Source organism: Citrobacter sp. Cy070 (assembly GCF_030332245.1).
Lineage (GTDB): Bacteria > Pseudomonadota > Gammaproteobacteria > Enterobacterales > Enterobacteriaceae > Citrobacter > Citrobacter youngae.
The window spans coordinates 57,672-104,079 of sequence record NZ_JAOWIG010000086.1 but is presented as its reverse complement, the minus strand read 5'-3'; the positions used below and the strand labels follow the sequence as shown (position 1 = coordinate 104,079).

At 52.6% G+C, this 46,408-nt stretch carries 43 protein-coding genes (1 of these 43 running past the window's edge); 31 read left to right on the top strand and 12 right to left on the bottom strand.

Features of this window, described 5'->3' with window-relative positions:
- The 6 genes from OGY19_RS24495 to psiE all read left to right on the top strand — a co-directional run.
- On the top strand, nucleotides 1-61 hold a 61-nt coding region (locus tag OGY19_RS24495; protein ID WP_071528444.1), incomplete at its 5' end, for an IS1 family transposase.
- 333 nt (nucleotides 62-394) lie between these two features.
- Nucleotides 395-637, top strand: coding sequence for an exopolysaccharide production protein YjbE (gene yjbE, locus OGY19_RS18280; protein WP_040229828.1), 243 nt, complete (start codon nucleotides 395-397; stop codon nucleotides 635-637).
- A gap of 63 nt (nucleotides 638-700) precedes the next feature.
- Complete coding sequence (locus OGY19_RS18275; protein WP_048213943.1) at nucleotides 701-1,339, top strand: YjbF family lipoprotein; 639 nt, start codon at nucleotides 701-703, stop codon at nucleotides 1,337-1,339.
- Nucleotides 1,336-2,073, top strand: coding sequence for a capsule biosynthesis GfcC family protein (locus OGY19_RS18270; protein ID WP_115601154.1), 738 nt, complete (start codon nucleotides 1,336-1,338; stop codon nucleotides 2,071-2,073). The genes OGY19_RS18275 and OGY19_RS18270 overlap by 4 nt, the downstream gene beginning before the upstream one ends.
- On the top strand, nucleotides 2,073-4,169 hold the full coding sequence (locus OGY19_RS18265) for a YjbH domain-containing protein (protein WP_115601153.1): 2,097 nt from the start codon (nucleotides 2,073-2,075) through the stop codon (nucleotides 4,167-4,169). Before OGY19_RS18270 ends, OGY19_RS18265 begins: the two co-directional genes overlap by 1 nt.
- Nucleotides 4,170-4,314: 145 nt before the next feature.
- Nucleotides 4,315-4,725, top strand: a complete 411-nt coding sequence (gene psiE / locus OGY19_RS18260; RefSeq protein WP_115601152.1) for a phosphate-starvation-inducible protein PsiE — start codon at nucleotides 4,315-4,317, stop codon at nucleotides 4,723-4,725.
- Between the two features lie 41 nt (nucleotides 4,726-4,766).
- Here the strand turns inward: psiE and xylE are convergent, their stop codons facing one another.
- From xylE to malE, 4 genes are all read right to left on the bottom strand, one after another.
- Nucleotides 4,767-6,242 (bottom strand): D-xylose transporter XylE, encoded by a 1,476-nt coding sequence (gene xylE, locus OGY19_RS18255; protein WP_061067015.1) that lies wholly within the window; start codon nucleotides 6,240-6,242, stop codon nucleotides 4,767-4,769.
- Between the two features lie 334 nt (nucleotides 6,243-6,576).
- Complete coding sequence (gene malG / locus OGY19_RS18250) at nucleotides 6,577-7,467, bottom strand: maltose ABC transporter permease MalG (RefSeq protein ID WP_016155340.1); 891 nt, start codon at nucleotides 7,465-7,467, stop codon at nucleotides 6,577-6,579.
- A 14-nt stretch (nucleotides 7,468-7,481) separates the two neighbouring features.
- Complete coding sequence (malF, locus tag OGY19_RS18245) at nucleotides 7,482-9,026, bottom strand: maltose ABC transporter permease MalF (RefSeq protein WP_048213938.1); 1,545 nt, start codon at nucleotides 9,024-9,026, stop codon at nucleotides 7,482-7,484.
- A 186-nt stretch (nucleotides 9,027-9,212) separates the two neighbouring features.
- Nucleotides 9,213-10,403, bottom strand: coding sequence for a maltose/maltodextrin ABC transporter substrate-binding protein MalE (gene malE, locus OGY19_RS18240; RefSeq protein ID WP_048213937.1), 1,191 nt, complete (start codon nucleotides 10,401-10,403; stop codon nucleotides 9,213-9,215).
- A 361-nt stretch (nucleotides 10,404-10,764) separates the two neighbouring features.
- Here malE and malK point away from each other — a divergent pair, with 361 nt between their 5' ends.
- The 5 genes from malK to ubiA all read left to right on the top strand — a co-directional run bounded on the left by malK (nucleotide 10,765) and on the right by ubiA (nucleotide 15,933).
- Nucleotides 10,765-11,874: a maltose/maltodextrin ABC transporter ATP-binding protein MalK gene (malK, locus tag OGY19_RS18235; protein ID WP_005132674.1), complete on the top strand. Its 1,110-nt coding sequence runs from the start codon at nucleotides 10,765-10,767 to the stop codon at nucleotides 11,872-11,874.
- A 78-nt stretch (nucleotides 11,875-11,952) separates the two neighbouring features.
- Nucleotides 11,953-13,308 (top strand): maltoporin, encoded by a 1,356-nt coding sequence (locus OGY19_RS18230; protein WP_048213936.1) that lies wholly within the window; start codon nucleotides 11,953-11,955, stop codon nucleotides 13,306-13,308.
- 113 nt (nucleotides 13,309-13,421) lie between these two features.
- Nucleotides 13,422-14,369, top strand: coding sequence for a maltose operon protein MalM (gene malM, locus OGY19_RS18225; protein WP_115601151.1), 948 nt, complete (start codon nucleotides 13,422-13,424; stop codon nucleotides 14,367-14,369).
- Nucleotides 14,370-14,549: 180 nt separating this feature from the next.
- A complete protein-coding gene (ubiC, locus tag OGY19_RS18220; RefSeq protein WP_115601150.1) occupies nucleotides 14,550-15,047 on the top strand; it encodes a chorismate lyase in 498 nt (165 codons plus the stop codon).
- 13 nt (nucleotides 15,048-15,060) lie between these two features.
- The gene (ubiA, locus tag OGY19_RS18215) at nucleotides 15,061-15,933 is read left to right on the top strand and encodes a 4-hydroxybenzoate octaprenyltransferase (protein ID WP_048213933.1); all 873 of its coding nucleotides are present in this window, start codon (nucleotides 15,061-15,063) and stop codon (nucleotides 15,931-15,933) included.
- Nucleotides 15,934-15,987: 54 nt separating this feature from the next.
- Here the strand turns inward: ubiA and plsB are convergent, their stop codons facing one another.
- The gene (plsB, locus tag OGY19_RS18210; RefSeq protein ID WP_048213932.1) at nucleotides 15,988-18,408 is read right to left on the bottom strand and encodes a glycerol-3-phosphate 1-O-acyltransferase PlsB; all 2,421 of its coding nucleotides are present in this window, start codon (nucleotides 18,406-18,408) and stop codon (nucleotides 15,988-15,990) included.
- Between the two features lie 171 nt (nucleotides 18,409-18,579).
- On the opposite strand from plsB, the gene OGY19_RS18205 reads away from it, so the two are divergent.
- The 4 genes from OGY19_RS18205 to OGY19_RS18190 all read left to right on the top strand — a co-directional run bounded on the left by OGY19_RS18205 (nucleotide 18,580) and on the right by OGY19_RS18190 (nucleotide 21,453).
- Nucleotides 18,580-18,948 (top strand): diacylglycerol kinase, encoded by a 369-nt coding sequence (locus tag OGY19_RS18205; RefSeq protein ID WP_048213931.1) that lies wholly within the window; start codon nucleotides 18,580-18,582, stop codon nucleotides 18,946-18,948.
- A 109-nt stretch (nucleotides 18,949-19,057) separates the two neighbouring features.
- Nucleotides 19,058-19,666 (top strand): transcriptional repressor LexA, encoded by a 609-nt coding sequence (lexA, locus tag OGY19_RS18200; protein WP_003826596.1) that lies wholly within the window; start codon nucleotides 19,058-19,060, stop codon nucleotides 19,664-19,666.
- 121 nt (nucleotides 19,667-19,787) lie between these two features.
- On the top strand, nucleotides 19,788-21,107 hold the full coding sequence (gene dinF / locus OGY19_RS18195) for an MATE family efflux transporter DinF (protein ID WP_115601149.1): 1,320 nt from the start codon (nucleotides 19,788-19,790) through the stop codon (nucleotides 21,105-21,107).
- 136 nt (nucleotides 21,108-21,243) lie between these two features.
- On the top strand, nucleotides 21,244-21,453 hold the full coding sequence (locus tag OGY19_RS18190) for a CsbD family protein (protein WP_005132658.1): 210 nt from the start codon (nucleotides 21,244-21,246) through the stop codon (nucleotides 21,451-21,453).
- Nucleotides 21,454-21,497: 44 nt separating this feature from the next.
- Here the strand turns inward: OGY19_RS18190 and zur are convergent, their stop codons facing one another.
- Nucleotides 21,498-22,016 (bottom strand): zinc uptake transcriptional repressor Zur, encoded by a 519-nt coding sequence (gene zur, locus OGY19_RS18185; RefSeq protein ID WP_003031709.1) that lies wholly within the window; start codon nucleotides 22,014-22,016, stop codon nucleotides 21,498-21,500.
- A gap of 115 nt (nucleotides 22,017-22,131) precedes the next feature.
- Between zur and OGY19_RS18180 the strand changes: the two genes are divergently transcribed.
- The 3 genes from OGY19_RS18180 (at nucleotide 22,132) to pspG (ending at nucleotide 24,101) form a co-directional block, all read left to right on the top strand.
- Complete coding sequence (locus OGY19_RS18180; protein ID WP_286596933.1) at nucleotides 22,132-22,620, top strand: cupin domain-containing protein; 489 nt, start codon at nucleotides 22,132-22,134, stop codon at nucleotides 22,618-22,620.
- Nucleotides 22,621-22,726: 106 nt separating this feature from the next.
- Nucleotides 22,727-23,725, top strand: coding sequence for a tRNA dihydrouridine(20/20a) synthase DusA (gene dusA, locus OGY19_RS18175; RefSeq protein ID WP_115601147.1), 999 nt, complete (start codon nucleotides 22,727-22,729; stop codon nucleotides 23,723-23,725).
- 133 nt (nucleotides 23,726-23,858) lie between these two features.
- Complete coding sequence (pspG, locus tag OGY19_RS18170; RefSeq protein WP_048213926.1) at nucleotides 23,859-24,101, top strand: envelope stress response protein PspG; 243 nt, start codon at nucleotides 23,859-23,861, stop codon at nucleotides 24,099-24,101.
- A 180-nt stretch (nucleotides 24,102-24,281) separates the two neighbouring features.
- On the opposite strand, the gene OGY19_RS18165 is transcribed toward pspG, so the two are convergent.
- Nucleotides 24,282-25,265, bottom strand: coding sequence for a quinone oxidoreductase (locus OGY19_RS18165; RefSeq protein WP_115602366.1), 984 nt, complete (start codon nucleotides 25,263-25,265; stop codon nucleotides 24,282-24,284).
- Between the two features lie 64 nt (nucleotides 25,266-25,329).
- On the opposite strand from OGY19_RS18165, the gene dnaB reads away from it, so the two are divergent.
- From dnaB to OGY19_RS18140, 5 genes are all read left to right on the top strand, one after another.
- Nucleotides 25,330-26,745, top strand: coding sequence for a replicative DNA helicase (dnaB, locus tag OGY19_RS18160; RefSeq protein WP_061067020.1), 1,416 nt, complete (start codon nucleotides 25,330-25,332; stop codon nucleotides 26,743-26,745).
- A gap of 16 nt (nucleotides 26,746-26,761) precedes the next feature.
- Nucleotides 26,762-27,841, top strand: a complete 1,080-nt coding sequence (gene alr / locus OGY19_RS18155; protein ID WP_257748455.1) for an alanine racemase — start codon at nucleotides 26,762-26,764, stop codon at nucleotides 27,839-27,841.
- A gap of 129 nt (nucleotides 27,842-27,970) precedes the next feature.
- Nucleotides 27,971-29,164, top strand: coding sequence for an aromatic amino acid transaminase (gene tyrB / locus OGY19_RS18150; RefSeq protein WP_115601145.1), 1,194 nt, complete (start codon nucleotides 27,971-27,973; stop codon nucleotides 29,162-29,164).
- Between the two features lie 247 nt (nucleotides 29,165-29,411).
- Entirely contained in the window at nucleotides 29,412-30,125 is a 714-nt protein-coding gene (gene aphA, locus OGY19_RS18145) for an acid phosphatase AphA (RefSeq protein WP_048213924.1), read from the top strand.
- A 120-nt stretch (nucleotides 30,126-30,245) separates the two neighbouring features.
- Entirely contained in the window at nucleotides 30,246-30,602 is a 357-nt protein-coding gene (locus OGY19_RS18140; protein ID WP_048213923.1) for an MmcQ/YjbR family DNA-binding protein, read from the top strand.
- Between the two features lie 77 nt (nucleotides 30,603-30,679).
- Here OGY19_RS18140 and uvrA read toward each other — a convergent pair whose 3' ends face one another.
- Nucleotides 30,680-33,502: an excinuclease ABC subunit UvrA gene (gene uvrA, locus OGY19_RS18135; protein WP_137375831.1), complete on the bottom strand. Its 2,823-nt coding sequence runs from the start codon at nucleotides 33,500-33,502 to the stop codon at nucleotides 30,680-30,682.
- A 251-nt stretch (nucleotides 33,503-33,753) separates the two neighbouring features.
- Between uvrA and ssb1 the strand changes: the two genes are divergently transcribed.
- Both ssb1 and OGY19_RS18125 read left to right on the top strand, forming a co-directional pair.
- Nucleotides 33,754-34,278, top strand: a complete 525-nt coding sequence (ssb1, locus tag OGY19_RS18130; RefSeq protein ID WP_003826621.1) for a single-stranded DNA-binding protein SSB1 — start codon at nucleotides 33,754-33,756, stop codon at nucleotides 34,276-34,278.
- 482 nt (nucleotides 34,279-34,760) lie between these two features.
- Nucleotides 34,761-37,070: an autotransporter family protein gene (locus tag OGY19_RS18125; RefSeq protein ID WP_286596926.1), complete on the top strand. Its 2,310-nt coding sequence runs from the start codon at nucleotides 34,761-34,763 to the stop codon at nucleotides 37,068-37,070.
- Nucleotides 37,071-37,153: 83 nt separating this feature from the next.
- Here OGY19_RS18125 and OGY19_RS18120 read toward each other — a convergent pair whose 3' ends face one another.
- Nucleotides 37,154-37,435: a YjcB family protein gene (locus OGY19_RS18120; protein WP_048213921.1), complete on the bottom strand. Its 282-nt coding sequence runs from the start codon at nucleotides 37,433-37,435 to the stop codon at nucleotides 37,154-37,156.
- 551 nt (nucleotides 37,436-37,986) lie between these two features.
- On the opposite strand from OGY19_RS18120, the gene pdeC reads away from it, so the two are divergent.
- Nucleotides 37,987-39,573, top strand: a complete 1,587-nt coding sequence (gene pdeC, locus OGY19_RS18115; RefSeq protein ID WP_115601142.1) for a cyclic di-3',5'-guanosine monophosphate phosphodiesterase PdeC — start codon at nucleotides 37,987-37,989, stop codon at nucleotides 39,571-39,573.
- A gap of 2 nt (nucleotides 39,574-39,575) precedes the next feature.
- Here pdeC and soxS read toward each other — a convergent pair whose 3' ends face one another.
- Nucleotides 39,576-39,899, bottom strand: coding sequence for a superoxide response transcriptional regulator SoxS (soxS, locus tag OGY19_RS18110; RefSeq protein ID WP_005132611.1), 324 nt, complete (start codon nucleotides 39,897-39,899; stop codon nucleotides 39,576-39,578).
- Between the two features lie 86 nt (nucleotides 39,900-39,985).
- On the opposite strand from soxS, the gene soxR reads away from it, so the two are divergent.
- From soxR to OGY19_RS18095, 3 genes are all read left to right on the top strand, one after another.
- Nucleotides 39,986-40,444 (top strand): redox-sensitive transcriptional activator SoxR, encoded by a 459-nt coding sequence (gene soxR / locus OGY19_RS18105; RefSeq protein ID WP_003826630.1) that lies wholly within the window; start codon nucleotides 39,986-39,988, stop codon nucleotides 40,442-40,444.
- Nucleotides 40,445-41,036: 592 nt separating this feature from the next.
- On the top strand, nucleotides 41,037-42,386 hold the full coding sequence (gene ghxP, locus OGY19_RS18100) for a guanine/hypoxanthine transporter GhxP (protein ID WP_005132609.1): 1,350 nt from the start codon (nucleotides 41,037-41,039) through the stop codon (nucleotides 42,384-42,386).
- A gap of 157 nt (nucleotides 42,387-42,543) precedes the next feature.
- Nucleotides 42,544-44,190, top strand: a complete 1,647-nt coding sequence (locus tag OGY19_RS18095) for a Na+/H+ antiporter (RefSeq protein WP_040229801.1) — start codon at nucleotides 42,544-42,546, stop codon at nucleotides 44,188-44,190.
- A gap of 84 nt (nucleotides 44,191-44,274) precedes the next feature.
- Here the strand turns inward: OGY19_RS18095 and OGY19_RS18090 are convergent, their stop codons facing one another.
- Entirely contained in the window at nucleotides 44,275-45,165 is an 891-nt protein-coding gene (locus OGY19_RS18090) for a LysR family transcriptional regulator (protein ID WP_040229800.1), read from the bottom strand.
- Between the two features lie 101 nt (nucleotides 45,166-45,266).
- On the opposite strand from OGY19_RS18090, the gene OGY19_RS18085 reads away from it, so the two are divergent.
- The gene (locus tag OGY19_RS18085; RefSeq protein WP_003031742.1) at nucleotides 45,267-45,677 is read left to right on the top strand and encodes a CidA/LrgA family protein; all 411 of its coding nucleotides are present in this window, start codon (nucleotides 45,267-45,269) and stop codon (nucleotides 45,675-45,677) included.
- Complete coding sequence (locus OGY19_RS18080; protein WP_003031745.1) at nucleotides 45,670-46,359, top strand: LrgB family protein; 690 nt, start codon at nucleotides 45,670-45,672, stop codon at nucleotides 46,357-46,359. The genes OGY19_RS18085 and OGY19_RS18080 overlap by 8 nt, the downstream gene beginning before the upstream one ends.
- Nucleotides 46,360-46,404: 45 nt before the next feature.
- Here OGY19_RS18080 and actP read toward each other — a convergent pair whose 3' ends face one another.
- Nucleotides 46,405-46,408: the final stretch of a cation/acetate symporter ActP gene (gene actP, locus OGY19_RS18075; protein ID WP_115601141.1), read on the bottom strand. Its footprint extends 1,646 nt past the window's final position; only the last 4 of its 1,650 coding nucleotides appear in the window; the start codon falls outside the window, past its right edge; its stop codon occupies nucleotides 46,405-46,407.

The following is a 46,408-nucleotide window of genomic DNA, read 5'->3' as shown; positions in this document are numbered from 1 at the left end:
ATCGGTGGAGCTGCATGACAAAGTCATCGGGCATTATCTGAACATAAAACACTATCAATAAGTTGGAGTCATTACCCAGCTTTTTTTATAAGATAATTCCACTTCTCCACCTTATTACCTAAAAATTTAATTGAGCTTAATCCTAAAATAATATGTTCAACGTTCTCCTGTTTCTGATGTTTTAAGATTTACCGGATATTGTGTTTTCGATATTATATTTTAACTCTTTGAATTTAATTGTTTTTATTATTTATTGTTAATCGTTTTCTCTCTCGCTATCTAATTATCCTAAATTCCCCTGTGGCGTAATTTGAACACTTTGGCTTGTGTATACTCGATCTCGCCCGAAATTCTTTTGGGTAAATCTCCATTCATGCAATGAAGGGAATTTGTGATGAAAAAAGTTGTGTATGGCCTTTGGGCTATATCTGCGCTTGCGGCGACGTCTGTCTATGCCGCCCCCGTTCAGGTGGGTGAGGCTGCAGGGTCGGCTGCCGCGTCGGTTTCGGCGGGAAGTTCCTCCGCGACCAGCGTGAGCACCGTAAGTTCCGCGGTGGGGGTTGCCCTGGCGGCAACCGGTGGCGGCGATGGTTCTAATACCGGAACCACCACCACGACAACCACCAGTACCCAGTAATACCGGTACGTTTAATTCTAACCACACTTCGGTGTGGTTATTTTGCCTCTCTGGAGAAACGTCGTGAAGCGACCCGCGCTCATAATGGTTTGTCTGTTACTACAGGCGTGCTCAGCCACCACCGAAGGTTTGGGGCATTCGCTGTGGGATAGCGTATTTGGGACTCCCGGCGTAAAGATGACGGATGATGAAATCCAAAATATGCCTTACGCCAGCCAGTATATGCAGCTCAACGGCGGTCCCCAGCTGTTTGTGGTACTCGCGTTTGCGGAAAACGGACAGCAGAAATGGGTGACTCAGGATCGGGCCATTCTCGTGACGCAACATGGGCGACTGGTGAAAACACAGCTCGACGGAGACAACCTCATCGAGGTGAATAATCTGGCTGCCGACCCGCTCAGTAAGCCCAATCAGATAGTCGATGGCGCAACGTGGTCCCGTACGATGGGCTGGACCGAGCATCAGAAGGTACGCTATGCCACCGCCCGCTCGGTTTTCACATGGGATGGCGCTGACACCATCAAGGTCGGCAGAGATGAAACGCCGGTACGCATCCTCGATGAAGACGTCACCACCGATCAAACGCGCTGGCATAACCGCTACTGGGTAGACAGTGACGGCATGATTCGCCAGTCAGAACAGTATCTTGGCGCAGGTTTCTTCCCGGTGAAAACTACGCTGATTAAGGCGGCAAAATCATGATGAAACGAATGATTACCGCGCTGACCTTCAGCCTGTGTGCGGCATCTGTTTTTGCTGCGGGCAGTGTAAAAGTGATCACGACAGGCAGCACCGAAGCAAAAACGCTGACCGGCGCGGAGCATTTGGTCGATCTGGTGGGTCAACCGAAGCTGGCGAATAGCTGGTGGCCAGGCGCGGTGATTGGCGAAGAGCGGGCAACGGCTGAGGCGCAACGTCAGCAGCAGGCATTACTGGATCGTCTGGCGACGTTGAGTGCTGGAGAAAGCGGTGATGATGCCGCGGCTATCAACGCGTTACGCCAGCAAATTCAGGCGCTGAAGGTGACCGGCAGACAGACGATTAATCTCGACCCGGATGTTGTACGCGTCAGCGAGCGAGGCAACCCGCCGCTGCAGGGCAATTACACGCTGTGGGTTGGGCCGCAGCCCACGGATATCACGCTGTTGGGTTTGCTAAGCCACCCGGGTAAACAGCCGTTTATACCCGGACGTGATGTTGCCAGCTATCTCGATGGGCAGCATCGGCTCAGCGGCGCGGATCGTAGCTACGCCTGGGTTGTCTATCCCAACGGGCGCACACAAAAAGTACCGGTCGCCTACTGGAACAAACGTCACATTGAACCGATGCCCGGCAGCATCATTTTTGTCGGGCTGTCGGACTCTGTCTGGAGCAGCACCCCGGATGAAATCAATGCCGACATTCTTCGCACCCTGACCCAGCGGATACCCGAATAATGAGAAAAACTTATCTGCTCAGCCTGTTGGCGCTGGGTATCAGCGCGGCCTGTCACGGTGAAACGTATCCTGCGCCGATTGGTCCTTCCCAGTCTGATTTTGGCGGCGTGGGGCTGCTGCAAACCCCAACCGCACGCATGGCGCGTGAGGGCGAAATGAGCCTTAACTACCGCGATAACGATCAGTACCGCTACTACTCCGCGTCGGTGCAACTGTTCCCGTGGCTGGAAACGACCCTGCGCTATACCGATGTGCGCACCAAAAAATACAGCAGCGTGGAGTCGTTTTCAGGCGATCAGACATACAAGGATAAGGCGTTCGACCTGAAGCTGCGGTTGTGGGAAGAGAGCTACTGGATGCCGCAGGTGGCGGTGGGGGCACGCGATATAGGCGGAACGGGCCTGTTCGATGCGGAGTATATTGTGGCGAACAAAGCCTGGGGACCGTTTGATTTCTCGCTCGGTCTCGGCTGGGGATACCTCGGGACCAGCGGCAACGTCAGCAATCCGTTTTGCTCATACAGCGATAAATTCTGTCATCGCGATAACAGCTACAAGCAGGCGGGTTCCATTGACGGCAGCCAGATGTTCCACGGCCCGGCATCGCTGTTTGGCGGCGTAGAGTATCAGACTCCCTGGCAGCCGCTGCGCCTGAAGCTGGAGTACGAGGGAAATAATTATCAGCAGGATTTTGCGGGCAAGCTGGATCAGAAGAGCAAGTTTAACGTCGGCGCTATTTATCGCGTCACCGATTGGGCCGACGTTAACCTCAGCTATGAGCGCGGCAACACCTTTATGTTTGGGGTCACGCTGCGGACTAACTTTAACGATCTGCGACCACACTATAACGACAACGCCCGCCCGAAATATCAACCACAGCCGCAGGATGCCATCCTGCAACATTCGGTGGTGGCGAATCAGCTAACGCTGCTGAAATACAATGCAGGGCTGGCGGATCCTAAAATCCAGGTGCAGGGCGATACGCTGTATGTAACAGGCGAACAGGTGAAATACCGTGATTCGCGCGAGGGGATCGAGCGTGCCAACCGGATCGTGATGAACGATCTTCCCGACGGGATCCGCACGATCCGTATTACGGAGAATCGCCTTAACTTGCCGCAGGTGACGACCGAAACGGATGTTTCCAGCCTGAAGCGCCATCTGGAAGGCGAGCCGTTGGGCCATGAGACTCAACTGGCGCAAAAACGTGTTGAGCCCGTAGTGCCGAAAACGACCGAGCAGGGCTGGTATATCGATAAGTCGCGCTTCGATTTCCACATCGATCCGGTGCTTAACCAGTCGGTAGGCGGCCCGGAAAATTTCTATATGTATCAGTTGGGCGTGATGGGCACGGCAGATTGGTGGGTTACCGATCATCTGCTGACCACCGGGAGTTTGTTCGCCAACCTCGCCAATAACTATGACAAGTTTAACTACACCAACCCGCCGCAGGATTCGCATTTACCGCGGGTGCGTACCCATGTGCGTGAGTATGTACAGAACGACGTCTACGTGAATAACCTGCAGGCCAATTACTTCCAGTCACTCGGGAACGGGTTTTACGGACAGGTTTACGGCGGCTATCTGGAGACCATGTATGGCGGGGCGGGCGCGGAAGTATTGTACCGTCCATTGGACAGCAACTGGGCGTTTGGCATTGACGCCAACTACGTGAAACAGCGTGACTGGCGTAGCGCACAGGACATGATGAAATTCACCGACTACAGCGTGAAGACCGGGCATTTGACCGCGTACTGGAATCCTTCTTTCGCTCAGGATGTGCTGGTGAAAGCCAGCGTGGGTCAGTATCTGGCCGGGGATAAGGGCGGAACGCTGGAGGTAGCCAAACGCTTCGACAGCGGTGTCGTGGTGGGTGGTTATGCGACTATCACTAATGCCTCACCGGATGAGTACGGCGAGGGTGATTTTACTAAAGGGGTGTACGTTTCAGTGCCGCTGGATCTGTTCTCGTCAGGCCCAACCCGCAGTCGCGCGGCGATAGGCTGGACACCGTTAACGCGTGATGGCGGTCAGCAGCTTGGGCGTAAGTTTGGTCTGTACGATATGACCAGTGACAGAAGTGAGAATTTCCGGTGATGTGAATGTTGATCGCCCGGTGGCGCTACGCTTACCGGGCATCCGGCAAGAACCGTCATGCGAACAAAATATAAACAAAAAATGTAGATCTCTGTCACATTTTTGCGTTATACAGGAACCTCGCCACTGAGTAAGAGGTGCTGTTATGACGTCGCTATCTCGTCCCCGCGTGGAGTTTATCTCCACCATCTTGCAGACCGTGCTGAATCTGGGGCTGCTGAGTCTGGGCCTGATCCTGGTCGTATTCCTCGGGAAAGAAACGCTGCATCTGGCAGATGTGCTGTTCGCGCCGGAACAAACTAGCAAATATGAGCTGGTGGAAGGACTGGTGGTTTACTTTCTGTATTTTGAATTTATCGCACTGATTGTGAAGTACTTTCAGTCAGGGTTTCACTTTCCGCTGCGCTATTTTATCTATATCGGGATCACCGCGATTGTGCGGTTGATCATTGTCGCTCATAAAGCACCTATGGATGTGCTTACCTATTCCGCGGCGATCCTGCTGCTGGTGATCACCCTGTGGCTGTGCAACTCGAAGCGGTTGAAGCGAGAGTAAAAAAACAACACGCCGTTGGGGCGGCGTGTTGCATGTCAGGCTTATTGTGCAGAGACGGGCTGGGTTTTCTCTGCGGCGGGTTCCCACAGTTCTTCAAGTTCTTCCAGTGTTTTGCCTTTGGTTTCCGGCACGAACTTCCACATGAACAGCGCCGCCAGGATGCCCATACAACCGTAGATCCAGTAGGAGAAACCGTTGTGGAAATGGGAAACCAGCCACGAATTTTTGTCCATCATTGGGAAGGTCCAGGAGACGAAGTAGTTCGCCAGCCACTGGGCCGCAACTGCAATGGCGAGCGCTTTACCGCGAATCGCATTCGGGAAGATTTCTGCCAGCAACACCCAACAAACCGGTCCCCAGGACATGGCGAATGCCGCGACATAAAATAGCATCGACAGCAGCGCCACCAGGCCGGAAGCCTGCGTATAAAATGCAGTGCCGAGGCTGAACATCCCAATTGCCATGCCGAGTGCGCCAATGATCTGCAGCGGTTTGCGACCAAATTTGTCCACCGTCATGATAGCCAGCACGGTGAAGCTCAGGTTGATTACGCCGACAATAATGGTCTGCAATAACGCCACATCGGTGCTGGCCCCAAGCGTTTTGAAGACTTCCGGTGCGTAGTACAGCACGACGTTAATACCGACAAACTGCTGGAAGATGGATAACATCACGCCGATAACGATCACGCCCGCACCAAACATCAACAGACGACCACCGGTTTTGCGTCCATGCTCGAGTGACTGATTAATCTCCTGCATGGCCTGAGTGGCGAGGGTGCTGCCCATAATTTTGCGCAGAATACCTTCTGCCTGTTCATGTCTGCCGCGCGCCATCAGCCAACGTGGGCTTTCTGGTACGGTATACAGCAGCAGTAAAAACAGCAGGGCGGGGATACTTTCGGAGGCAAACATATATCGCCAGCCATCGGTATTCAGCCAGTTGGCGTCGCCTGAACGGGCAATAAAATAGTTAACGCAATACACCAGTAACTGGCCAAAAATAATCGCGAATTGGTTAAAGGAAACCAATTTCCCACGAATATGTGCCGGAGCCAGCTCAGCAATATACATAGGTGAGAGCATTGAGGCTAAACCTACGCCAATACCACCGATGATGCGATAAATAACGAATTCGGGGACGTATCCTGCTAAATAAACAGGCACAGCATTATCGGGGTTAATGGTGGTAAAACCTAATTCTGGCCATGCGGATCCGATGCCGGAAATAAAAAATAACAGCGCAGCGATTTTCAGCGAATCCCGGCGACCAAAGCGGTTACTACAATACCCGCCCAGCGCACCGCCGATGATGCAGCCAATCAACGCACTGGCGACGCAAAAACCCAACAATGAGTTGGCGGCGGATTCACTTAAGTGTTGTGGAGCGACAAATACGGTATTTAAGGATTCTACCGTTCCGGATATGACCGCAGTGTCGTAACCGAATAATAGTCCTCCTAAAGTTGCGACTAATGTAATCGAAAAAATATAACTGGAATTATATTGAGTGTTCATTCAGACCTGCCTTAGAGGGTACAGCTCTTTTGATCAGTGCTGTGATGGTGAATTTAACAGGCAGGGAAGACAATTATCATTTTTTACATTGCAATTACGTTTTGTCTTTTCTGTGATCTTAATTCCGTTTAATTAGTTTATTTCCAGACGAAAAATAGAATTGCAGTGATGGAGAGCACGAAAGGAAATAATCATAACGGTAATGCAAAATAACATAAAAAAAGGGCGCTCCGTAGAGCGCCGAATAACAGTCACAGGTTGGGATAACATAAGTTGAGGGTTGCAGTGGCATTGCCCGTTGCCGGGCGGGGTAACACAACTACTTTGATGAAACTTAACCTTTCACACCACCCGCGGTCAGGCCGTTGACCAGCCAGCGCTGCGCCAGCAGGAATACCAGCGTGATCGGAATGGCGGAAAGTACAGCTGCGGCGGCAAAGTCGCCCCACAAATAGTTCTGTGGATTGAGGTACTGCTGCATACCTACCGCGAGGGTATAGCTGTTCACATCACGCAGCAGCAGTGACGCGACCGGGACTTCGGTAATAGCGGCAATGAACGACAGAATAAATACCACCGCCAGAATCGGAACGGAAAGCGGTAGCAGCACCAGGCGGAATGCCTGCCACGGCGTTGCGCCATCCAGCGCGGCCGCTTCTTCCAGCGAACCGTCGATGGTTTCGAAATAACCCTTAATCGTCCATACATGCAGTGCAATACCGCCAAGATAGGCGAAGATCACGCCGCCGTGCGTGTTCAGGCCGATAAACGGAATGTACTGGCCCAGGCGGTCAAACAACGCGTACAGGGCGACCAGAGACAGTACTGCCGGGAACATCTGGAAAATCAGCATCCCTTTCAGCAGGGTTGCTTTACCCGGGAAACGCATACGGGCAAAGGCGTAAGCACAGGTGGTGGAAAGCGTCACGATACCAATCGCGGTAATGGTGGCCACCTTCACTGAGTTCCACAGCCACAGCAGTACCGGGAACGGCGGCGGCGTCACACGGCCATCTGCGTGCTCAACGCTAAAGCCCAGCGCCAGTTTCCAGTGTTCCCAGGAGATGTTTTCCGGGATCAGGCTACCGGTGGCGAAGTTACCTTCGCGCAGCGAAATAGCAATGACCATCAGCAGCGGGAACATGATCGCCGCGATGAAAATCAGTAGCAGAAGGTGCGTGGTCAATAAACGTAGCTTCTGAGATTTGGGTTGGACCATAGCCATATTCCGTGCCCTCCTTAGTCGAATTTCATTCGTGTGGCTTTCAGGTTAACAATCGCCAGCGCACCCACCAGCAGGAAGATCAGCGTGGCAATCGCCGCTGCCAGACCGAAGTCCTGTCCGCCGCCGCCTTCGAAGGCGATACGGTAGGTGTAGCTCACGAGCAGGTCGGTATAGCCGGCTGGCGTGGTGGTGCCAAGTCGGTCCGGGCCACCGTTGGTCAACAGCTGAATCAGCACGAAGTTGTTAAAGTTAAAGGCGAAGCTGGCGATCATCAGCGGTGTCAGCGGCTTAATCAGCAGCGGTAGCGTTATCTTAAAGAAGTTCTGGAACGGGCCTGCGCCATCCATCGCCGAGGCTTCATACAGATCGTCAGGAATTGCTTTCAGCAGACCCATGCACAGGATCATCATGTATGGATAACCGAGCCAGGTGTTGACGATAATAATCATCGAACGCGCGGTGGTTGGGTCGCTGAACCAGGCTGGTTTGATACCAAACAGTGCGCTCAGCATCATGTTGATTTCACCAAAGCTCTGGTTGAATAAGCCCTTGAAAATCAGAATCGAGATAAACGACGGTACGGCATACGGAAGAATCAGCAGGACACGGTAAATCGCTTTGCCTTTGAGAGACTCCCACTGTACGAGACAGGCCAGCACCATCCCCACAGCAACGGTGAGGATCACTGTCAGAACGGAGAAGACCACCGTCCAGACAAAGATGGCGAAGAATGGTTTCTGGATGCCTTCGTCGGTAAACACGCGAGTGAAGTTATCCCAGCCGATGGCAACGGTATAGCCTGGACTGAGTTTTTCGCTACCCCAGCTACCGTCAGCGTTAATCGCCTGATAATAACCAATGTCGCTGTTCGGACGGTATTTTACGCCGCTCTGGTTATTGGTGAGCGTGCCGTCGTCAGCGAGGGTATAGAGCGGTTGCGTGCCGGAAAACTGGCGCAACGAGCTCATGATCACTTTGCTTTCATCCGGCAGAATAGCGGTCAGTTGGTTCAGCGCCTGGCGATTCTGGGTGATGATGCGCAGCGTCCCACGTTCGCTTGCTGGCAGGGCATCCGTTTCTTTTAGTTGCAGTTTCTGTTCGCCGCCAAATTTGAAGGCATCGGAAACATAATTTTTGCCGGTTTCACCGTCGGTGAGCGCCAGTTGCCACTCCGTACCCGCCGGATACAGACCGAAGTTGTAGGTTTTACCAGCCTGATACGAACGATCCATCAGGACTTCCTGAGCACGTTCAAAGGTCAGCTGGTTGGTGCTGCTGTAGTTGGTAAAGGCAATTGCGATGGTGCAAACCAATGGAAACAGAACAAACAGCCCCATACCAGCGACGCCAGGATAAACATAACGCCAGGCATAGGTTTTACGGTTAGCGAAAATATACAGGCCAGCAGAGCTTAAAATCAGCGTCATGATGGCAAACAGGTACTCCCCCTGAGCGTACATCAAAACAACAAGGTAACCGACCAGCAGCCCAAGCAGACCTATCACTGACCATTTAAGCCGGTCGCTTTGCCACCAGTGTTTCTTTTTAATGACATCCATGGGGATCTTCCTCTTTACGCTTTATCCTTCGCACTACCTCTTTGTTGGCTGCGGAAGCGCACCCCAGTCACTTACTTATGTAAGTGACTGGGGATTTGCCTCCTTGCCGCCTCGATGTAGCGCGAATGATTTCGCGTAACAACGTATTCAATAAACCTGATTCCCTAAGAAATAAGGGAAACCGTATTACTTGGTGATACGACCTTGTGCATCTTTCAGCGCGGCATCGACGGTCTGACGGCCGCTGGCTGCGTTGATCACTGCGGTACGAACGGCATACCAGAATGCGGACATCTGCGGGATGTTCGGCATGATTTCGCCTTTCTGGGCGTTATCCATGGTGGCGGCGATGCGTGGATCTTTTGCTAATTGATCCTGGAAGGATTTCAGCGCCACGGCACCCAGCGGTTTGTCCTTGTTCACTTCATCCAGACCCTGGTCGGTCAGCAGGTAGTTTTCGAGGAACTCTTTCGCCAGTTCTTTGTTCGGGCTGGCGGCGTTAATACCGGCGCTCAGTACCCCAACAAACGGTTTAGACGCTTTGCCTTTGAAGGTTGGCAGCAGCGTGACGCCGTAGTTAATTTTGCTCTTGTCGATGTTCGACCACGCCCACGGACCGTTGATGGTCATCGCCGTTTCGCCCTTGTTGAAGGCCGCTTCTGCGATGGAGTAGTCGGTATCCGCGTTCATGTGTTTGTTCTTGATAAGGTCAACCAGGAAGGTCAGACCCGCTTTCGCGCCAGCGTTGTCCACGCCCACGTCTTTCACGTCATATTTGCCGTTTTCAAACTTGAACGCGTAACCGCCGTCGGCAGCAATCAGCGGCCAGGTGAAGTACGGTTCTTGCAGGTTGAACATCAGCGCAGATTTACCCTTCGCCTTCAGTGTCTTATCCAGCGCTGGGATCTCTTCCCAGGTTTTTGGTGGATTTGGCACGAGGTCTTTGTTGTAAATCAGCGACAGCGCTTCAACCGCGATTGGGTAAGCAATCAGTTTGCCGTTGTAGCGTACGGCATCCCAGGTGAACGGGTAGAGTTTGTCCTGGAACGCTTTATCCGGAGTGATTTCAGCCAGCAGGCCAGACTGCGCGTAGCCGCCAAAGCGGTCATGTGCCCAGAAGATGATGTCCGGGCCATCACCGGTCGCGGCAACCTGCGGGAATTTTTCTTCTAGTTTGTCCGGGTGCTCAATGGTGACTTTGATACCCGTGTCTTTCTCGAATTTTTTGCCCACTTCAGCGAGGCCGTTGTAGCCTTTATCGCCGTTAATCCAGATAACCAGCTTACCTTCTTCAATCTTGGCGAGAGCCGAGGCGGAGAACATCATCGTCGTCAATGCGGACAATGCGAGGATGCGTGCGCCAGTTTTGATTTTCATAGTTCCCATCCTGTTTGGTGATATTGCAGAGGTGGCTTAACGGTGACTAGTTTCTTTATACGACAACCTCTTTCCATCCTCCTTACCCCTACGCCCCACCCATTCTTTATGTGATCTGTGTTACATAAATGTGAGTAATGCGTACTGGCGCACATAAAAACCCACTGATTTTTGCAAGCGACATCACGAAATTCCTCCACGGCGTACAGCCAGGGTCTCAGACGCTGCTCTCTCATCCTCCCGCCTCCTCCCCCATAAAAAAGCTGGGGGGTGGAGGATTCACGCCGTTAAGGGATAACGCATAGTCAATCCATCAATGAATGTTGCTGTCGATGACAGGTTGTAACGAAGGGAGAAGGGCATGGCGAGCGTACAGCTGCGAAATGTAACGAAAGCCTGGGGTGACGTGGTGGTATCGAAAGATATCAATCTCGACATTCACGAAGGGGAATTCGTGGTGTTTGTCGGACCGTCAGGCTGTGGTAAGTCAACCTTGCTGCGTATGATCGCCGGACTTGAAACCATCACCAGTGGTGATTTGTTTATCGGGGAGACCCGGATGAACGACATTCCGCCCGCCGAACGTGGCGTGGGGATGGTCTTCCAGTCCTATGCGCTGTATCCCCATTTGTCCGTCGCCGAAAACATGTCGTTCGGCCTCAAGCTGGCAGGTGCCAAAAAAGAGGTGATGAACCAGCGTGTTAATCAGGTCGCAGAAGTGCTGCAACTGGCCCATCTGCTGGAGCGCAAACCCAAAGCGCTCTCTGGTGGACAACGTCAGCGTGTGGCGATTGGCCGAACGTTGGTTGCAGAGCCGCGAGTCTTTCTGTTGGACGAACCGCTGTCAAACCTCGATGCCGCACTGCGCGTCCAGATGCGCATTGAAATCTCCCGCCTGCATAAGCGTCTTGGCCGCACGATGATTTACGTCACCCACGATCAGGTCGAAGCGATGACCCTGGCCGACAAAATTGTGGTGCTGGATGCCGGCCGCGTCGCGCAGGTAGGTAAACCCCTGGAGCTGTACCACTACCCGGCTGACCGCTTTGTTGCCGGGTTTATTGGTTCGCCAAAGATGAACTTCCTGCCGGTGAAAGTGACGGCAACGGCGATCGATCAGGTTCAGGTTGAGCTGCCTAACCGCCAGCAAATATGGCTACCAGTGGAAAGCCGTGCGGTGCAGGTCGGCGCCAATATGTCTTTGGGTATCCGCCCGGAACATCTGCTGCCCAGCGATATTGCTGATGTCACCCTCGAAGGTGAAGTACAGGTAGTCGAGCAGCTTGGTCACGAAACACAAATCCATATCCAGATCCCCGCCATCCGTCAGAACCTGGTTTACCGCCAGAACGACGTGGTGTTGGTAGAAGAGGGTGCCACATTCGCTATCGGCCTGCCGCCAGAGCGTTGCCATCTGTTCCGTGAGGATGGCACTGCATGTCGTCGGTTGCATCAAGAGCCGGGCGTTTAAGGTATCCCATTAAAAAAAAGCGCAAAACCGTCAAGGTGAAGCGTTTAAAGAAAAGCAATGATCTCAGGAGATAGAACGATGATTACTCTGCGCAAACTTCCTCTGGCGGTTGCTGTGGCAGCAGGCATTATGTCTGTTCAGGCAATGGCTGTCGATTTCCATGGTTATGCTCGTTCCGGTATCGGCTGGACGGGTAGTGGCGGCGAACAACAATGTTTCCAGGCAACCGGTGCCCAAAGTAAATACCGTCTCGGTAACGAATGTGAAACCTATGCCGAAATTAAGCTGGGCCAGGAAGTGTGGAAAGAAGGCGATAAGAGCTTCTACTTCGACACTAACGTTGCCTACTCTGTTGCACAGCAGAATGACTGGGAAGCGACTGATCCTGCTTTCCGCGAAGCCAACGTGCAGGGTAAAAACCTGATTGAATGGCTGCCGGGTTCCACCATCTGGGCCGGTAAACGTTTCTATCAGCGTCATGATGTCCATATGATCGACTTCTACTACTGGGATATTTCAGGTCCTGGTGCCGGTATTGAAAACATCGATCTGGGCTTTGGTAAGCTGTCTCTGGCCGCAACCCGTTCTCAGGAAGCGGGGGGTTCTTACACCTTCAGTAGCCAGAATATCTACGACACATCCAAAGATACCGCGAACGACGTATTCGACATGCGTTTAGCGCAGATGGCCATTAACCCGGACGGCATGCTGGAACTGGGTGTTGACTACGGTCGTGCGAATAAAACTGACGGTTATAGCTACGCGGATAGCGCTTCTAAAGATGGCTGGATGTTCACTGCAGAACATACTCAGAGCATGCTGAAGGGCTATAACAAGTTTGTGGTTCAGTATGCAACTGACGCGATGACCACGCAGGGTAAAGGTGGCTCGCAGGGTACTTACGGTTCAACCTTCGATACCCAGGCAACACCAAATGATCCCGTTATCCATCATGTAAACAACAACATCAATAACAACGGTAGCCTGGTGCGCGTACTTGACCACGGAGCTATCTCTCTGGGCGACAAGTGGGACCTGATGTACGTCGGTATGTATCAGAATATCGACATGGATAACGACCTGGGTACTGAATGGTACACCGTGGGTATTCGTCCGATGTACAAATGGACGCCAATCATGAGCACCCTGATGGAAGTCGGCTACGACAACGTCAAATCTCAACAGACTGGCGATCGCAACAGCCAATACAAAATCACCCTGGCGCAACAGTGGCAGGCAGGCGACAGCATCTGGTCTCGTCCGGCAATCCGCGTCTTTGCAACCTATGCCAAATGGGATGAAGAATGGGGCTACGTGAAAAACGGAGATAAGGTCTCTAAATATGCTGCTGCAACCAACTCCGGTATCAGCACAACCAGCCGTGGCGATAGCGACGAGTGGTCCTTCGGTGCCCAGATGGAAATCTGGTGGTAATCCAGCATTAACCTGACGTAATGACCTAAAGAGGGGCGTAAGCCCCTCTTACTTACGGTTTAGCGCGCTATTGCCTGGCCACCGCTGAACCCATGCTATCTGAGGTGATAACAATGAAAATGAAGAAAAGTCTCGTTGCCCTTTGTTTATCGGCAGGGTTATTTGCCAGCGTTCCTGGAATCAGCCTGGCCGATGTGAATATCGTTCCGCAGGACACCGCAGCTGCACCGTCGATTCCGACGGCTGCGTTGCAACAACTGGCCTGGACGCCCGTCGACCAATCGAAAACCCAGTCAACCCCGTTGGCGACAGCGGGACAGCGTCTGGACATTGCCGGTATTAGCGGCCCGGTTGCCGCCTATAGCGTACCGGCCAATATTGGTGAACTGACCCTGACGCTGAGCAGTGAAGTTAACCAACAAACCAGCATATTTGCGCCAAACGTTTTAATTCTTGATCAGAACATGACGCCATCTGCGTTCTTCCCCAGCAGCTACTTTACCTACCAGGCACCGGGTGTGATGAGTGCGGATCGCCTGGAAGGGGTGATGCGTCTGACGCCAGCGCTGGGACAGCAGAAGCTTTATGTTCTGGTCTTTACTACTGATAAAGATCTCCAACAGACCACCACGCTGCTTGACCCGGCGAAAGCGTATGCCAAGGGCGTGGGCAATGCTGTTCCGGATATTCCGGACCCGATTGCCCGCCATACTACCGATGGTCTGGTGAAACTGCAGGTGAAAACTAACAGCACCTCCAGCGTGCTGGTTGGGCCGCTGTTTGGCTCCTCTGGCCCGGGTCCGGTGACGGTGGGTAATACCGCTGCACCTGCGGTGGCCTATGCAGCCCCGGCTGCCGCGGTAGCCGCACCGGCACCGCAACCGGTGAAGAAAAGCGAGCCGATGCTGAATGACACTGAGAACTATTTTAACCAGGCGATTAAGGATGCCGTGGCGAAAGGTGATGTTGATAAAGCGCTGAAGCTGCTTGATGAAGCTGAACGTCTGGGATCCAAATCTGCCCGTTCCACCTTTATCAGCAGTGTAAAAGGCAAGGGGTAACCATCTCCCCACATTGTTGATTTTGCAACAACTGGTGCGTCTCCTGGCGCACCTTTTTTTATCCTTCGATGCTACTTGTTACACTTATGTTGCCCTACCGATCACTTAATCGTGTTTGCTCACCCCGCAAAGCCTTTTCTGCGATACAATGCCTTCAGGTTATGAATCGGAGAGTAAGGCATGCCACACCCCGCGTTAACGCAACTGCGTGCTCTGCGTTATTTTGATGCGATCCCGTCGCTTGCCCCTCAATTGCTCGACTGGTTGTTACTGGAAGATTCGATGACCAAACGCTTTGAGCAGCAGGGAAAACAGGTCACCGTAACATTGATACGAGAAGGATTCGTTGGGCAAAATGAGGTCGCTGAAGAGTTGACGCTGCTGCCGGCAGAATCCCGCTATTGGTTGCGGGAAATCCTGTTATGCGCGGATGGTGAGCCATGGCTTGCCGGGCGGACCGTGGTGCCTGAATCCACCTTGTGCGGCCCCGAACTGGCTTTACAAAATCTGGGGAAAACCCCGCTCGGGCGCTATCTGTTTACATCATCGACATTGACCCGCGATTTTATTGAGATTGGCCGCGATGCAGCGCTGTGGGGGCGTCGTTCCCGACTGCGGCTGAGCGGTAAGCCGCTGATGCTTACCGAGCTTTTTTTGCCTGCATCGCCGTTGTACTGAGAGGAAGATAAAGATGGAGTGGAGTCTGACGCAGAGTAAGCTGCTGGCGTTTCACCGCTTGATGCGTACGGATAAGCCAATTGGCGCCTTACTGCTGCTCTGGCCGACGTTGTGGGCGCTGTGGGTAGCGACCCCTGGTGTACCGCAATTATGGATACTGGCGGTGTTTGTCGCCGGAGTGTGGCTGATGCGCGCTGCCGGATGCGTGGTGAATGATTACGCCGACAGGAAATTTGACGGACACGTCAAACGGACCGCAAACCGGCCGCTGCCGAGCGGTGCAGTCACGGAGAAAGAGGCCCGAACACTGTTTGTTGTGCTGGTGTTGCTGGCCTTCCTGCTGGTTCTGACTCTTAACACGATGACGATTTTGTTGTCCGTTGCCGCGTTAGCACTGGCGTGGGTTTATCCCTTCATGAAACGCTATACGCACCTGCCGCAGGTGGTGCTGGGGGCGGCGTTTGGCTGGTCTATTCCCATGGCGTTCGCCGCCGTGAGCGAGTCCGTACCGCTGAGCTGCTGGCTGATGTTCCTCGCCAACATTCTCTGGGCGGTGGCGTATGACACGCAGTATGCGATGGTTGATCGTGATGACGATCTGAAGATTGGCATTAAATCGACCGCCATTCTGTTTGGCCAAAACGACAAGCTGATTATTGGCATTCTGCAGGTCGGTGTGCTGGCGCTGATGGCGATGGTGGGGTGGTTAAACGGGTTGGGGCTGGGCTATTACTGGTCACTGCTGGTGGCGGGCGCGCTGTTTGTGTATCAGCAGAAACTGATTGTCGATCGTGAACGGGATGCCTGCTTTAAAGCGTTTATGAACAATAACTATGTGGGGCTGGTACTGTTCTTAGGGCTGGCGATGAGCTACTGGCACCTTTGAGTTTGGCTTAGCCTGCAAAATAAAAACCGGTCATTTCGACCGGTTTTTTTATGCTTACTCGCCCTGCGTTGCGCTTTCGATGGTCAGACGCACATCGGACGTGACCAGCTCGGCCAGCATCTGATAGATCTTCATCGTCTCTTCCGGTTCGGCATCACCGGTATCGCTGATGTAGCCCTCGTCACGCAGCGTCAGCACCAGGGAGCTGAACACGGCTTTATCGAAGAACTCAGGCGCGTTGATACCGTGCAGCACGGAAAGACGTTGTGCCACGGTGCGGCTCTCTTTCTCCAGGGTACTGCGGTTGATGGACGGGTTCGCACTCAGCAGCCAGAAGGTAATGGCATAGCGCTGCAGCGTTTCACGCGCGCCCGCAGCCAACAGCTGCAGCGTGCGAGAATGAACCGGGTTGATATGCAGCTCATCGTTCTGCAGGGTTATCAGACCCTGACGTTGCATTTCGTTGGCCAGCTCGTCAATTACCCCGGCAAGCTCATCACGCTCCCAACGCAGGAACAACTCGGCTTTCAGCATCGGGTACAGCGCTTCAATATGCTGCTGCAATGCGGCGCGTGAAATCCGGCGGTGCTGAGTCACAATCGCGGCCATCAACGAAGGCAGAACCAGCATGTGGGCAATGTTGTTGCGGTAGTAGGTCATCAGTACCGCCTGCTCGCGCGGCAGAATGATGATGTCACCGATGGTGTCTTTCTCAACCTCAAACTTGTTCATCTGCAAGGCGTGGTCGATCAGTTCACTGGCGCTCTGCGCGGGAACGGTTGAGTCCGTCGCGTACGGCACGTTGCGCAGCAGGCTCAGGTAGCAGTCGAGCTGCTCGGTTAACTGTTCACGGGTCAAAGAGCGCTGGCGGGAAGCCAACAGCGCGGTACAACACAGGTTCATGGCGTTGGCCGCGCCTGCGTTGTTAATGCGCACCATCAGATCGGCAGCAATGTTATTCACCGTCGGCGTCAGCCAGGCCGGACGGATAGACTCGATAGGATCGATAGATTCACGCCACTCCGGCACATGCTGGTTGAGGTAAGTCATCAGCGGCATTGGTTCGCCAAAGTTAACGTAGCCCTGACCCAGATTACGCAGCTTGCTTAAACCACGCAGCATTTGCGGCAGGCTCTCTTTTTCTTTCGTCGCGCCACGCAGCTCTTTGGCGTAGGTGCCCACTTCCATTACGTGCTCGTAGCCGATGTAGATCGGTACGAGGGTAATCGGACGCGTACCGCCGCGCAGCATCGCCTGAATGGTCATCGACAGCGTGCCGGTTTTCGGGTCGAGCAGGCGGCCGGTACGCGACCGCCCACCTTCGACAAAGTACTCAACCGAATAGCCGCGGCTGAACAACTCGCCCAGGTATTCGCGGAATACGGTGGAATAGAGCTTATTGCCTTTAAACGTACGACGAATAAAGAATGCGCCCAGACGGCGGAAAATCGGACCTGCCGGCCAGAAGTTCAGGTTGATCCCTGCCGCGATATGCGGTGGAACCAGTCCCTGATGGTACAGAACGTACGACAGCAGCATGTAGTCCATATGGCTGCGGTGGCACGGCACATAGACGATTTCATGTCCGTCGTGCGCCAGTTGGCGTACGCGCTCCGCATTATGAACGTTAATCCCCTGATACAGACGGTTCCAGGTAAAGCCCAGAATACGGTCCGTCAAACGGATCATTTCGTAGGAGAAGTTGGCGGCAATCTCTTCCATCAATGCGATAGCGTTTTGCTGCGCTTTTTCATGGGAGATTTTTTTGCTGCGTGCTTCATCTTCCACCGCGCGTGCGATGGCTTTTGAGGCCAGCAGTTTATTAAACAGATCCTGGCGGGCAGGAAGGCGAGGGCCAACCGCCGCTAAGCGCTGGCGGGCAAAGTGCATACGCGCCACGCGTGCCAGTTTCTGCGCGATGGTTTTATCTGTGCCGTGTTCGTCTGCCATGCGGCGCAGGGAGACGGAAGGTGAGAAGCGGACAAAGCTGTCGCGGCCCAGCCAGGACACAGCAAAGAATTTCTGTACGCCATTCAGCATGCGCAGTGGTGGATTGACTTCGCCTTTCTCGCGCCCAGGAGCACGGCCAAACATCACAGACACCGGCACCATCTGAACATCCAGATCGGGGTTGCTGCGATGTAAGTCGAGATAGTTATGGAACAACTTGATGGACTCTTCTTTTGGCGTGTAATAGGTGAATACACGCGGGCCGCCGTGTATAAACACGTAGCGCGGCAGCAAAGTCCCGTCTATCTCCAGCGGTTCCAGGGGATCAGGGAGGTCGTGCACCAGGCATTGGGCACGCAGCGTCAGCAAGTCAGCTTTTGAGTTGTACGGTAAGACGTACATAATGGGACGAGAGGTATCGAGTCCCAATTCCGGGGCGGGTTCCGCCGGGATAGACTTGCTTTTTACCAGGATGCTTAATGGTAAATTCAGTAATTTGTAGTAAATTCGTGGCCAGCCGGACATAAACGATGTAAAGCCTCTGGTTAATAATGCAAATGCGCTGCAAGGATATCAGAAAGTTTAGTGAATTTCTGTGGTATCCCGTCATACTTCGCGCAGCTTTGCTTATGCCCTGAAACAAACAGGGTAACGATGCAATAATACTCACGCTAATAATGTAAAAAGGTTCTTTTGATGGCCAATAATACCACTGGATTCACTCGGATTATCAAAGCAGCAGGCTATTCCTGGCAAGGTTTCCGCGCAGCATGGATCAATGAGGCGGCATTTCGTCAGGAAAGCGTTGCCGTACTGTTGGGGGTAGCAATTGCCTGCTGGCTGGACGTTGACGCGATTACCCGCGTACTGCTGATTGGTTCGGTGATGCTGGTGATGATCGTTGAAATTCTGAATAGCGCCATTGAGGCGGTTGTCGACCGAATTGGTTCTGAGTATCACGAGCTTTCTGGTCGGGCGAAAGATATGGGATCGGCTGCGGTATTGCTTTCTATTTTTGTCGCTGTGATCACCTGGGGCATCCTGTTGTGGTCGCATTTGCGATAAAGATTCCACAACTTCATAAATCTCCTGTTTTTTGTGCAGTTTGCGGTTCCAAATTCGCCTTTAGCTGTATATACTCACAGCATAACTGTATATACACCCAGGGGGCGGAATGAAAGCGTTAACGGCCAGGCAGCAAGAGGTGTTTGATCTCATTAGAGATCACATCAGCCAGACAGGTATGCCACCGACGCGTGCGGAGATCGCGCAGCGTTTGGGGTTCCGTTCCCCAAACGCGGCTGAAGAACACCTGAAAGCACTGGCGCGTAAAGGTGTGCTGGAAATCGTTTCTGGCGCATCGCGTGGTATTCGCCTGCTGCAGGAAGAAGAGGAAGGCTTACCGCTTGTTGGTCGTGTCGCGGCCGGTGAGCCACTTCTGGCACAGCAGCACATCGAAGGCCATTACCAGGTTGACCCATCACTGTTCAAACCGAACGCCGACTTTCTGCTGCGCGTCAGCGGTATGTCGATGAAAGATATCGGGATTATGGATGGCGATTTACTGGCTGTGCATAAAACGCAGGACGTGCGTAACGGCCAGGTTGTTGTTGCCCGTATTGATGATGAAGTCACGGTTAAGCGCCTGAAAAAGCAGGGCAACAAGGTTGAACTTCTGCCGGAAAACAGTGAATTTAAACCTATCGTTGTCGATCTGCGCGAGCAAAACTTCACCATTGAAGGGTTGGCTGTCGGCGTAATTCGTAACGGTGAATGGCTGTAATGATCTGCTGATTTCCTGTCGGCCGGAAAGGGCGTTTACGCTGCTCTCCGGCAAATTGCCCGATGATGCTACGCTTATCGGGCCTACAAAAACGCGTTAATTTCTTTTCAGGCTCTTTTCCATGCCTTTCTTTACCTCCTCTGATAAAGCACTCTGGCACCTTGCCTTACCGATGATTTTCTCCAACATCACTGTTCCACTGCTGGGGCTGGTGGATACCGCAGTGATTGGTCATTTGGATAGCCCGGTCTACCTGGGTGGCGTTGCTGTCGGCGCAACAGCGACCAGTTTTCTCTTTATGCTGCTGCTGTTTTTACGCATGAGTACCACCGGCCTGACGGCCCAGGCGTTCGGTGCGAAAAATCCTCAGGCGCTGGCGCGCGCGCTGGTACAACCGCTGATACTGGCGCTGGGAGCGGGGCTGTTTATCGCGCTGTTTCGCACGCCGATTATCGATTTAGCGCTGCATATTGTCGGGGGTAGTGAAGCGGTACTGGAACAAGCCCGGCGTTTCCTGGAAATCCGCTGGCTAAGCGCGCCCGCCTCACTGGCCAATCTGGTGCTGCTCGGCTGGTTGCTTGGCGTACAATATGCGCGTGCGCCGGTTATCCTGCTGATTGTCGGCAATATTCTCAACATTGCGCTCGATTTATGGCTGGTGATGGGCCTGCATATGAACGTGCAGGGTGCAGCACTGGCGACGGTGATTGCCGAATATGCCACGCTGCTTATCGGTCTGATGATGGTACGCAAAGTCCTGCATTTGCGCGGAGTTTCGCTGGCAATGCTGAAGCAGGCGTGGCGTGGCAACTTCCGCCGTTTGCTGGCGCTCAACCGTGACATCATGCTGCGTTCGCTGCTGTTGCAACTCTGCTTTGGTGCTATCACGGTACTCGGGGCTCGCCTCGGTAGCGATGTCATTGCGGTCAATGCCGTTCTGATGACCCTGCTAACCTTTACCGCCTATGCGCTGGACGGATTTGCCTATGCAGTGGAAGCGCACTCTGGCCAGGCCTATGGGGCACGCGATGGTAGCCAGTTGCTGGATGTCTGGCGGGCGGCCTGCCGGCAGTCGGGTATTGTGGCCGTCCTGTTTTCGATGGTTTATGCCCTGTTCGGCGAGCAGATTGTGGCGCTGCTGACCTCGCTGCCGCAAATCCAACACCTGGCTGATCGCTATCTTTTCTGGCAGGTGGTTTTGCCGCTGGTGGGTGTGTGGTGTTATCTGCTGGACGGCATGTTTATTGGCGCAACGCGTGCCGTAGAAATGCGCAACAGTATGGCCGTTGCCGCAGTGGGATTCGCCTTAACGCTCCTGACTTTACCGCTGCTGGGAAACCACGGCTTGTGGCTGGCGTTAACCGTTTTTCTCGCGCTGCGCGGGCTTTCACTAGCCTTCATCTGGCGACGTCACTGGCGTAATGGCACCTGGTTTGCCTGATGCCTATGGTTAAAAATTCCGAATAGTAAATAAAACCCAGAATCCCTGACTACACTTACTATCACGTCCAGCAAAAACAGCATGTATTCGGGCGCGGCACTCTCGCTATTCACAACCTAACGATGAGGACTTGATGATGAATAAAGACGAAGTCAGTGGTAACTGGAAACAGTTCAAAGGTAAAGTGAAAGAGCAATGGGGCAAACTGACCGATGATGATATGACGGTCATTGAAGGTAAACGCGACCAGCTGGTTGGTAAAGTCCAGGAACGATACGGGTACGCGAAAGATCAGGCGGAGAAAGAAGTTAAAGATTGGGAAAAACGCAACGATTACCGCTGGTAATTAACCCCTCCCTCCTGAGAGTACAAGGACGTACGCTCTTTTATTTACCGCCCGACTTTCTTTTTCACCTGAATGGTATGGTCATGCTGGCATTCGCCAGGATGGCGGCATGATTCAACTTCCACACATGCCGGACACAGGCCGTGGGCTTCAATCACATTATGGCGCAGAGCAAATCCCATTTTAGCTGCCAGCGTATGCATAATATCTTCCACGCCTTCCGCACACTCTTCTTTTACCACGCCACAGCGGTCGCAGATGAACATTGCGGAACTGTGGGTTGGCTGATCGAACAGATGGCAAAGCACATAGCTGTTGGTTGACTCCACTTTGTGCACAAAACCTTGTTCAAGCAGAAAATCGAGCGCACGATAGACGGTAGGCGGCTTAGCCTGTGGTTCGGTTTCCCTTAACAGATCAAGCAGATCGTAAGCGCTGATTGCCCCTTCCTGCAGGCTCATCAGGCGCAGCACTTCGAGGCGTTGTGGCGTGAGCCGCACGTTACGTTGCGCACAGAGTTTTTCAGCTTGAGCCAATAACTCCTGCGTGGTGGTTTTGTCCATTTGGCGCCTCGATTTGCGTGGAAGGTTAATCCCTTACTTTATCATGTTCTGCTTAAAACGCCGAGATCCACCGCTGTGTGCTATACCTGACGCATCGCAACACTGGAAAATTAACATGAAAAGACCCGATTGTATTCGTCACTGGCGTGAAGTTGAGGAGCCTGATGACTCCACCTATCCAGGCAGCGATGAGCTTTTTTCTATTGGCGCGCCGCTGGCCCGCAGGTTGGGGTTAGGGCGATTAGGCATCCATCACGAACGTCTGCCGCCGGGTCGGCGTACTTCTTATCCACACGCTGAAAGTGATGAAGAAGAGTTCATCTACGTGCTGGAAGGGTACCCGGAAGCCTGGATAAATGGTTACTTATGGAAGCTGGAACCCGGCGACAGCGTTGGTTTTCCGGCAGGAACCGGTGTGTGCCACACTTTTATCAACAACACCAGTGACGAGATGCGGCTGCTGGTCGTCGGTGAGGCGAACAAGAAGCATAACCGCATCTACTATCCACTCAATCCGGTCTATGCAGTCACGCGTGAAGATCGCTGGGTTGATCATCCTCCACAGTTTTTTGGTCCACACGACGGAAAACCTGGGCGGAAATGACGATCCACGCGAACGAAGGGCGCTATCCACGATGATGTGGCTCACTATCGCAACGGTCTATGCTATAGTAGCGCCCCTTTTTTAACCGGATGCTTGAATATTCGCCATGCTGCCTGAATCTCAGTCTACCGCTTTTCCCGCTCATCGTTTTTCTATCGCGCCGATGCTCGACTGGACGGACAGACACTGCCGCTACTTTTTGCGCCTGCTGTCCCGCCAGACGTTGCTCTATACGGAGATGGTGACTACCGGGGCAATTATTCATGGCAAAGGCGATTACCTGGCGTATAGCGAAGAAGAACATCCGGTTGCACTTCAGCTAGGTGGGAGCGATCCGGCTGCGTTGGCCCAGTGCGCAAAGCTGGCTGAAGCACGAGGTTATGACGAGATTAACCTCAACGTCGGCTGCCCTTCCGATCGCGTACAAAACGGCATGTTTGGCGCTTGCCTGATGGGGAATGCGCAACTGGTCGCCGATTGCGTGAAGGCGATGCGCGACGCGGTGTCGATTCCGGTAACGGTGAAAACCCGTATCGGCATTGATGATCAGGACAGCTACGAATTCCTCTGCGATTTCATCAACACGGTATCTGGCAACGGCGAATGTGAGATGTTTATCATCCACGCCCGCAAGGCCTGGCTGTCGGGGTTAAGCCCGAAAGAAAACCGCGAAATCCCACCGCTGGATTATGACCGTGTTTATCAGTTGAAGCGTGATTTCCCGCAGTTGACGATGTCGATTAACGGCGGAATTAAATCACTGGAAGAAGCAAAAACGCATCTGCAATATATGGACGGCGTAATGGTGGGCCGGGAAGCCTATCAAAATCCGGGGATTCTGGCGTCGGTCGACCGTGAAATTTTTGCTGCGACCACGCCGGATGCAGACCCTGTCGCCGTGGTGCGTGCCATGTATCCCTATATTGAGCGGGAGCTGAGTAAAGGTACGTATCTGGGGCATGTGACCCGCCACATGCTGGGGTTGTTCCAGGGAATTCCAGGCGCACGCCAATGGCGTCGTTATCTGAGTGAAAATGCGCATAAAGCCGGGGCCGATATTAACGTTCTGGAACACGCGCTGAAACTGGTGGCAGACAAGCGTTAAGTTTTCACCAAAAGTTAGTTAATTTCACCACGCCCTGCGCTTTGTCGCGGGGCGTTTTCTTTATAAATCAATACATTATTTTTGGCATGTTTCTTGTAAAGCAATGGAGAGAATTTCATTTCGGGAGAGCGTTATGCTGGAACTACTTTTTGTGATTGGTTTTTTTATCATGCTGATGGTCACTGGCATATCACTGTTGGGCATCCTCGCCGCGCTGATGGTGGCGACGGCAGTAATGTTCCTCGGTGGGATGTTTGCGTTGATGATTAAACTGTTACCCTGGCTGTTACTGGCCGTTGCCGTGGTGTGGGTTATCAAGGCGATAAAAGCGCCAAAAGTCCCACAGTATCAGCGCAATAACCGCCGATTTTACTAAGGTATTGAGCGGTGCGTCACAACCTGCAACATTGCCTTTAGAACCAAATAGGAATTGATTATCAAATCTGTCACTATTGCCAGGTTAACGAATTCATCGAGCTGTACCCTACATACAGCCGAACTAAAAAAAGAAAGGGCTTCCCATGGGAAGCCCTAATCTTTAGGGGAAGTCGGAGCATTATGGGATTAGCAAACTCGATCCCTGCGTGGCCCTGCTTTCCAGTGCTTCATGGGCTCGTTGCGCGTCACTTAACGCAAATTTCTGACCCGGCGCGACATCCACTTTGATCACCCCGCTGGCAATCAGCGAGAATAGCTCATTGCTGGCTTCGGTTAATTCGCGGTGATTGGTGATATACCCCTGGAGTGAAGGACGGGTCACGTACAGCGAACCTTTCTGGTTCAGAATACCTAAGTTCACGCCAGTCACCGGCCCGGAAGCATTACCAAAGCTGACCATTAGTCCCCGGCGCTGTAAACAATCCAGCGAGGCTTCCCAGGTATCTTTTCCCACCGAGTCGTATACCACCCGCACTTTTTTACCTCCGGTTATCTCCTTAACCCGTTCGACGATACTTTCTTCACGGTAGTTAATGACCTGCCATGCGCCGGCCTGCAGCGCAATTTGCGCTTTTTGTGCACTGCCGACGGTGCCAATCAGCTTCGCGCCTAATGCTTTTGCCCACTGGCAGGCAATCATCCCGACGCCGCCCGCAGCCGCATGGAACAAAAACGGCTCATCAGGCTGAATTTCATAGGTTTTACGCAGCAGATAAAAAACGGTTAACCCTTTCAGGAATGAGGCTGCGGCTTGTTCAAATGAGATAGCGTTGGGTAGGATGGCGGCTTTATCGGCCGGAACGTTATGCACTGAGCTGTAAGCGCCAAGCGCTGACTGCGCATACACCACGCGATCGCCAGCTTTAATGTGCGTCACTTTGCTCCCCACTTTGCTGACTACGCCGGCGGCTTCGGTTCCCAGACCGCTGGGCAGAGAAGGCGGTGGATAAAGACCACTGCGGATGTAAGTGTCGATATAGTTGATGCCAATCGCTTTGTTCTCGACCTGGATTTCGTTCTCTGCCGGATCTGCAGGCGTAAACTCGACGACCTGAAGCACTTCAGGACCACCATGCTTGTGAAATTCAATACGCGTTGCCATGCTTCCTCCAAAAGAAATGTGGTAATCTTTCGACCCAATCATTATCTCGGTAACTCCATTCACTATGGCAGGAAATAAACCCTTCAACAAACAACAGACTGATGCTCGTGAGCGCGATCCCCAGGTCGCCGGGCTGAAAGTACCGCCGCACTCGATTGAAGCGGAACAGTCGGTGTTGGGCGGTTTAATGCTGGATAACGAACGCTGGGACGATGTGGCCGAGCGCGTGGTGGCGGAAGATTTCTATACCCGACCGCACCGGCACATCTTCACGGAAATGCATCGACTGCAGGAGATGGGAAAACCTATCGACCTGATCACGCTCGCAGAATCGCTGGAGGTTCAGGGACAACTGGACAGCGTCGGCGGCTTTGCTTACCTGGCTGAGTTATCTAAAAACACGCCAAGTGCGGCGAACATTAGTGCTTATGCGGATATCGTCCGCGAACGCGCCGTTGTTCGTGACATGATTTCGGTGGCCCATGAAATTGCGGAAGCTGGTTTCGATCCACAAGGGCGCTCCAGTGAAGACCTGCTGGATCTTGCGGAATCCCGCGTCTTTAAAATCGCTGAAAGCCGTGCCAACAAAGACGAAGGCCCGAAAAACATCACCGATGTGCTCGACGCAACCGTCGCGCGTATCGAGCAGTTGTTCCAGCAGCCGCACGACGGCGTCACCGGCGTAAACACCGGTTATGACGACCTCAACAAAAAGACCGCGGGTCTACAGCCGTCGGACTTGATTATCGTCGCCGCGCGTCCGTCGATGGGTAAAACGACATTTGCAATGAACCTCGTCGAAAATGCGGCGATGTTGCAGGATAAGCCGGTTCTTATCTTCAGTCTTGAAATGCCCTCAGAACAAATCATGATGCGTTCTTTGGCCTCGCTTTCGCGCGTGGACCAGACCAAAATCCGTACCGGTCAACTGGATGATGAAGACTGGGCGCGAATTTCCGGAACAATGGGTATTTTGCTGGAGAAACGAAACATCTATATTGATGATTCTTCCGGCCTGACGCCAACGGAAGTGCGCTCGCGTGCTCGTCGTATCGCCCGTGAACACGGCGGTATCGGCCTTATCATGATCGACTACCTGCAACTGATGCGTGTACCGTCGCTCTCCGATAACCGTACGCTGGAAATTGCTGAAATTTCCCGCTCGCTGAAGGCGTTAGCAAAAGAACTGCATGTGCCGGTGGTAGCGCTATCGCAGCTTAACCGTTCACTGGAACAACGCGCGGACAAGCGTCCGGTCAACTCGGATCTGCGTGAATCCGGCTCCATCGAACAGGATGCCGACTTAATCATGTTTATCTATCGTGATGAGGTTTATCACGAAAACAGTGACTTAAAAGGCATCGCCGAAATTATTATTGGTAAGCAGCGTAACGGTCCGATCGGTACGGTGCGCCTGACGTTTAACGGACAGTGGTCCCGCTTCGACAACTATGCCGGTCCTCAATATGATGATGAGTAATTTCTAAGGAATACAAATGCAAGCGGCAACTGTAGTCATTAACCGCCGCGCTCTGCGACACAACCTGCAACGTCTGCGTGAACTGGCTCCTGCCAGCAAACTGGTTGCGGTCGTGAAAGCGAACGCTTACGGCCACGGTCTGTTAGAGACTGCGCGAACGCTCCCCGATGCGGACGCTTTTGGTGTCGCTCGTCTTGAAGAAGCCCTGCGGCTGCGAGCGGGAGGGATCACGCAGCCCATCCTGCTGCTGGAGGGATTTTTTGATGCCGCCGATCTGCCGACGATCTCCGCGCAGCGTCTGCATACTGCCGTCCACAACCAGGAGCAGCTTGAAGCCCTGGAAGCCGCAGAACTGGCTGAACCGGTCACCGTCTGGATGAAGCTCGACACGGGGATGCACCGCCTGGGCGTGCGCCCTGAGCAGGCCGAAGCGTTTTATCAGCGTTTAACGCAATGTGACAACGTGCGCCAGCCGGTTAATATCGTCAGCCACTTTGCGCGCGCGGATGAACCTGAATGCGGCGCGACGGAAAAACAGCTCGATATCTTTAATAGCTTTTGCGAGGGAAAACCTGGACAGCGTTCAATTGCTGCGTCGGGTGGTATTTTGCTGTGGCCCCAGTCCCACTTCGACTGGGCGCGTCCGGGGCTGATTCTGTACGGCGTATCGCCGCTGGAAAACCACTCTATCGGCGCCGATTTTGGCTGTCAGCCGGTGATGTCGCTGACCTCCAGCCTGATTGCGGTGCGTGAGCACAAAGCGGGCGAGCCGGTTGGCTATGGTGGAACCTGGCAAAGCGAGCGCGACACGCGTCTCGGCGTGGTGGCGATGGGCTACGGCGACGGTTATCCGCGCGCAGCGCCGTCCGGGACGCCGGTGCTGGTTAATGGCCGTGAAGTGCCGATCGTCGGCCGCGTCGCGATGGATATGATCTGCGTCGATTTAGGCCCCGAGGCGCAGGATAAAGCTGGCGATTCGGTGATCCTGTGGGGGGAAGGCCTGCCCGTTGAACGCATTGCTGAAATGACGAAAGTAAGTGCTTACGAACTTATTACGCGCCTGACGTCGCGCGTGGCGATGAAGTATATCGATTAAGCGCATGATGTGCCGGATAAGGCGGTTACGCCGCTATCCGGCAATATTCCTCTCAACATCCTCTCGATCTTCTCCTGCTTCCGGTTTATTGTGTTCATATCCTCTGCCTGTAAACCTGGAGAACCACACGTGTTTCAAAAAGTTGACGCCTACGCCGGCGACCCGATTTTATCGCTCATGGAGCGGTTCAAAGAAGATTCACGTAGCGACAAAGTGAACCTCAGCATTGGCCTGTATTACAACGAAGATGGGATTATTCCTCAGCTTAAAGCGGTAGCGGAAGCGGAAGCCAGACTCAATGCCAAACCGCATGGCGCTTCGCTGTATCTGCCGATGGAAGGTCTGAACGCTTATCGCCATACTATTGCGCCGTTGCTGTTTGGGGCGCAGCATCCGGTACTCCAGCAACAGCGCGTGGCAACCATTCAGACGCTGGGCGGCTCCGGCGCGCTAAAGGTTGGCGCAGACTTCCTGAAGCGCTATTTCCCTGATTCTGGCGTGTGGGTCAGCGATCCGACCTGGGAAAACCACATCGCGATTTTTGAAGGGGCGGGATTCGAAGTAAGTACTTACCCATGGTATGACAACGCGACTAATGGCGTGCGTTTCAACGATCTGCTGGCAGCGCTGAATACCTTACCGGTGCGTAGCATTGTGCTGCTGCATCCGTGCTGCCATAACCCCACGGGTGCGGATTTAACACCAGCACAGTGGGATGCGGTGATTGAGATCCTGAAAGCGCGCGACCTGATCCCGTTCCTCGACATTGCCTACCAGGGTTTTGGTGGCGGAATGGAAGATGATGCGTACGCCATCCGTGCGATTGCGAGTGCTGGTTTACCAACTCTGGTTAGCAACTCATTCTCCAAAATTTTCTCATTGTATGGCGAACGTGTTGGCGGGCTTTCTGTGGTGTGTGAAGACGCCGATGCTGCCAGCCGCGTTCTGGGGCAGCTAAAAGCGACGGTGCGCCGGAACTACTCCAGTCCGCCAAACTTTGGTGCGCAGGTGGTTGCCGCGGTACTGGGGGATGAAGAGCTGAAAGCGAGCTGGCTGGCGGAAGTTGAGGCAATGCGTACCCGCATTCTGGCGATGCGTCAGGAACTGGTTAACGTATTGAATGCGGAGATCCCGGGCCGTAACTTTGATTACCTGCTGCAACAGCGCGGTATGTTCAGCTATACCGGGCTCAGCGCCGCTCAGGTCGATCGCCTGCGCGATGAGTTTGGTGTTTACCTGATAGCCAGCGGACGTATGTGCGTGGCCGGGTTGAATCACGGTAATGTGCAGCGCGTGGCGAAGGCATTTGCCGCCGTCATGTAATCGGCTTTGTGTGATGCCGGATGGCGCGTAAACGCCTTATCTGTCCTACAAGGATACATGGATTTTAGTTTGTAGGCCTGATAAGCGGAGCGCCATCAGGCGTACTTTCCTGTGTGATCATGCTCCTTTTCCTGGACAAAACCAGAGAAAATCCTTCCTTTCCCTTCCCCCAGGGGGTAAGGTCAGATAGTTTTTTGACCAGTTGTTAAATAAAAAATCATAACTAACTGACTACTTAGGGAAAAATATGCGCAAGTTTACCCTGGCACTGAGTGCCGTTTGTTTATTGTTCACGTTAAATCAGCCCGCTCAGGCGTTAGTTTCCTCTCCTTCTCAGCTTAATCCGGGCACCAACGTTGCAAAACTCGCTGAGCAGGCCCCCATTCACTGGGTCTCCGTGGCACAAATCGAAAACAGCCTGACCGGACGCCCGCCGATGGCCGTTGGCTTTGATATCGATGATACGGTTCTCTTTTCCAGCCCGGGCTTCTGGCGCGGTAAAAAAACGTATTCCCCGGACAGTGAGGATTACCTGAAGAATCCGGCCTTCTGGGAAAAAATGAACAATGGCTGGGATGAATTCAGTATTCCGAAAGAAGTGGCGCGCCAGTTGATTGATATGCATGTGCGTCGTGGCGACAGCATCTTTTTCGTGACCGGGCGTAGTCAGACGAAGACCGAAACGGTATCGAAAACGCTGGCCGATAACTTTCACATCCCGGCCGGCAATATGAATCCGGTCATTTTTGCCGGTGATAAACCCGGTCAGAACACCAAAACGCAGTGGTTGCAGGATAAAAGCATCCGCATGTTCTACGGTGACTCCGACAATGACATCACCGCCGCTCGCGACGTAGGAATCCGCGGCATCCGTATTTTACGCGCCTCTAACTCTACCTATAAACCGCTGCCGCAGGCTGGCGCGTTTGGTGAAGAGGTGATCGTCAACTCGGAGTATTGAGAATACGAAATGCTGCTTTTTTAAACAAATTTACGCTGCTGGCTTTTACCTTTTGCGGACTTGCTGCACACTGAATAAAAGATGTTCTCATTAGGCAATATGCTGGTAAGGGGAATAAAGATGACGAATTCGGAGTTGCTGCAATACTGCATGGCAAAAACGGGTGCGGAGCAGAGCGTGCATAGTGACTGGAAAGCCACGCAAATCAAAGTTGAAGATGTACTTTTTGCGATGGTCAAAGAGGTCGAAGGCCGCCCGGCGGTCTCTCTGAAAACCAGCCCTGAACTGGCAGAATTGCTGCGTCAGCAACATAAAGACGTGCGACCCAGCCGCCATCTCAATAAAGCGCACTGGAGCACGGTGTATCTTGACGGCTCACTGCCGGGTTCACAGATTTATTATCTGGTGGACGCGTCTTATCAGCAGGCCATAAACACCTTGCCGGAAGATAAGCGCAGGTTGCTGGTGCAGCCTTGATCCGTTTTGCCGGATGGCGTCGCCAGCGACTTATCCGGCCTACAGGGTATGTGCCCGTAGGCCTGATAAGGGCAGGATTACAACAGCGGCTTGAGGAAACGTGCCGTGTGTGAGGCTTCACATTCAGCGACCGTCTCCGGTGTGCCGGAGACTAAAATTTCCCCGCCGCCGCTGCCGCCTTCCGGACCGAGATCGACAATCCAGTCTGCGGTTTTAATCACGTCCAGATTGTGCTCAATCACCACGATGGTGTTGCCCTGATCCCGGAGCTGATGCAGCACGTCCAGCAGTTGCTGAATATCCGCAAAATGCAGACCAGTGGTCGGCTCATCGAGAATATACAGCGTCTGTCCGGTACCGCGTTTGGACAACTCACGCGCCAGCTTCACGCGCTGCGCCTCACCGCCAGAGAGGGTCGTTGCGGACTGACCCAGTCGGATGTACGTCAGACCAACGTCCATCAGCGTTTGCAGCTTACGCGCCAGCGCCGGAACGGCATCGAAGAACTCACGGGCTTCTTCAATCGTCATATCCAGCACTTCGTGGATAGTCTTGCCCTTGTACTTAATCTCCAGCGTTTCGCGGTTATAGCGCTTACCTTTGCACTGATCGCACGGCACGTAGATATCCGGCAGGAAGTGCATTTCGACTTTGATCACGCCGTCGCCCTGACAGGCTTCACAGCGTCCACCACGGACGTTAAAGCTGAAACGGCCTGGCGTGTAACCGCGCGCACGTGACTCCGGCACGCCGGCAAACAGTTCGCGCACTGGCGTAAACACGCCGGTGTAGGTTGCCGGGTTAGAGCGCGGCGTACGGCCAATCGGGCTTTGGTCAATATCGATGACTTTGTCGAAATGTTCCAGACCCTGAACATCGCGATACGGCGCAGGTTCCGCCAGCGTCGCACCGTTCAGCGCCGTCTGCGCAATTGGGAACAGCGTATCGTTGATCAGCGTCGATTTACCTGAGCCGGAAACCCCGGTAATGCAGGTAAATAAACCAACCGGCAGCGTCAGAGTGACATCTTTCAGGTTGTTACCGCGTGCGCCGGTGAGCTTCAGCACTTTTTCCGGGTCAGCCGCCACGCGCTGTTTCGGTACTTCAATTTTGCGCTTACCGCTCATGTACTGGCCGGTTAGCGACTCAGGCACCGCCATGATATCTTTTAGCGTTCCTTCAGCAACCACCTGGCCGCCGTGAACGCCCGCGCCGGGGCCGATGTCGATAACGTGGTCAGCGGCGCGAATCGCATCTTCATCGTGCTCGACCACAATGACGGTATTACCCAGATTACGCAGGTGGATAAGCGTACCCAGCAGACGCTCGTTATCGCGCTGATGCAGACCGATAGATGGTTCATCCAGCACGTACATTACACCGACCAGACCCGCGCCGATCTGGCTTGCCAGACGAATACGCTGGGCCTCACCGCCAGATAGCGTTTCCGCCGACCGCGATAGCGTCAGGTAGTTGAGGCCGACGTTGACCAGGAACTTCAGACGATCGCCAATCTCTTTAAGAATTTTCTCAGCAATCTTCGCCCGCTGACCCGCAAGCTTCAGATTGTTGAAGAAATCCATTGCATGACCGATGCTCATGTCAGAAATTGCAGGCAGCGGTGTATTTTCAACAAATACGTGGCGGGCCTCGCGACGTAAACGCGTCCCTTCACAGCTGGCGCACGGTCGGTTACTGATGAATTTGGCTAATTCTTCGCGTACCGCACTGGACTCCGTCTCTTTATAACGGCGCTCCATATTGTGCAGCACACCTTCAAACGGGTGACGACGTACGGACGTATCGCCACGATCGTTCATGTATTTGAATTCGATATTTTCTTTACCCGAACCGTACAGCACCACTTTATGCACGGTAGGGCTCAGGCTGGCCCATGGGGCTTCAACGTCGAATTTATAGTGTTCAGCCAGAGACTTAAGCATCTGGAAATAATAGAAGTTACGGCGATCCCAACCACGAATAGCCCCACCGGCGAGCGACAGTTCCGGGTTTTGAATCACCCGGTCAGGATCGAAATACTGCTGCACGCCGAGACCGTCACAGGTTGGGCATGCACCCGCCGGGTTGTTGAACGAGAACAGGCGGGGTTCCAGTTCGCGCATGCTGTAGCCGCAAATCGGGCAGGCGAAGTTGGCGGAGAACAGCAGCTCTTCCGCTTTCGGGTCGTCCATATCGGCGACCACCGCCGTACCACCGGAAAGCTCCAGCGCGGTTTCAAAGGATTCAGCCAGTCGCTGGGTGAGGTCGTCGCGTACTTTAAAGCGGTCAATCACCACTTCAATAGTGTGTTTCTTTTGCAGCTCAAGCTTGGGCGGATCGGAAAGGTCACACACTTCGCCATCGATACGGGCGCGGATATAGCCCTGGCCTGCCAGGTTTTCCAGCGTTTTGGTGTGCTCGCCTTTACGCTCCTTAATTACCGGCGCCAGCAGCATCAGACGTTTGCCTTCCGGCTGCGACAGGACGTTGTCCACCATCTGGCTAACGGTCTGCGCTGCCAGGGGAACGTCGTGATCCGGGCAGCGCGGCTCGCCAACGCGGGCAAACAGCAGACGCAGATAGTCGTGAATTTCGGTAATCGTACCTACCGTGGATCGCGGGTTATGCGACGTCGATTTTTGTTCAATTGAGATGGCAGGAGAGAGCCCCTCAATGTGGTCGACGTCCGGTTTTTCCATCAGCGACAGAAACTGACGTGCGTACGCGGAAAGGGATTCAACGTAACGACGCTGCCCTTCGGCATACAAGGTGTCGAAAGCGAGCGAAGATTTGCCTGAGCCCGAAAGCCCGGTGACGACAATCAGCTTGTCGCGCGGGATGACGAGGTTGATGTTTTTGAGATTATGGGTGCGGGCGCCCCGAACTTCGATCTTATCCATTCATCTTTCCCGGATTAAACGCTTTTTTGCCTGGCTGCATGGTGCTACCGGCGATCACAAACGGTTAATTATGACACAACCTGACCTGAATGGATATACAGTATTGGAATGCAAAACGCATGTTCCTGTGCAACAATGTCTGGCGGAGGTTGTTTACTGGAATCAACTTCGCAACGTAGTAAAAGCGCTATTGGAAATGCTACAATCCCGCGCTTACACTTATTCAGTAACGTTTTTCAGGAGACACGATCATGGCCAGCAGAGGCGTAAACAAGGTGATTCTCGTCGGTAATCTGGGCCAGGACCCGGAAGTACGCTATATGCCGAATGGTGGCGCAGTTGCCAACATTACGCTGGCTACTTCCGAATCCTGGCGTGATAAAGCGACCGGCGAAATGAAAGAGCAGACTGAATGGCACCGTGTTGTGCTGTTTGGCAAACTGGCGGAAGTCGCCAGCGAATATCTGCGTAAAGGTTCTCAGGTCTATATTGAAGGCCAACTGCGTACCCGCAAATGGACCGATCAATCCGGCGTAGAAAAATACACCACTGAAGTCGTTGTTAACGTTGGCGGCACCATGCAAATGCTGGGTGGTCGTCAGGGCGGCGGCGCGCCGGCAGGTGGTGGTCAGCAGCAAGGTGGTTGGGGTCAGCCTCAGCAGCCGCAGGGCGGCAACCAGTTCAGCGGCGGCGCACAGTCTCGTCCGCAGCAGTCCGCTCCGGCAGCGCCGTCTAACGAACCGCCGATGGACTTCGACGACGATATTCCGTTCTAAGATAGCCGAACGTATTAACGTTCGTACTGATGAAAACCCCGTTGTGACGGGGTTTTTTTACATCTCTTATTCAGAATTAATTATTCGGTATTTTCTGGTTTATCATTGCAGCTTGATGATTCATTTAATGCGAGCTGATTAGCGCTAATATTCGATAATATTTATTTATAACCATGAGAAATGAAAATAAATGTAGGTATTATCGAATAATAAAAGAAAATATGAAGGTAATAATTGGTGAAAATGTGTCGTACATTCAATTTCTTCTTTTTGAGATAGTTTCCTGGAGAGTAATATTCAATTAAATTAATGGTAAAAGTGTATTTTACTGCATGGTAAATATTGACAAGTTAATGTCTGGCTTTAAATAATACTTTTAGCTTATCAATTCTTCGTTAATGAAAATACATTTATTATTTGCTGCTTTTTATTGGTGGGGTGTTAATAAGTGATTTGATAAACTATTTGTTATGGAGCTTACTATGTATCAAAGGAAGATAAACCCTAAAGCAATAATACCCTTTGCACTCTCATTTACCGCAGCGCAGTTGGTTTGCGCTGGATTGGCGAGTGCAAAAAACTATGAACTGAATTATATAGATGTTAATGGTGGTCAGGAAGGGATCATCATTCGGGATACGATTGCTGATGATAAAAACTATGATATCACGGTAAATATTGATAACCCTGTGCGAGGTGAAGGTAATGGCCTTGAGGTGAAGATTGGCAGTATCACCAAAGACCAGGCGGGAGAGTATCAAATTGGTAATTACAACGTTAATATCAGCGGAACTACGCAACAGGAACACCGCGCCGGGCTGGCCTTTTTTGGCTTATCCGCCGAAGGTCAGGGCACCAACGTCAAAGTTGATAACTTTAGCCTGAAAAATACTTTCTTAATTGGCTCTAAGTATACCCATAATAATACTGCGTTGTATGCGGGAAGCGGTGCGGATATCACTGTAAACGGCAATGCGTACATTCGTTCAGAGGTCGAACACACCAACGAGGGGGAAGACGCCACGCTGGCAAATAATGGAATCTATGCGCGCGGTGCAGGTTCAACTATTACGGCGAACGGTGGCGATGTTTATATTAATACTTACGCCAGTAATTTTAAAGAACTGCTGGAGAACAACAGCGGTTATCCTGATGGTTCATCAAAAAGCGATGCGGTCAGCGCTAAAGATGGTGGCGTCGTTAATATTAATCAGTCGGGTGAGAACAAGGTTAATTTGTTAGGAAATATCGACTTCGGCGATAAGTTATATACTCACACCAGTCAGATGAATATTATCCTCAATGGTGCAGAGTCATTCTGGCATGGGCATGAAGCGAATTACCTGGACACCGCCAGCGGTAAATGGGCGGGAGATTTGAATCTGACGCTGACGAATCATGCCTACTGGATCCCGGATGGCAAAGACGCTCAGATAAGCGCCATTACGTTGCAAGACGGCGGGACGGTAAACCTGCACGGTTTTAACCTGCATACCAATCAGAGTATCAACGAAACGGTGAAAATTCACGATCTGAAAGGCAACAACGGTATTTTCCTGATTGATGTAAACACCAATAAAACCGATGAGCAGCGGCGTAATGGTAGCGACTTTATCGAAGTCGTTAAGAGCAGCACCGGGGGAACTCATGCCATTGAGGCGTTAAATATTAATAAGCTCAGCGATCTGCAAGACGATATCTGGGTTGCCGATGCTGCCAGCAATGTGACGTTCGAAGCGTACGATAAAGTCGATATCACTAACGAGTATGTATATGACTATAAACCGCTACTGCGTTCTGATATTCGGGAAGGCGATCCGGCAAGTCAGTATGGCACAAACTGGTATATCACGGGGGTTTCAACGAAAGCCAGTGCGGTGAGCAACACCGCGATTGCCAATGCCGGGTTAAACTACGCGGCGGCCACCGCTCGTCTCGAAATCGACAGCCTGAATAAGCGTTTAGGGGAATTACGCCAGAATCAGCAGCAAAATGGTCTGTGGATACGCTACAAAGGTGGCGAAATGGAAAGCGATAATGGCAGCTATTTCAAAAACCTGTATAGCTTCTGGCAGCTTGGCTATGACAATAAAGAGGAAAGTGAACACTCAGTCTGGACGCGAGGCATTGCGGCGCATTACATGAGAGGTAACGCTGATTTTACTTATGGCACGGGTGATAACAAGAGCTACGGTGGTTCACTTTATGCTGCATGGAATCGTCCGGAGAAACAGGACTACCTGGATCTGGTGCTGAAATATAGCCGCCATGAGAGTGATTTTAACTACCGAAATGTGTACGGCAACACGGGGATGGCGGATAGCAGCACGTGGTCAATCAGCGCCAGCGCAGAATACGGTCGTGAGTTTAGTCTGGGAGAGTCCTCTTTCATCGAACCGCAAGCGCAACTCGTGTATACCCGATTGGATGAAGCGCGTTATACCACCAGCAGTGGGCTACGGGTACGTCAGAATGATATCGACAGCGTGATTGGTCGTGTCGGATTGCGCGGAGGTTATCGCTTTGAGGAACGCCCGGATAGCGACATTTATGTGAAGCTGGATCTGCTGCATGAGTTTGCCGGCGATCGTGATGTCACTGTGTGGGGTAAAGACGCGTCCATGACGGTCCGTGAGGGAGGTAGCGACTCGTGGATTAACTACGGTATTGGAACCAATATTCATCTTACTCAGAACAATAATTCCCGACTGTACGTTGACCTGGAAAGATCGGCTGGAGGCGACATTGATATGAACTGGCAGGTGAACGCAGGGTTCCGGATGGAGTGGTAAGCGGTTACCGGAACGTCAGTAAAATCGTTATCGCTTAAAACCGTGTCCGACCGGGTATAATCTGGTCGGACACACTGCTGTTATCAATTCAACACCATCGGCCAGTCTGGCGGAGTATGGCTCATCACGTCGAGCATCACAGATTCGATGTTATTCCAGATAGTGGATACATCTACCAGGGTGATACCGAGTAATCCGGTTGCAAACCAGCAGGCAAAAACAAGTCCTAAACCGCTGCTGATAACGGCCAGTCCAACATAATCTGATTTACGAAAACGAATATTGAGCGTACTGGCTAAAAACATCAGTACTGCGCTGAGCAGTTGCCACCGCAGAAGAACTACGCCAGTTGTTATTGTTGCCATGAAAAACGTCCTCAGAAAGTCTTGATGCCCAGGACAGCGCGGGGTTATTCACAGAGGGTGTGGTACTCTGGCTATCGACGGGCAATAACATGAATGAAACAATGTTTCTGTTACATTATTTCTGTGAACTATATCACATTTGCTCGTTTGTTCACCAGTATCTGACGTTATTTTTGCCGGTTTTTATCCATGGTAATTGTATGGTTATCTTGATTCATAAACGAATAATAAATTATGCGTTATGTAAGATGCATTCATGTTACTTGTTTTCTTTATCCGAAATTAATCGTTAAAAAAGTTAATGTGTTTTATACGTGCCGCCAGTATAACGCGTGTAAAACATTACTCTTTCTTGATAATGATGTTGCAAAATAAGCGTAACTTTAAGTTTGCCTTACGGGAAAATAATATCATCATCCACTATTATCAGACTTTTACATAGAGACGTCTGTTGATAATGTTGATAGATTCATGCAACTTAACCAGTTGGTGTTTATAGCATCCTGCCTTGATGGGTACTGGCATATACGAAACAGGGAAATAGGGCTGACATGAATCTCAGTGCGCAAAGCAAGATGCTGAAGCTCCTCGGCACGCTCACGGTGGTATTGCTCCCCGTGGTGCTGGCGCTATGGTTTGCTCATATCCGGGCGATGTCCGAAACCCGCACTCAGCTCCACTCATTTGCTCAACTGGTGTTAAATAAAACGGAACTGGTGATCCAGCAAGCTGATTTAGCGCGTGATATGGCTCAGCTGTATCAGGGTAAGATGTGTACCCCTGCCCATCAGAAAAGTATGCTGAATATTATTCGCGGGCGTTTATATATCAGCGAGCTAATTTATGCACAAGATGATCGTTTTTTGTGCTCTACGTCGATGGCACCGTCAGTTCCCTATATTATGCCAACCGCTGACTATAAACGTACGCCGGACGTTTCGATCTATTACTATCGCGATACGCCTTTTTTCTCTGGCTACAACATGACGTATATGCAAAGAGGAAACTACGTCGTTGTCATTAACCCATTATCTTACAGCGAAGTCATGTCAGACGACCCTGGCCTATTGTGGGGCGTCTATGACACGATAACGGATACTTTCTTCTCCGCCAGCAATCAGGCGCATGTTAAGCAATTTCTGCCGCTGGTGCGCGGTAAAGCCTCTACCTTCCAACTGGACGATCGGTTCTATACCATCGTTCGTTCTGAGAAGCGCCCGATCGCGATTATTGTTTCGACGACCCGCGATCGCGTCCATCAAAATTTCTATCACGAAGCCGCACTCACGATCCCTTTTGGGGTGATCTGCAGCATTCTGATGCTGTTGATGTGGTGGCGTACACGCCAGCAGTACCATTCCCCTCGTCGTTTGTTAAGGCGTGCGCTGGAAAAACGCCAGCTACGCCTGCATTACCAGCCGATCATCGATATCAAGAATGGTCAATGTGTGGGGGCCGAGGCGCTGATGCGTTGGCCAGGTTGCAAAGGCGAGGTTATGAGCCCGACGGAATTTATTCCGCTGGCTGAAAAAGAAGGCATGATTGAAAGGATCACGGATTACGTGGTCGAAGAAGTGTTCAATGATTTAGGGTATTTTCTTTCAGCGCATCCCCAGATTTATATCTCAATTAACCTCTCTGCTTCTGATTTCCATTCATCCCGACTGATTGCCCTGATCGCTGAGAAAGCGCGTGATTACTCAGTCGCTGCCCAGCAAATTAAGGTCGAAGTGACGGAGCGTGGATTTATTGATGTGCATAAAATGACCCCGGTAATCCAGGCATTCCGTCAGGCCGGTTATGAAGTGGCATTTGATGATTTTGGGACGGGATATTCCAATCTGCACAATCTGGCGGCACTGAACGTGGATATCCTGAAGATTGATAAATCTTTTATTAGTACGCTGGCGACCAACAGTACCAGCCACCTGATTGCCGAACATATCATCGAAATGGCGCAAAGCTTACATCTGAAGACAATTGCTGAAGGGGTGGAAACGGCAGATCAAATGGAATGGCTGCTTGAACGTGGCGTTCAGTATTGTCAGGGGTGGTATTTTGCGAAAGCGTTACCGCCGCAGGAGTTTATGCTCTGGCTACAGCGCTCGCCCGCCATACTGACGCAGAGCGGGCAATAATCCTACAGGCGATGACGGTAGTCGCTGGGTGTACGATCAAACTCGCGGCGGAACACGCGTGAGAACGTTTGTTGCGACACATAGCCGAGATCCATCGCAATATCGAAAATAGGTCGTTCGGTCGTCCGTAGTTCCACGGCGGCTAACAAAAGTCGGCGCTGGCGGATATAGTCACCCAACGTCTGACGCATCACCGTGCGGAACATCCTCTGTAAATACCACTTCGAGTAACCTGATTTTTTCGCCACCGCCTCAATGTTCAGCGGTTGATCGATATGTTCATCAATCCATTCAATAAGGGTCTGAATTATCTGCTGATGGGACATAGGGCTGCCTCTTTCTCAGTATTCGATTCGTCGTTTTGTCTGTGGGCGAGTATAATTCCTCAAGTTAACTTGAGGTAAAGCGATTTATGGAAAAGAAATTACCCCGGATAAAAGCGCTGCTCACGCCAGGTGAAGTCGCAAAACGTAGCGGTGTCGCGGTATCAACTCTGCACTTCTATGAAAGCAAAGGGTTAATCAGCAGCATGCGCAACAGCGGCAATCAGCGTCGATACAAACGTGATGTGTTGCGTTATGTCGCGATTATCAAGATTGCCCAGCGTATCGGTATACCACTGGCGACGATTGGCGACGCGCTAGGGGTATTACCCGAAGGACATTCGCTCAGCGCCAAAGAGTGGAAACAGCTCTCGTCGCAATGGCGTGAAGAACTGGACCGGCGTATTCATACCCTGGTGGCGTTGCGTGATGAACTGGATGGATGCATTGGTTGCGGTTGTTTGTCGCGTAGTGATTGCCCGTTGCGTAACCCAGGCGACCAGCTTGGTGAGCAGGGGACCGGGGCGCGCCTGCTGGAAGATGATTGATGGGTTTAAATACGGGTATAAAACTAAAGCGCCACAGAGGGCGCTTTAGTTTGGTTCCGGTCTTCGTCTTTCACTCTATCCCGCTGGTTCACGGGAGGGTTTCCCCCGACATCAACACCCCTCAGTCGAGCACATTAGGGGAGGTTCCGGCTTGTGTTGATAAGGTAAGTGTATGCCACCCCCGTCTATTTGCCAGTCGATTGATGGTTTTTTAGCCGAAAAATTTTCCGCATCTTCATTCGTTTTTTTGCGCGAATTAACGTGAAAGATTACCGCTGGGGTTGTAATAACTGCGCGAAATTTGTTGCCAGATTGCGCATTGACGATAACGTTTGCGCATCGACTGGCTATTTCTTGTGCGTTATAAGAAGAAATGAGTAAAAAGCGGCAAAGTTCAGTTGAAAACCAGTACATGATCGCTAGATAATCGTTTGCTTTTTTTTACCACCCGTTTTTATGCGCGGAGCTAAACGTTTGCTTTTTTGCGACACCCCTACTGACGCAAACCTGGCACAGGGAGAAAACGTTAAGCAGGCAGTGGATTGTCCAGCACGCATAATGACGAAAAATAAACTCTCAGGGGATGTTTTCTATGTCTACGCCTTCAGCGCGTACCGGCGGTTCACTCGACGCCTGGTTTAAAATTTCGCACCGTGGCAGTACCGTTCGACAGGAAGTCGTTGCCGGATTAACGACGTTTCTGGCGATGGTCTACTCTGTTATCGTGGTTCCAGGAATGCTGGGTAAAGCCGGTTTCCCGCCAGCTGCTGTATTTGTGGCAACCTGCCTGGTAGCCGGTGTCGGCTCTATTGTGATGGGTCTGTGGGCAAACCTGCCGCTGGCGATTGGTTGCGCCATTTCTTTGACGGCGTTTACCGCATTCAGCCTGGTGCTGGGGCAGCATATTAGCGTGCCTGTTGCGTTGGGCGCGGTGTTTCTGATGGGTGTTCTGTTTACCATCATTTCCGCGACAGGTATTCGTAGCTGGATCCTGCGCAATCTGCCACAGGGCGTTGCGCACGGTACGGGTATTGGTATCGGCCTGTTCCTGCTGCTGATTGCGGCAAACGGTGTTGGTCTGGTCATTAAGAACCCGCTGGATGGCCTGCCGGTTGCGCTGGGTGACTTCGACACCTTCCCGGTCATTATGTCGCTGATTGGTCTGGCGGTGATTATCGGCCTCGAAAAACTGAAAGTACCGGGTGGCATCCTGCTGACTATTATCGGTATTTCCGTTGTTGGCCTGATTTTCGATCCGGCCGTGCATTTCTCCGGTATTTTTGCCATGCCGTCTCTGAGCGACGAAAACGGCAACTCGCTGATCGGCAGCCTGGACATTATGGGCGCACTGAATCCTGTCGTTCTGCCGAGCGTGCTGGCGCTGGTCATGACCGCCGTCTTCGATGCGACCGGAACCATCCGCGCGGTTGCGGGCCAGGCGAATCTGCTGGATAAAGACGGTCAGATTATTGATGGCGGCAAAGCGTTAACGACTGACTCCCTGAGCAGCGTGTTCTCTGGTCTGGTGGGCGCTGCTCCGGCGGCGGTTTACATTGAATCTGCAGCGGGTACCGCGGCAGGGGGTAAAACCGGTCTGACGGCGATCACCGTAGGTGTTCTGTTCCTGCTGATCCTGTTCCTTTCTCCGCTCTCTTACCTTGTTCCTGCTTACGCAACGGCACCGGCGCTGATGTATGTTGGTTTGCTGATGCTGAGCAACGTGGCGAAAATCGACTTTACCGACTTCGTCGACGCGATGGCGGGACTGATTACCGCTGTCTTTATCGTGCTGACCTGTAATATCGTGACCGGCATTATGATCGGTTTTGCCACTCTGGTTATTGGCCGTATTGTTTCCGGCGAATGGCGAAAACTGAATATCGGAACGGTGGTGATTGCCGTGGCGCTGGTTGCATTCTATGCAGGCGGTTGGGCTATTTAATTCCGATACGCTCTTGATCCTGAAAACGGGTGGCTTTTGCCGCCCGTTTTTATTTTCAGAACACACTCGTTGTCTTTTGCGTTACTCTCGAGTAGATAGAATTGAGGCACGACGCCTCTCACCACTAATCATAAGAAACATCGCAAACAGGGAACGCATGGAAATCTTTTTCACCATACTCATCATGACCCTTGTGGTCTCGCTGTCGGGGGTATTTACTCGCGTATTGCCCTTCCAACTCCCTTTACCCCTTATGCAGATCGCCATCGGCGCCTTGCTGGCGTGGCCGACGTTTGGTTTGCATGTGGAATTCGATCCTGAGCTGTTTTTGGTGCTGTTCATCCCGCCGCTGCTGTTTGCCGATGGCTGGAAGACGCCAACGCGTGAGTTTCTGGAGCACGGACGAGAGATCTTCGGTCTGGCACTGGCGCTCGTACTGGTTACGGTGGTCGGCATTGGTTTTATGATTTATTGGCTGGTCCCGGGGATTCCGCTGATCCCCGCTTTTGCGCTGGCCGCAGTGTTATCGCCAACCGATGCCGTTGCCCTTTCTGGCATTGTAGGCGAGGGGCGTATACCGAAGAAAATCATGGGCATCCTGCAGGGCGAAGCGTTGATGAACGATGCGTCTGGCCTGGTATCGCTGAAATTTGCTGTGGCCGTGGCAATGGGAACGATGGTGTTTACCGTTGGTGGTGCGACGGTTGAGTTCTTTAAGGTAGCGATTGGCGGCATCCTGGCGGGTTTTGTCGTCAGCTGGTTGTATGGACGCTCTCTGCGCTTTCTTAGCCGCTGGGGCGGCGATGAGCCGGCAACGCAAATTGTTCTGCTGTTCCTGCTGCCGTTTGCTTCTTACCTGATTGCCGAACACATTGGTGTTTCCGGGATCCTCGCGGCGGTCGCAGCCGGGATGACGATAACCCGTTCAGGCGTAATGCGTCGTGCGCCATTGGCGATGCGCTTACGTGCTAACAGCACCTGGGCAATGCTGGAGTTCGTCTTTAACGGTATGGTCTTCCTGCTGTTAGGGCTGCAATTACCGGGGATTCTGGAGTCTTCTCTGGTGGCGGCAGAAGCCGATCCGAACGTTGAAACCTGGATGCTGTTTACCGATATCGTGCTGATTTACGTAGCGCTGATGCTGGTGCGTTTTGGCTGGCTGTGGACGATGAAAAAATTCAGTCTGCGCTTCCTGAAGAAAAAGCCGATGGAGTTTGGCTCATGGACAACGCGTGAAATCCTGATCGCCTCCTTTGCGGGGGTTCGCGGGGCGATTACGCTTGCTGGTGTGCTCTCTATCCCGCTGCTGTTGCCGGATGGTAGCGGCTTCCCGGCGCGCTACGAGCTAGTATTCCTTGCCGCGGGCGTGATCCTGTTCTCGCTGTTTGTCGGTGTAGTGATGCTACCGATTCTGCTGCAACACCTGGAAGTGGCAGATCACTCGCAGCAACTGAAAGAAGAGCGGATAGCCCGCGCTGCGACGGCGGAAGTCGCGATTGTTGCTATCCAGAAAATGGAAGAGCGTCTGGCGGCGGACAGCGAAGAGAATATTGATAATCAACTGCTGACCGAAGTGAGCTCTCGTGTAATCGGTAACCTGCGCCGTCGCGTCGATGGACGTAACGATGTGGAAAGCTCATTACAGGAAGAGAACCTCGAGCGACGTTTCCGCCTGGCGGCATTGCGTTCAGAACGTGCAGAGCTTTATCACCTGCGCGCCACGCGCGAAATCAGCAATGAAACGCTGCAGAAACTGTTGCACGATCTGGACTTGCTGGAAGCGTTGCTGATCGAGAACCAATAAACGGTTGTGCCGGATGCGCTACGCTTATCAGGCCTACGGAATCGAATTGTAGGCCGGGTAAGGCGTTTACGTCGCATCCGGCACTTACGATTCTTGCGTTAACCAAAACCCTTCGCAGCATGTCAGCCACGCCTGAGCGCTGTGCGACAGATACACGCCTTCACGCCAAATCATGCCCAGTTGCCAGCGTAAATCGCTCTCCAGCGGGATCCAGCGCAGCGTCTGTTTATCCAGTCGTTGGCAAATTGGCTCCGGTAAAATAGCGATACCGACGCCGGCTTGCACCATGGCCGCCAGAAAATCCCACTGCCCGCTGCGTACTGCGATGCGCGGCTTGACGTTGTGCTGGCTAAACAGTTCAAGCAGCTGGCGACTCAAGGCGAAATCTTCGTTATAGATCAGCAGCGGATGCTCCGCTAACGCTTCGGGGGAAATGGACTCACACGTTGTCCACTGACCGGAGCGGGGGACCAGCACGCAGAGCGGATGACTGAAAAGCGGTAAGGTTGCCAGTCCACTCTCTTCCTCGACCGGAAGGGCCGTCATGGCGACATCCAAATCACCGCTCATGACTGCCTGTTGGACGGTTAAGCCACCAAACTCCGATATTTTAAGCTCAACGCCGGGATAACGCTGGCGAAACAGGCTGATGGGACCTGCCATCAACATACCGACCATTGGCGGGATACCAAGGCGCAATAGCCCTTTGTTCAGATGGTTAATGTCGCTAAGTTCGGCTTCAAGCTGGCGAAACTCGGCCAAAATCGCCAGACCGCGCTCAAAAACAACCTGTCCGGTGTCGGTTAACAACAATCGCCGCCCGTCGCGGATGAGCAACGTGCAATTAAGCTCGTCTTCAAGGTTCTTCAACATCTTGCTGATGGTGGGCTGGGTGACAAAAAGTTTCTCCGCTGCGCGGGTAAAGCTCTGCTGACGAACCACCTCAACAAAATATCGCAGCGTTCTGATATCCATGATTATTCCTTAAGACTATGCCTGCAATGAGTTTAATTCATTTCAGTCCTGGACGGGGGCTCTCTATACTGGCGCTCTCTATTTTTTAAGGACATACCCTCATGGCTGTGGCGATAAGCCGCGTGACGCCTGCTGTTATTCATCGACTCCAGATCCCCGTTCAGGTTCTGTTGTACGCAGGTCTCTTTGTATTTGCTCAATATCTTGTCTCCTGGCTGCATCTGCCGCTTCCTGCCAACCTGGTAGGGATGGTGCTGATGCTGGCGTTAATTGTCTGCCGGGTTATCCCGCTGAACTGGATTCGCGCAGGTGCTCGCTGGTTACTGGCTGAAATGCTGCTGTTTTTTGTCCCGGCGGTGGTCGCCGTTGTGAACTACACGCAGCTGTTGCTGGTTGATGGCTGGCGTATATTTGCCGTCATTGCGATCAGTACGCTGATGGTGCTCGGCGCAACGGCGTGGGTGGTGGATAAAGTGTATCGCTATGAAATGAGCAGGCTAAACCGTGAGTAATTTCCAGCTAAGCGTGTTGTGTCTGGTGATTACGCTGGGTATCTACTTTGCTAATAAGCGTTTATATCGCCGTTTTCGTAAATTACCCCTGATGCCATTAGTTCTCACCCCGGCCCTGCTGGTGCTGATGCTAGTCTTCGGCCATATCTCCTGGCAAAACTATATTGGTGAATCGCACTGGTTGCTGTGGCTGTTAGGACCGGCGACCATCGCCTTTGCCGTTCCGGTGTATGACAACCTTGCCGTGATTAAGCGTCACTGGATGTCGCTGACGGCGGGCGTGGTAACGGCAACGCTGGTGGCCGTGACCAGTTCCGTGTGGCTGGCGCGCCTGTTTATGTTGCCTGATGAGATCCAACGCAGTCTGGCGGTGCGTTCCGTCACCACGCCATTTGCGCTGGCGGCGGCAGAGCCGTTGGGCGGGCAACCGGACCTGGTGGCCCTGTTCGTGGTGGTGACCGGCGTATTCGGCATGGCGGTCGGCGATGTGCTGTTTTTACGGCTTTCCATTCGTGAAGGAATGGCGAAAGGCGCAGGATTTGGCGCCGCATCGCATGGCGCAGGCACGGCGCGCTCTTATGAGCTTGGTCAGCAGGAGGGCGTGGTTGCCAGTCTGGTAATGATGCTTTCCGGTGTGGTGATGGTGCTGGTGGCACCGTTGGTGGCGAGGCTGATGTTCTGAGAAAAGATATAATCCTCCGGCCCGAAAGCCGGAGGAGAAGGGAGGTTAG

Coding starts and splice junctions, on each gene's coding strand:
- yjbE (WP_040229828.1), top strand. CDS start 395: ATGAAAAAAGTTGTGTATGGCCTTTGGGCTATATCTGCGCTTGCGGCG.
- OGY19_RS18270 (WP_115601154.1), top strand. CDS start 1,336: ATGATGAAACGAATGATTACCGCGCTGACCTTCAGCCTGTGTGCGGCA.
- OGY19_RS18265 (WP_115601153.1), top strand. CDS start 2,073: ATGAGAAAAACTTATCTGCTCAGCCTGTTGGCGCTGGGTATCAGCGCG.
- psiE (WP_115601152.1), top strand. CDS start 4,315: ATGACGTCGCTATCTCGTCCCCGCGTGGAGTTTATCTCCACCATCTTG.
- xylE (WP_061067015.1), bottom strand. CDS start 6,242: ATGAACACTCAATATAATTCCAGTTATATTTTTTCGATTACATTAGTC.
- malG (WP_016155340.1), bottom strand. CDS start 7,467: ATGGCTATGGTCCAACCCAAATCTCAGAAGCTACGTTTATTGACCACG.
- malF (WP_048213938.1), bottom strand. CDS start 9,026: ATGGATGTCATTAAAAAGAAACACTGGTGGCAAAGCGACCGGCTTAAA.
- malE (WP_048213937.1), bottom strand. CDS start 10,403: ATGAAAATCAAAACTGGCGCACGCATCCTCGCATTGTCCGCATTGACG.
- malK (WP_005132674.1), top strand. CDS start 10,765: ATGGCGAGCGTACAGCTGCGAAATGTAACGAAAGCCTGGGGTGACGTG.
- OGY19_RS18230 (WP_048213936.1), top strand. CDS start 11,953: ATGATTACTCTGCGCAAACTTCCTCTGGCGGTTGCTGTGGCAGCAGGC.
- malM (WP_115601151.1), top strand. CDS start 13,422: ATGAAAATGAAGAAAAGTCTCGTTGCCCTTTGTTTATCGGCAGGGTTA.
- ubiC (WP_115601150.1), top strand. CDS start 14,550: ATGCCACACCCCGCGTTAACGCAACTGCGTGCTCTGCGTTATTTTGAT.
- ubiA (WP_048213933.1), top strand. CDS start 15,061: ATGGAGTGGAGTCTGACGCAGAGTAAGCTGCTGGCGTTTCACCGCTTG.
- plsB (WP_048213932.1), bottom strand. CDS start 18,408: ATGTCCGGCTGGCCACGAATTTACTACAAATTACTGAATTTACCATTA.
- OGY19_RS18205 (WP_048213931.1), top strand. CDS start 18,580: ATGGCCAATAATACCACTGGATTCACTCGGATTATCAAAGCAGCAGGC.
- lexA (WP_003826596.1), top strand. CDS start 19,058: ATGAAAGCGTTAACGGCCAGGCAGCAAGAGGTGTTTGATCTCATTAGA.
- dinF (WP_115601149.1), top strand. CDS start 19,788: ATGCCTTTCTTTACCTCCTCTGATAAAGCACTCTGGCACCTTGCCTTA.
- OGY19_RS18190 (WP_005132658.1), top strand. CDS start 21,244: ATGAATAAAGACGAAGTCAGTGGTAACTGGAAACAGTTCAAAGGTAAA.
- zur (WP_003031709.1), bottom strand. CDS start 22,016: ATGGACAAAACCACCACGCAGGAGTTATTGGCTCAAGCTGAAAAACTC.
- OGY19_RS18180 (WP_286596933.1), top strand. CDS start 22,132: ATGAAAAGACCCGATTGTATTCGTCACTGGCGTGAAGTTGAGGAGCCT.
- dusA (WP_115601147.1), top strand. CDS start 22,727: ATGCTGCCTGAATCTCAGTCTACCGCTTTTCCCGCTCATCGTTTTTCT.
- pspG (WP_048213926.1), top strand. CDS start 23,859: ATGCTGGAACTACTTTTTGTGATTGGTTTTTTTATCATGCTGATGGTC.
- OGY19_RS18165 (WP_115602366.1), bottom strand. CDS start 25,265: ATGGCAACGCGTATTGAATTTCACAAGCATGGTGGTCCTGAAGTGCTT.
- dnaB (WP_061067020.1), top strand. CDS start 25,330: ATGGCAGGAAATAAACCCTTCAACAAACAACAGACTGATGCTCGTGAG.
- alr (WP_257748455.1), top strand. CDS start 26,762: ATGCAAGCGGCAACTGTAGTCATTAACCGCCGCGCTCTGCGACACAAC.
- aphA (WP_048213924.1), top strand. CDS start 29,412: ATGCGCAAGTTTACCCTGGCACTGAGTGCCGTTTGTTTATTGTTCACG.
- OGY19_RS18140 (WP_048213923.1), top strand. CDS start 30,246: ATGACGAATTCGGAGTTGCTGCAATACTGCATGGCAAAAACGGGTGCG.
- uvrA (WP_137375831.1), bottom strand. CDS start 33,502: ATGGATAAGATCGAAGTTCGGGGCGCCCGCACCCATAATCTCAAAAAC.
- ssb1 (WP_003826621.1), top strand. CDS start 33,754: ATGGCCAGCAGAGGCGTAAACAAGGTGATTCTCGTCGGTAATCTGGGC.
- OGY19_RS18125 (WP_286596926.1), top strand. CDS start 34,761: ATGTATCAAAGGAAGATAAACCCTAAAGCAATAATACCCTTTGCACTC.
- OGY19_RS18120 (WP_048213921.1), bottom strand. CDS start 37,435: ATGGCAACAATAACAACTGGCGTAGTTCTTCTGCGGTGGCAACTGCTC.
- pdeC (WP_115601142.1), top strand. CDS start 37,987: ATGAATCTCAGTGCGCAAAGCAAGATGCTGAAGCTCCTCGGCACGCTC.
- soxS (WP_005132611.1), bottom strand. CDS start 39,899: ATGTCCCATCAGCAGATAATTCAGACCCTTATTGAATGGATTGATGAA.
- soxR (WP_003826630.1), top strand. CDS start 39,986: ATGGAAAAGAAATTACCCCGGATAAAAGCGCTGCTCACGCCAGGTGAA.
- ghxP (WP_005132609.1), top strand. CDS start 41,037: ATGTCTACGCCTTCAGCGCGTACCGGCGGTTCACTCGACGCCTGGTTT.
- OGY19_RS18095 (WP_040229801.1), top strand. CDS start 42,544: ATGGAAATCTTTTTCACCATACTCATCATGACCCTTGTGGTCTCGCTG.
- OGY19_RS18090 (WP_040229800.1), bottom strand. CDS start 45,165: ATGGATATCAGAACGCTGCGATATTTTGTTGAGGTGGTTCGTCAGCAG.
- OGY19_RS18085 (WP_003031742.1), top strand. CDS start 45,267: ATGGCTGTGGCGATAAGCCGCGTGACGCCTGCTGTTATTCATCGACTC.